Annotated in this window: 50 protein-coding genes and 1 pseudogene (1 of these 51 running past the window's edge); 33 read left to right on the forward strand and 18 right to left on the reverse strand. The window is 38.4% G+C overall.

Annotated elements, in window-relative coordinates; all coding sequences use genetic code 11:
* Window positions 1-163 precede the first annotated feature (163 nt).
* The 17 genes and pseudogenes from KKC91_07985 to KKC91_08065 all read left to right on the forward strand — a co-directional run bounded on the left by KKC91_07985 (window position 164) and on the right by KKC91_08065 (window position 18,075).
* Window positions 164-1,654 (forward strand): annotated as a pseudogene (locus tag KKC91_07985) (trimethylamine methyltransferase family protein).
* Window positions 1,655-1,658: 4 nt separating this feature from the next.
* Window positions 1,659-2,609 carry a thiamine pyrophosphate-dependent dehydrogenase E1 component subunit alpha gene (locus KKC91_07990; protein ID MBU0478491.1) on the forward strand — a complete coding sequence of 317 codons (951 nt, stop codon included), beginning with the start codon at window positions 1,659-1,661 and terminating at the stop codon, window positions 2,607-2,609.
* Window positions 2,610-2,627: 18 nt separating this feature from the next.
* Window positions 2,628-3,596 carry an alpha-ketoacid dehydrogenase subunit beta gene (locus tag KKC91_07995; GenBank protein MBU0478492.1) on the forward strand — a complete coding sequence of 323 codons (969 nt, stop codon included), beginning with the start codon at window positions 2,628-2,630 and terminating at the stop codon, window positions 3,594-3,596.
* A 4-nt stretch (window positions 3,597-3,600) separates the two neighbouring features.
* Window positions 3,601-4,167 (forward strand): flavodoxin family protein, encoded by a 567-nt coding sequence (locus tag KKC91_08000; GenBank protein ID MBU0478493.1) that lies wholly within the window; start codon window positions 3,601-3,603, stop codon window positions 4,165-4,167.
* 26 nt (window positions 4,168-4,193) lie between these two features.
* Complete coding sequence (locus tag KKC91_08005) at window positions 4,194-5,246, forward strand: Gfo/Idh/MocA family oxidoreductase (GenBank protein MBU0478494.1); 1,053 nt, start codon at window positions 4,194-4,196, stop codon at window positions 5,244-5,246.
* A gap of 11 nt (window positions 5,247-5,257) precedes the next feature.
* The gene (locus tag KKC91_08010) at window positions 5,258-6,754 is read left to right on the forward strand and encodes a trimethylamine methyltransferase family protein (GenBank protein ID MBU0478495.1); all 1,497 of its coding nucleotides are present in this window, start codon (window positions 5,258-5,260) and stop codon (window positions 6,752-6,754) included.
* 25 nt (window positions 6,755-6,779) lie between these two features.
* The gene (locus KKC91_08015; GenBank protein ID MBU0478496.1) at window positions 6,780-7,691 is read left to right on the forward strand and encodes an aminotransferase class IV; all 912 of its coding nucleotides are present in this window, start codon (window positions 6,780-6,782) and stop codon (window positions 7,689-7,691) included.
* Between the two features lie 24 nt (window positions 7,692-7,715).
* Entirely contained in the window at window positions 7,716-8,729 is a 1,014-nt protein-coding gene (locus KKC91_08020; protein MBU0478497.1) for a dihydrodipicolinate reductase, read from the forward strand.
* Between the two features lie 2 nt (window positions 8,730-8,731).
* Window positions 8,732-9,574: a polysaccharide deacetylase family protein gene (locus tag KKC91_08025; protein MBU0478498.1), complete on the forward strand. Its 843-nt coding sequence runs from the start codon at window positions 8,732-8,734 to the stop codon at window positions 9,572-9,574.
* Entirely contained in the window at window positions 9,571-10,806 is a 1,236-nt protein-coding gene (locus KKC91_08030; GenBank protein MBU0478499.1) for a methyltransferase, read from the forward strand. The genes KKC91_08025 and KKC91_08030 overlap by 4 nt, the downstream gene beginning before the upstream one ends.
* Before the next feature lie 20 nt (window positions 10,807-10,826).
* Window positions 10,827-11,651, forward strand: coding sequence for a transketolase (locus KKC91_08035; GenBank protein ID MBU0478500.1), 825 nt, complete (start codon window positions 10,827-10,829; stop codon window positions 11,649-11,651).
* Window positions 11,648-12,577, forward strand: a complete 930-nt coding sequence (locus tag KKC91_08040) for a transketolase (protein MBU0478501.1) — start codon at window positions 11,648-11,650, stop codon at window positions 12,575-12,577. The genes KKC91_08035 and KKC91_08040 overlap by 4 nt, the downstream gene beginning before the upstream one ends.
* Before the next feature lie 12 nt (window positions 12,578-12,589).
* Entirely contained in the window at window positions 12,590-13,624 is a 1,035-nt protein-coding gene (locus KKC91_08045) for a uroporphyrinogen decarboxylase family protein (protein ID MBU0478502.1), read from the forward strand.
* 14 nt (window positions 13,625-13,638) lie between these two features.
* Entirely contained in the window at window positions 13,639-14,673 is a 1,035-nt protein-coding gene (locus tag KKC91_08050) for a hypothetical protein (GenBank protein ID MBU0478503.1), read from the forward strand.
* A gap of 17 nt (window positions 14,674-14,690) precedes the next feature.
* On the forward strand, window positions 14,691-16,070 hold the full coding sequence (locus tag KKC91_08055; GenBank protein MBU0478504.1) for an aspartate aminotransferase family protein: 1,380 nt from the start codon (window positions 14,691-14,693) through the stop codon (window positions 16,068-16,070).
* Between the two features lie 26 nt (window positions 16,071-16,096).
* The gene (locus tag KKC91_08060; protein ID MBU0478505.1) at window positions 16,097-17,380 is read left to right on the forward strand and encodes a sulfatase-like hydrolase/transferase; all 1,284 of its coding nucleotides are present in this window, start codon (window positions 16,097-16,099) and stop codon (window positions 17,378-17,380) included.
* A gap of 2 nt (window positions 17,381-17,382) precedes the next feature.
* The gene (locus KKC91_08065; GenBank protein MBU0478506.1) at window positions 17,383-18,075 is read left to right on the forward strand and encodes a carbohydrate-binding family 9-like protein; all 693 of its coding nucleotides are present in this window, start codon (window positions 17,383-17,385) and stop codon (window positions 18,073-18,075) included.
* A gap of 209 nt (window positions 18,076-18,284) precedes the next feature.
* Here the strand turns inward: KKC91_08065 and KKC91_08070 are convergent, their stop codons facing one another.
* Window positions 18,285-20,258 (reverse strand): alpha-galactosidase, encoded by a 1,974-nt coding sequence (locus KKC91_08070; GenBank protein ID MBU0478507.1) that lies wholly within the window; start codon window positions 20,256-20,258, stop codon window positions 18,285-18,287.
* A 165-nt stretch (window positions 20,259-20,423) separates the two neighbouring features.
* On the opposite strand from KKC91_08070, the gene KKC91_08075 reads away from it, so the two are divergent.
* Window positions 20,424-21,992: an amidohydrolase family protein gene (locus KKC91_08075; GenBank protein MBU0478508.1), complete on the forward strand. Its 1,569-nt coding sequence runs from the start codon at window positions 20,424-20,426 to the stop codon at window positions 21,990-21,992.
* A gap of 12 nt (window positions 21,993-22,004) precedes the next feature.
* Window positions 22,005-22,769 (forward strand): glucose 1-dehydrogenase, encoded by a 765-nt coding sequence (locus KKC91_08080; protein MBU0478509.1) that lies wholly within the window; start codon window positions 22,005-22,007, stop codon window positions 22,767-22,769.
* Window positions 22,770-22,783: 14 nt separating this feature from the next.
* Here the strand turns inward: KKC91_08080 and KKC91_08085 are convergent, their stop codons facing one another.
* The 8 genes from KKC91_08085 to KKC91_08120 are packed head-to-tail and all read right to left on the reverse strand — an operon-like array spanning window position 22,784 to window position 29,779.
* Window positions 22,784-23,182: a PilZ domain-containing protein gene (locus tag KKC91_08085; GenBank protein MBU0478510.1), complete on the reverse strand. Its 399-nt coding sequence runs from the start codon at window positions 23,180-23,182 to the stop codon at window positions 22,784-22,786.
* 23 nt (window positions 23,183-23,205) lie between these two features.
* Window positions 23,206-23,385 carry a Trm112 family protein gene (locus KKC91_08090; GenBank protein MBU0478511.1) on the reverse strand — a complete coding sequence of 60 codons (180 nt, stop codon included), beginning with the start codon at window positions 23,383-23,385 and terminating at the stop codon, window positions 23,206-23,208.
* A gap of 22 nt (window positions 23,386-23,407) precedes the next feature.
* A complete protein-coding gene (locus tag KKC91_08095) occupies window positions 23,408-24,505 on the reverse strand; it encodes a glycosyltransferase family 4 protein (protein MBU0478512.1) in 1,098 nt (365 codons plus the stop codon).
* A gap of 2 nt (window positions 24,506-24,507) precedes the next feature.
* On the reverse strand, window positions 24,508-25,710 hold the full coding sequence (locus KKC91_08100) for a glycosyltransferase family 4 protein (GenBank protein ID MBU0478513.1): 1,203 nt from the start codon (window positions 25,708-25,710) through the stop codon (window positions 24,508-24,510).
* Window positions 25,707-26,399: a DNA repair protein RadC gene (radC, locus tag KKC91_08105; protein MBU0478514.1), complete on the reverse strand. Its 693-nt coding sequence runs from the start codon at window positions 26,397-26,399 to the stop codon at window positions 25,707-25,709. The genes KKC91_08100 and radC overlap by 4 nt, the downstream gene beginning before the upstream one ends.
* The gene (locus KKC91_08110) at window positions 26,396-27,553 is read right to left on the reverse strand and encodes a Gfo/Idh/MocA family oxidoreductase (GenBank protein ID MBU0478515.1); all 1,158 of its coding nucleotides are present in this window, start codon (window positions 27,551-27,553) and stop codon (window positions 26,396-26,398) included. The genes radC and KKC91_08110 overlap by 4 nt, the downstream gene beginning before the upstream one ends.
* Window positions 27,550-28,635: a glycosyltransferase family 9 protein gene (locus KKC91_08115; GenBank protein ID MBU0478516.1), complete on the reverse strand. Its 1,086-nt coding sequence runs from the start codon at window positions 28,633-28,635 to the stop codon at window positions 27,550-27,552. The genes KKC91_08110 and KKC91_08115 overlap by 4 nt, the downstream gene beginning before the upstream one ends.
* On the reverse strand, window positions 28,616-29,779 hold the full coding sequence (locus KKC91_08120) for an ATP-binding protein (protein ID MBU0478517.1): 1,164 nt from the start codon (window positions 29,777-29,779) through the stop codon (window positions 28,616-28,618). The genes KKC91_08115 and KKC91_08120 overlap by 20 nt, the downstream gene beginning before the upstream one ends.
* A 291-nt stretch (window positions 29,780-30,070) precedes the next feature.
* On the opposite strand from KKC91_08120, the gene KKC91_08125 reads away from it, so the two are divergent.
* Entirely contained in the window at window positions 30,071-31,492 is a 1,422-nt protein-coding gene (locus KKC91_08125) for a tagaturonate epimerase family protein (protein MBU0478518.1), read from the forward strand.
* Here KKC91_08125 and KKC91_08130 read toward each other — a convergent pair.
* The 8 genes from KKC91_08130 to KKC91_08165 all read right to left on the reverse strand — a co-directional run bounded on the left by KKC91_08130 (window position 31,435) and on the right by KKC91_08165 (window position 41,132).
* Window positions 31,435-32,592 carry a glycosyltransferase family 4 protein gene (locus tag KKC91_08130; GenBank protein ID MBU0478519.1) on the reverse strand — a complete coding sequence of 386 codons (1,158 nt, stop codon included), beginning with the start codon at window positions 32,590-32,592 and terminating at the stop codon, window positions 31,435-31,437. The genes KKC91_08125 and KKC91_08130 overlap by 58 nt on opposite strands.
* Complete coding sequence (locus KKC91_08135) at window positions 32,589-34,055, reverse strand: hypothetical protein (protein MBU0478520.1); 1,467 nt, start codon at window positions 34,053-34,055, stop codon at window positions 32,589-32,591. The genes KKC91_08130 and KKC91_08135 overlap by 4 nt, the downstream gene beginning before the upstream one ends.
* A gap of 141 nt (window positions 34,056-34,196) precedes the next feature.
* Window positions 34,197-34,769: a glycosyltransferase family 39 protein gene (locus KKC91_08140; GenBank protein ID MBU0478521.1), complete on the reverse strand. Its 573-nt coding sequence runs from the start codon at window positions 34,767-34,769 to the stop codon at window positions 34,197-34,199.
* An 87-nt stretch (window positions 34,770-34,856) separates the two neighbouring features.
* A complete protein-coding gene (locus tag KKC91_08145) occupies window positions 34,857-35,567 on the reverse strand; it encodes a hypothetical protein (GenBank protein ID MBU0478522.1) in 711 nt (236 codons plus the stop codon).
* An 87-nt stretch (window positions 35,568-35,654) separates the two neighbouring features.
* Window positions 35,655-36,689, reverse strand: a complete 1,035-nt coding sequence (locus KKC91_08150) for a Fic family protein (GenBank protein MBU0478523.1) — start codon at window positions 36,687-36,689, stop codon at window positions 35,655-35,657.
* 68 nt (window positions 36,690-36,757) lie between these two features.
* Window positions 36,758-38,986, reverse strand: a complete 2,229-nt coding sequence (locus KKC91_08155; protein ID MBU0478524.1) for a glycosyltransferase family 39 protein — start codon at window positions 38,984-38,986, stop codon at window positions 36,758-36,760.
* Entirely contained in the window at window positions 38,953-39,633 is a 681-nt protein-coding gene (locus KKC91_08160) for a glycosyltransferase family 2 protein (protein MBU0478525.1), read from the reverse strand. The genes KKC91_08155 and KKC91_08160 overlap by 34 nt, the downstream gene beginning before the upstream one ends.
* Entirely contained in the window at window positions 39,630-41,132 is a 1,503-nt protein-coding gene (locus KKC91_08165; GenBank protein MBU0478526.1) for a hypothetical protein, read from the reverse strand. Before KKC91_08165 ends, KKC91_08160 begins: the two co-directional genes overlap by 4 nt.
* A gap of 95 nt (window positions 41,133-41,227) precedes the next feature.
* On the opposite strand from KKC91_08165, the gene KKC91_08170 reads away from it, so the two are divergent.
* The 13 genes from KKC91_08170 to KKC91_08230 all read left to right on the forward strand — a co-directional run bounded on the left by KKC91_08170 (window position 41,228) and on the right by KKC91_08230 (window position 56,923).
* Entirely contained in the window at window positions 41,228-42,169 is a 942-nt protein-coding gene (locus tag KKC91_08170) for an NAD-dependent epimerase/dehydratase family protein (protein ID MBU0478527.1), read from the forward strand.
* Window positions 42,162-43,286, forward strand: a complete 1,125-nt coding sequence (locus KKC91_08175) for a SpoIID/LytB domain-containing protein (GenBank protein ID MBU0478528.1) — start codon at window positions 42,162-42,164, stop codon at window positions 43,284-43,286. Before KKC91_08170 ends, KKC91_08175 begins: the two co-directional genes overlap by 8 nt.
* On the forward strand, window positions 43,287-44,321 hold the full coding sequence (queA, locus tag KKC91_08180) for a tRNA preQ1(34) S-adenosylmethionine ribosyltransferase-isomerase QueA (protein ID MBU0478529.1): 1,035 nt from the start codon (window positions 43,287-43,289) through the stop codon (window positions 44,319-44,321).
* 64 nt (window positions 44,322-44,385) lie between these two features.
* On the forward strand, window positions 44,386-45,126 hold the full coding sequence (gene fabG, locus KKC91_08185; GenBank protein MBU0478530.1) for a 3-oxoacyl-[acyl-carrier-protein] reductase: 741 nt from the start codon (window positions 44,386-44,388) through the stop codon (window positions 45,124-45,126).
* Window positions 45,127-45,154: 28 nt separating this feature from the next.
* Window positions 45,155-45,388, forward strand: a complete 234-nt coding sequence (gene acpP / locus KKC91_08190) for an acyl carrier protein (protein ID MBU0478531.1) — start codon at window positions 45,155-45,157, stop codon at window positions 45,386-45,388.
* Between the two features lie 178 nt (window positions 45,389-45,566).
* Window positions 45,567-46,805, forward strand: a complete 1,239-nt coding sequence (fabF, locus tag KKC91_08195; protein ID MBU0478532.1) for a beta-ketoacyl-ACP synthase II — start codon at window positions 45,567-45,569, stop codon at window positions 46,803-46,805.
* Window positions 46,806-46,822: 17 nt separating this feature from the next.
* Window positions 46,823-47,962 carry an acyl-CoA dehydrogenase family protein gene (locus KKC91_08200; GenBank protein MBU0478533.1) on the forward strand — a complete coding sequence of 380 codons (1,140 nt, stop codon included), beginning with the start codon at window positions 46,823-46,825 and terminating at the stop codon, window positions 47,960-47,962.
* Between the two features lie 3 nt (window positions 47,963-47,965).
* Window positions 47,966-48,757 (forward strand): electron transfer flavoprotein subunit beta/FixA family protein, encoded by a 792-nt coding sequence (locus KKC91_08205; GenBank protein ID MBU0478534.1) that lies wholly within the window; start codon window positions 47,966-47,968, stop codon window positions 48,755-48,757.
* A 130-nt stretch (window positions 48,758-48,887) separates the two neighbouring features.
* Entirely contained in the window at window positions 48,888-51,245 is a 2,358-nt protein-coding gene (locus KKC91_08210; protein ID MBU0478535.1) for a DUF5060 domain-containing protein, read from the forward strand.
* Window positions 51,246-53,474, forward strand: a complete 2,229-nt coding sequence (locus KKC91_08215; GenBank protein ID MBU0478536.1) for a PKD domain-containing protein — start codon at window positions 51,246-51,248, stop codon at window positions 53,472-53,474.
* Window positions 53,452-54,882 carry a glycosyltransferase gene (locus KKC91_08220; protein ID MBU0478537.1) on the forward strand — a complete coding sequence of 477 codons (1,431 nt, stop codon included), beginning with the start codon at window positions 53,452-53,454 and terminating at the stop codon, window positions 54,880-54,882. The genes KKC91_08215 and KKC91_08220 overlap by 23 nt, the downstream gene beginning before the upstream one ends.
* The gene (locus KKC91_08225) at window positions 54,879-56,183 is read left to right on the forward strand and encodes a hypothetical protein (protein ID MBU0478538.1); all 1,305 of its coding nucleotides are present in this window, start codon (window positions 54,879-54,881) and stop codon (window positions 56,181-56,183) included. The genes KKC91_08220 and KKC91_08225 overlap by 4 nt, the downstream gene beginning before the upstream one ends.
* 47 nt (window positions 56,184-56,230) lie before the next feature.
* Window positions 56,231-56,923, forward strand: a complete 693-nt coding sequence (locus tag KKC91_08230) for a prepilin-type N-terminal cleavage/methylation domain-containing protein (GenBank protein ID MBU0478539.1) — start codon at window positions 56,231-56,233, stop codon at window positions 56,921-56,923.
* A gap of 13 nt (window positions 56,924-56,936) precedes the next feature.
* On the opposite strand, the gene KKC91_08235 is transcribed toward KKC91_08230, so the two are convergent.
* On the reverse strand, window positions 56,937-57,671 hold the 3' end of the coding sequence (locus tag KKC91_08235) for a DUF5060 domain-containing protein (protein ID MBU0478540.1). It continues 1,041 nt past the right edge of the window; 735 of the gene's 1,776 nt are visible here — the last part of the coding sequence; its start codon lies off the right edge, out of view — the gene reads right to left on this strand; its stop codon occupies window positions 56,937-56,939.

The following is a 57,671-nucleotide window of genomic DNA, read 5'->3' on the forward strand; positions in this document are numbered from 1 at the left end:
ATGACTTTTCCTTTCGGTTTTTGTTGTAACTTATTATTTGAGAAGCAGTTACATTATATCAAGGCTGGAGGGGAAAGTCAAGAAATTAATGTTTGCAACTTCCTGTGTAACAGTGAGTTGTGAATTTTACAGGAGACTAAATAATTAAACAAGGGAGGGTCGTAAAATGTTAAGTAGAACAAAAAAAGAAGAACTCAGGGACAAGGTGTGTGGAATGCTCAGTAATGTAGGCATGAAAGTTGATTGCGAAGAAATGGAAAAGATTTTGCTTGGTAAGGGGTGTTCTGAAGCCACGAATAATCGTATAAAGATTCCTGAAGAATTAATTAAAGAGTTTTCTGCTTCTCAGGAAAAAAAGCTGGATAAAGAGGATGAAAAAGAATTCCTTGAAATGACTCTGGAGTTTGGCGCTGCATATACTAAGTTTCTTCTTTGGAGTGGTAGAAAAGATGTGGTGAAAAAGAAATTAGAATCAGAATTTATAACAAATATTTTTGATGATGGGCCAACCAAGCTTTATGATTACAAGGGGCATAAAGAGGTTCCAGTAAATACAGAAATATTGACTAATATGATGAAGTTGGCCCATGCAATTCCTGAAGTAGGATATGTTCCAGCCTGGTATCGCCAGGATGTGCCTCAGGAAACAGAAAGAATATCATCCTTGATTGAAGCCTTAAAACTTACGGATAAAGTAGGAGGAGTTGAGTCAATTTCTATTGGACAGGTAAAATATCTGATAGAAATTGGTGATGTTATGGGAGAAAATCCAAAAGGCTGTCCATATCTTCACGGCTCACAGTGTATGACTTCTCCTTTAATGCTTGAGGCAAGATCTGCAGATGAAATGATTGAGAGAAAAAATAGAGGTGTAGGAAGATATTATGTTGCTTCCATGATAACTCTTGGGGTTTCTACACCAGTATCGCTATCAGATTCAATCATTTTGGGAGCAGCTGAAATTCTTGGGGGAATGATAGCTGCATATTGTTTAGATCCTGAGGCGGAAATTACAGGCAGAATGATTACATCTGTCCTTGATATGAAAACTGCAAATGCAACCATGTGCAGATCAGAAGGAGCCATTGTGAATGCAGGTGTCAGGGAATTATTTGATGATTTCTTTGGCTCTCAGATAAGAACAACCCCGGATTACATGACTACTGCAAAGGTTCCTGGACTTCAGGCAGTATACGAAAACTTTTTTTCCGGAAGTGCTTTTAGTAAAGTTATGAACTTGAATGAGGCTTTTTATCCTGGTGTTGGTGTATTAAACATTGCAGGAGCAGGGTCTCCCACACAGGCAATTATGGATATTGAGATAAAAAAATCTCAATATTTTCTTAGAAAGCAATGTGAAATGAATGATGGTGCTATGGATTTTAAGGAATTCTGTGAGGGCATATCTAATGGTAAGGAGTTTCTAAACAGCGATTATACGCTAAACCACTTTAGAGACATATGGTCTCCTTCTATATTTATAAGCGGGAATGCAGAATCGGGAGATGAAAAGAGTATTCTTGATAGATGTGATGAAATATGGAGAGAAAATGTTAAGAATTATAAGCCACGAGAATTACCCGAAGAAAAAAGAAAAGCATTGGATGATCTATTAGCTAGAGCAAATAAGGAGTTATTGCGGAAGGAGGAATAATATAATGGACAGGAAAAAATCAATTGAACTGCTTGATTTAATGTATAGGATACGTCTATTTGAAGAGAGAACAATGGTGCTTTTTCGAGAGGGCTTAATAGTCGGTGCTCTTCACCATTACATAGGAGAGGAGGCAATTGCTGTTGGGGCTTGTGCTGCAGCAGAAAAAGACGATTATGTTGTAAGCACTCATCGTGGACATGGTCACTGCATTGCCAAAGGAGCTGACTTGAAACGTATGATGGCTGAGCTCATGGGCAGAGAAACAGGTTACAGCAGAGCAAGAGGCGGCTCCATGCATATTTTTAGCATTGAAGAAGGACTGTTAGGAGGAAACGGCATTGTAGGTGGTGGCCTTCCTATTGCTCTTGGTTCTGCACTTTCAGGGCAGTATAGAGAATCAGGACAGGTGACTCTCTGTTTCTTTGCTGAGGGAGCAGGTGCGCGAGGAACATTTCATGAATCCTTGAACCTGGCTGCCTTGTGGAAACTTCCTGTTGTATATATATGCGAGAATAATCTCTGGGCAGCTACTACCTATATAAATTACGGCTTACCAATAGAGAATATCGGAGACAGAGCTTCCGCTTATGGAATACCCGGGAGAGTGATAGATGGAAACGATGTAGAGGAAGTTTATAAGACTGTGGATGAGGCGATAAAGAGAGCAAGAGAAGGCAATGGCCCTACTTTAATAGAGTGTAAGACATACAGGCATTATCCGCACTGTATGGTGATACCTGATACAAGGCCGCAGGATGAGGTTATGGAATGGAAAAAGAAAGATCCTATTCCGCGTTTTGAGAAAAGGCTTCTGGAAGAAAAAGTAATAACAAAGACTGAAATGGGAAAGATTAAGGAAAAAGTCAAGAACATGCTGGATGAGGCAGAAGAATTTGCAAGAAAGAGTCCTCTACCAGGTGTAGAGACAGTTGAAGAAGGACTGTGGGCATAAAAAGGAGGTGTTTGTAATATGAGAGAATTAACATATCTTGGTGCTTTAAATGAAGCTTTAAGAGAGGAAATGGAAAGAGACGAGAATGTTTTCCTCATAGGGGAAGATATAGGTCCGTTTGGTGGAGTTTTTGGAGTGGAAAAAGGACTCTGGGAGAAGTTTGGTGAAAAAAGAGTAAGGCAAACTCCCATATCAGAAGATGCAATAGTGGGAACTGCGGTTGGAGCTGCAATGACAGGGCTGAGACCTGTAGCAGAAATAATGTACATAGATTTTGTAACATGCTGCATGGATCAGGTAACAAATCAGGCGGCAAAACTCCGTTATATGTCAGGTGGTAGGATAAAAATGCCTTTGGTTATACGAGCACAGGGTGGAAGTGGTACTGCAGAAGCAGCACAGCATTCACAAAGTTTGGAAGCGTGGTTTGTGCATACACCAGGGCTTAAGGTGGTAATGCCTGCTACAGTATATGATGCAAAAGGACTTCTAAAAACAGCAATCAGGGATGATAATCCAGTAATATTTTTAGAGCACAGAATGCTTTACAATATAAAAGACAACGTTCCGGAGGGAGAGTGGACAGTGCCGTTTGGTAAGGCAGAGGTAAAACATGAGGGAAAAGACATTACCATTGTTGCCACATCCCTTATGGTCCATAAGGCATTGGAAGCGGCAAAAGAGCTTGCTGATAGCATCAGTATAGAGGTTATTGATCCAAGAACGTTAGTTCCGCTTGATATAGATACAATTCTGAAGTCAGTAAAAAAGACCTCTAAATTACTTGTTGTTCATGAAGCTCCTACAATAGCAGGAGTTGGTGCAGAAATAGTAAGACAGGTTGTAGAAAATGCATTCGATTATCTTGACGGAGCACCACGTGTTCTCGGTGGCAGAAGTATTCCAATGCCTTACGCGCCAATACTGGAGAAAGCATGCACACCTCAGAAAGAGGATATAGTCAAACTCATAAAAGAAATGATGTGATAACATGAAAATCTGTGTATTTCTTGGCAGTCCTAGAAAAAAGGGAAACACTGCCCATGTATTAAATTGGCTCTTGGAAGAGGCGAAAAATAATGGACATAAAGTAGAGCTAGTATATCTTCAAGATCAGAAGATATCCGGTTGTAAAGAGTGTTTTGCCTGTCAGAAAATAGTTGATAGACCGGGATGTTCTATTAAAGATGACATGCAGAGACTATATCCAAAGATTTTAGAAGCAGATTGTATTTTGATTGCTACTCCTGTTTTTACGTGGTCTGTTTCTGCTCTGACAAAAGCATTTCTTGAACGAACATATTGTTTTGAGAAATTTTCTGAGGATGGTAGTTATATCTCCTTTGTAGAAGACAAGAGATGCGGGCTTATAGTAACAGCAGCTGGAGACGAATTTGAGGGTGCAGATTTAGTGGTTGAAAGCTATCGGCGGATGGTTGAGTTTCACAGGATGAAGAATATCGGGCACCTTGTGGTTGCCAATATTCGAACCAAAAAAGACCTTTTAAAACCAAATGTTAAACAGGCAGCAAGAAAATTTGCCAGTTCTATAAAATAATAAAGAAAAAGGGGGAGTTGTATTATATGGTCAACTGGGGAGTTATTGGAGCAGGAGGCATAGCAAGAAGAAGAACCATACCTGAGGGAATTGCAAAAGCTAATAATGCAGAACTTGTTGCTGTTATGGACATTGATGAAAAGATTACAAAAAATATAGCAGATGAATATAAAGTCAAAGCGTATACAAAAGAAGAAGAAGTATTGGATGATAAAAATGTTCAGGCTGTTTATATTGCTACTCCTGTTAATCTGCATTGTAAGCAAGTAATTGCAGCAGCTAATAAAGGAAAGCATATATTATGTGAGAAATCCATGGCAATGACTGTTGAAGAATGCGAGAAGATGATTGAAATTTGCAGGGATGCAGACGTAAAGCTTGGTCTTGGATATATGATGAGATTTCATACGATTCATACAAGAATTAAGGAGATAATACAACAGGGCTTGCTTGGAAGGATTGTTATGGCTAGAGCACAACTGTCCTGCTGGTATCCAGAGATACAGGGCGCATGGAGACAAAAAAAGGAGCTTAGCGGCGGAGGCTCTCTCATAGATATGGGAACACACTGTATTGATCTTCTAGAATTTATACTGGACAGTAAGGTAGCAGAAGTTACCTGTTTTACTGGCAATTTAGCTCATAAATATGAAGTTGAGGATACTGCAGTTGTACTGATGCGATTTGAAAATGGCGCACAGGGTATTGTTGACAATTGCTTCAGTATACCTGACAACTCATCAAAAAATATGCTGGAAATCTATGGAACAAAGGGAAGTATTCTGTGCAAGGGAACAATAGGACAGGGTGATGGAGGAGAAGCTATTTTGTATATTGAAGAGGAAGGGAAACAATACGATGCAGACCAAAAAAGGAAACCTGTTTCCTCTAGCGAAATAATAAACCCGAAACCGATTAATACCTATCAGGCAGAAATAGAACATTTTTCAGATTGCATTATAAACGATACAAAACCTTCTACTTCCGGTGAAGATGGCATGTGGAGCCAAAAAGTTGGTTTAGCGTGCTATGAATCAGCAAGCACAAGAAAGGTTGTAAAAATTAACAATAGGAGATAACGTTTATGCGATTGAGAATGTTAACGACAGAAGACAGGGAAACACTTAGAAATAAAGTATATAGATTACTCTGGGATGTTGGAATGAAGATTGAGCACGACGAAATCATATCTATTATGAAAGAAAAAGGGTGTAAGTTAAACCATCTTGGACGAATAATTATTCCCCCAGAGCTCATCGATGAACTTATTGCATTACAAAAAGAAACACAGGCGCAAGACGATGACGATCAAAGTCTACATATCCATTATGGGCCAGGAGTGGCTTGGACACATTTTATAATCTGTTCAAATAAAAAACAGGAAATGAAGAGAAAAATAGGTTCTGAATTCAAGATGTCCATGTTTGGTTCAGGACCGGCTAAGTTCTATGATTATCCAGGTAAAAATGTCCTTCCTGTTGACACTAAAATTTTTATTGAAATGATGAAGTTAGCTGAGTCCACACCAGGGATAGGTTATATAGGCCCCTGGTACAGACATGATGTCCCCGCCAAAATAGAAAGAATAGACTCACTTGTTCTAGCTCTCAAATATACTAATAAATATGGGGGTGGAGATGTTATGTATCCAGAACAGATTAAGTACATAAAGGAAATTTCGGATATTGTAATGCCTGATGCTTTAGGTAAAGCGCCTTATCTGTATGGATCTATAGCTGTAATCTGTCCTCTTATTATGGGAAAAAGGAATCTTGATGATTTACTTGAGAGAAAAAGAAATAATATAAGAAGATATCGTATTTCTACAATGCCTGCAATAGGCATGAGTGCTCCTTCAACTATTGCCGGTGCTGTTATTCAGGCATCTGCAGAACTTTTGGGCGGGATGGTGGCTGCATACTGCATGGACAAAGGAGGAGAAATAAGCGCCCGTGTAATTCCTAATTCTGTTGATATGAGAAATGTTAATCTAACTTCATGCGGGCCGGAAACATCACTACTGGGGCTTGGTGTAAAAGAGCTGTTTGATAGCTGTTTCGGAGGACATCTGTGGCTTGAAACATTTTTTGCAGCATCAGCCAGAGTTCCAGGGTTACAGACAGTATATGAAAATTTCTATGGAGCTTATAGATATGGGAAGCTAACAGGTATAGCAGATGTCCCATATCCCGGGTTGGGAAATATTGGCTACATGGGAGTAGGCTCTCCTACACAGGCAGTACTTGATATGGAAATAAGAAAATCCCAGTTTGATGTTAAGAATAAAATAGAAGTCAATGAAGAAGCTATGAACTTCGAAGAGCTATGTGACAGGTCTAAGAAAGGAGAAGAATTTCTAACAAGTGAACATACACTAAAACATTGTCACGACATATGGAAATCTGATATATTTCTAAACCAGTTGCCTGAAACCTGGGTAGGGGATGAAAAATGTATTCTGGATAAATGTGATCAATTGTGGAAAGAAAATATCAAGAATTATCAGCCACCAGCAATATCAGAAGATAAAATTAGAGCTTTAGACAAAGTGCTTGAGCATGCAAAAAAGGAATTATTAAATCAGTAAGAACTGACAAAAGGAGGAAATAGGAATGGAAAGACTGGTATACGTAAATGGGGAAATGGTTCCTGAAAGTGAAGCTAAGGTTTCTGTTTTTGACGTCGGCTTTCTCTATGGAGCTACGTTTTTTGAATCCGTAAGAACTTTTAAACACAAATTTTTTAAACTCGATGAGCACTTGAGGCGTCTTGAGCGGTCCTTACGCTACGCAGGGATACCTGATATTATCACAAAAGAGAAAATGGCGGATATTATGTCTCAGGTACTGGATGCCAATATTCATCTGACAGATAAGGAAGACGATATGTGGATGTGTGCAGAGGTTACACCCGGGAAAACATTCCCAATGCCTTTAATGAAACAAATAGATAAGACTCCGACCGTTATTGTTTATTCCAGTGCTATGCCGCATAGCGAGTATGTCAAATATTATACGCAAGGGAAACATGTTGTAACCTCTTTAATTAGAAATACATCCCCCCAAAATCTGGATTCACGCGCCAAGAATCGTAACAGAGTACCTCATTTCCTTGCAAAATTAGAGATTGTAAAAAAGGATCCTAATGCATTTGGGCTTTTTCTCGACCTTGAGGGAAATATAACAGAAGGCACAGGGGCCAATATCTTCTTTGTCTTAGATGGCATCTTATTCACTCCTACAACAAAGAATATTCTGAACGGTATCAGCAGACTGACTGTTATAGAACTGGCAGAGAAAATGAATATAAAGGTTATAGAGAAGGATCTTACTTTATATGATGCATATAATGCAGAGGAGGCATTCTGGACAACCAGTTCATACTGTATTCTGCCTATTTCCATGATCGATGGCCGCAAAATCGGGGATGCGTATCCGGGCCCTTATGCGAAAAAGCTCCTGGATGCATGGAGTAAGGAAGTAGAAGTTGATATAATCGGACAGGCTCAGAAATTTGCGAAATAAATAACAAAAAAAGGAGAAAACAAGGTGGATACTATTAAAATTATACAAATAGGGTTAGGCCCTCTTGGTCAAAAAATTACAAAATACATTCTGGAAAGAAGAGGACTTGAAATTGTAGGAGCAGTAGACCCTGCACCTGATAAGGCAGGCAAGGATTTAGGAGAGCTCTGTTCTATCAACAAACTGGGTATACAGATTTCTAAGTCACTGGATGCTGTAATAGGGAACTCCAAGCCTGATGTTGCCTTATTGACCACGGTCTCAGATATGGAAAGAATTACCCCGCAGATTGAAGAAATCCTATCATACAAAATCCCAATTGTTTCTACTTGCGAAGAATTATCATTCCCATGGGAGACCTCTCCTGAACTGGCAAAAAGGATTGATGAAGCAGCAAAGTCCCACAATGTTTCAGTTCTTGGGACAGGGGTAAACCCTGGATTTCTTATGGATTTTCTGCCAATTGCAATGACAGGAGTTTGCCAGGATGTTAAAAGCATAAAGGTTTCAAGAATACAGGATGCTTCCTTTAGAAGAATTCCGTTTCAGAAAAAGATAGGTGCTGGGCTTACTTTGAAAGAATTTGAGGAGAAAAGAAAGGCGGGGACTCTGCGCCATGTTGGACTTAGAGAATCAATGCATATGATTGCAAGCAAAATGGGATGGAAGCTCTCTAGAACAGAAGATATTCTTACGCCTGTAATCGCAGAGCATGATATAAGAACAGATGTTATGAAGATATCCAATGGTATGGCCCGGGGAGTCCAGCAGATTGGCAAGGGTTATGTTAATGGAGAACAGTTGATCACGCTTGAGTTCAGAGCAGCTATTGGCGAAAAAAACTCGCATGATACAATCCAGATAAAAGGAACTCCAGATATAAACTCAACAATAGAAGGAGGCATTAACGGAGATATAGCCACATGTGCTGTAACTATAAATGCCATAAAATCAATTCTTGATACAACCCCGGGACTCAAAACAATGGCGGATGTTCCAGTGGTTTCTTTCTTTGACAGCTTGGAAAGGATTTCATAATTATGATATGTCTAACAGGTGATATTCACAATGCTTCCCTGAGGATAAACGACCATAAATACATAGAAGATCCAGAAGATTCAGATGTTAAAATATCCTGCAGATATCTGAAACTTCTGGAGAAATACGGGATAAAAGCAACGTTTTATGTAGTGGGAAAAACGCTTGATGAGGAGTGGGAAGATTTTAAGCCGATAGCAGATTCGGAGCTAGTGGAAATTGGCGGTCACACTTATGGAGGTTTGCCTATAAGTAAACTTTACCGGCTGTGGTGCAAAATAATGGGCAAGCCCCCCAGATCGCACTCTCATACACAGGGTTCTCGTTTTCAGCAGAAAAACGACATACAAAAAATGATAGATGTAGTAAAAGCCAGGACAGGTAAGGATATCGTGTCATGGCGCAGTCATGGTCTGGTTTCTGATAAAAGCACCTATCCTCTGCTCTCAGGGATGGGAATCCGGATGATTTCCGATGACCTAAACTGGAACAAAATCTACCCTGAAAAGACGAAAGAGGGGCTGATTTCTCATCCTATGAATGTCATCATGGACCATGACCATGTTTATCATGCTCATAGGACAAAGGAGTATGTTGACAAGATGAAAGAAAACTGGCCCTGGCCCGATGATCCTACAAAGGAATCATATGCAATTGAAGAATGGGCAAAGATAGTTGAAAAACAAGTTCTTGGTATTGAGAAAAAAGGAGGCGTTGCTACTATACTTATGCATCCTCTATGTATGTATCTTGCGGATAAATTCAAGACTGCAGAGAAATTGTTTGAGGTCTTTTCCCAGTACAAAACAATCTGGGCTCGTGAAATACCTGAGTATCTAAAATGACTTCACGGGAAAGAGTAAAAAAAATATTGAATTTTGAAATGCCTGACAGGCCTGCTATAGATCTCGGGTCAACAAGAATGACAGGTATTTCTGCATGGATATACAGAGAGCTAAAGAGACGCCTAGGAATAAAATCTGATGAAGTTAAAGTATTTGACATGAGTCAGATGCTCGCAGAAGTTGAAATGGAAGTTCTTGAGGAGCTGGGATGCGATTTTGTAATGTTACCCATGCAGATTTTACCGCTTGAGCTCTCATATGGTGATTGGAAAGATTATAAATTCTGGGACGGACAAACATTTAAAGTACCGGCAGAGTTTAATCCAAAGGTTTTAGAAGATGGTACATTAATTGTCGGTAATGGACGTAATTGGGAGAAAGAAACTCGGCGTATGCCAAAAGGATGTAGGTATCTTGATAGAATAGAATATCCTGACATTAAGACAATGGATTTTGACATATCTCATATAGACAAAAAGGACTGGGTGTTTTCAAAACCTCTTTCAGACGAATTTTTAAAAACAGAAGAAAATAATGCTAAAATATTAAAACAATCAACAGATAAGGCTATTGTGTCTTCAGGGGGAATATCGGGAGCATGGGGAATGCCAGCAGGATATGGAGGGGTTATAGGATGGGGAATAAAGATGGCTCTTGACCCAAATCATGCAAAAGAACATATGATGGCAGAAGCAGAAGCATTGTCCAAGCGTATAAAGTTATATTTAGAAGCAGTAGGTAATTACATTGATGTTATAGTTGTAAGTGGTACTGATTTCGGAGCACAAAAAAAGGAACAATTTAATCCCGATTTATTTAAAGAATTCTTCGTACCTGCGTGGAAAATGGTAACAGATACAATACATAAATTTGCTGATATAAAAATATTTATTCATTCATGCGGATGTGTGAGGGATCTCATCCCCTACTTTATTGATGCAGGTGTTGATATTTATAACCCGGTTCAATGGTCTGCAGATAATATGGATCGAGAGGAGCTTAAAAAAGAGTTTGGCAACAAGATAGTATTCTGGGGCGGAGCAGTCAATACGCAAAAAACATTTCCTTTTGGTACATCTGATGAAGTGAGAAAAGAAGTGAAAGAAACTATTAATATACTCGGCAAAGGTGGAGGTTATGTAGTTAATCCAGTACATAACATACAACCAGACGTACCAGTTGAAAATATAATTGCGTTGTATGAGACTGCAAAGAATTATAGATATAGTTAATAAATAGGAGATGAATTATTATGAATTCTGACAAGATTGAAGATTATAAAAGACTGGCTACTCAAATCAGGGTTGATGTTCTTAAGATGATATATAAGGCAAAGAGCGCTCATATAGGCGCTTCTTTCTCGATGGCAGACATACTTGCAGTGCTGTACGGAGGCATCATGAAGGTAAACCCATCTGATCCCAAATGGGAAGATCGTGATAGATATGTACAGAGCAAAGGGCACGCTGCAGCAGGTCTTTATGCAGCGCTTGCAGAAAAAGGGTTTTTCCCAAGGGATTGGCTGGAAACCTATTATCAGGATGGAGGACATCTTATGGGGCATGTATGGCACAAAGTCCCTGGAGTAGATGTATCCAGTGGTGCTTTAGGTCATGGACTTTCCATAGCATGCGGAATGGCGATTAACGGAAAATATAAGAAGAAACAATATCGAGTTTTTGTTATGCTCAGTGACGGAGAATGTGATGAAGGTTCGGTATGGGAAGCAATTATGTTTGCTCCACAGCATAAACTTGATAATCTTGTTGCTATAGTTGATTATAACAAACTTCAGGCGCTTGGCACAGTGAAAGATGTTCTTGATTTAGCTCCTCTTGCAGACAAATGGAGAGCGTTTAACTGGTCAGTAAAAGAAGTGGACGGACATAATTACAAAGAAATTGATGACGCATTATCAAGTGCTCCTTTTGAACAGGGAAAGCCAAGCTGCATTATAGCTAATACAGTAAAAGGAAAGGGTGTAAGTTATATGGAAAATAAAGTAGAGTGGCATTATAAAAGTCCGGATGAAGGACAACTAAAACAAGCTTTTTCAGAATTGGGGGTGACGGAATGAGACCTGCATTTAATAAAACACTTGTTGAATTAGCAAGAGAGGATGAACGCATATTTCTGGTACTAGCGGATATCGGGTTTAACGCAGTCGAACCGTTTGCAAACGAGTTCCCTGACAGATTTTTTAATGTTGGTGTAGCCGAGCAGGATATGACAGGGATAGCGTGCGGATTGGCTCTGGAAGGCAATATTGCTTTTACTTATACAATAGGAAATTTTGTGAGCATTAGATGCCTTGAACAGGTGCGCAATGATGTATGTTATCACAATGTAAATGTCAAAATTATAGCGATAGGCGGTGGTGTTGCCTATGGCGCGCTGGGCTCCTCGCATCATTGCGAGCAGGACCTTGCGATTATGAGGTCATTACCAAACTTAATAGTTCTCTCTCCTGGAGATGCTGTTGAAACAAGACTTCTAACGCGTGCAATAACAGCACATAACGGGCCGTGCTATATGAGAGTTGGAAGAGGAAAAGAGGTTGTAGTTCATCAAAGTGACCCGGACCTAGAGATTGGTAAAGCAATTACTATGCGAGAGGGAAATGACTTAACATTAATTTCAACAGGAGATATGCTGCCCTATGTTATGGATGCTTCTGAGTCCTTAGAACAAAACAGAATTAATGCACGTGTCTTAAGTATGCACACAATTAAACCTTTAGATAAGGAAGCCATAATATCTGCTGCACACCAAACAGGTGCTATTATAACAATAGAGGAACACAATATACTGGGTGGTCTGGGGGGCGCAGTGGCAGAAATTCTGGCTGAATCAGATTGTCCTAAAGTCACTTTCAAAAGGATGGGTTTAAATGATGCATTCTGCAAGAAAATTGGTTGCCAGAAATACCTGAGGAAGGAATATGGCTTATCAATTGAGGATATTGTAACTACAGCAACATCAGTTATTAGTAAAAAACAATAAGGAGAGAGGAAGATGGCATATCCAGGGGTTCTGGAAGACATAAAAATATGTATTAATCTAGGTATTCCAAAAAAAGTCCCGATTTTTGCTCTGGCAGAACTTTTTAATGTACGAATGGCTGGAATAACCTATGAAGAGTATACCTACAATGTTGATAAGCTGGTTAAATGCGAAGTAGAAGCTGTAAAACGATTTGATTATGATTGGGTCTATCTTAATCCGGATGATAATATGGAATTCGAGCCCCTTGGAGTAAAGACAAAGGGAGAGGAAAACGTTCCCTTAGGTGCATATGAGTTTTTACCTGCTTCTTGGGATACACTTAAAACTTTAAAACTCCCTGATTTCCAACACGATGGAAGAATGCCGGCTTTTCTTGAGGCAACAAGCAGGATTAAAGAAGAGCTAAAAGATACCATTTGTCTTTGCGGCCGTGTAGCTGCTCCATTCAGCTCAGTAGCATTATTATATGGAGTAGAAAAGGCATTAGTGCTTTTTTTAGAGAATCCCGAATTGTTTAAAAAAACAGCGGATTTCTTTGTTGAACTTATGAGTGAATGGGGGAAAGCCCAAATTCAGGCCGGAGCAGATGCTATCTGGGTGGGAGATTGTGTTGCTTCCTCTGGTTTTATCTCTCCAAAACACTATTCTGAATTTGCTGCTGAAGGAGCACTAAAATTAAATACAGCATTAAAAAAAGAGGGAGCCGTCATTTTCTATCATGCTGGAGAGTCATCTCTTCCGCATCTTGAATTAATGGCTGATACGCATCCTGATGCCCTTAGTATAGGCGGAGGGATAGATATTAAGAAAGCTAAGGAGACCGTAGGCAAAAGAGTCTGCCTGCTTGGCAATATTCACGGTATCAAAACATTACAACGGGGCAGTCCTGAATATGTAGAAAAAGAGACCATAAGAATTATGGAAAGCGGCAAGAAAAATGGCGGTTATATATTTAATTCTGAAGAAGGGATTGCTTATCAAACGCCTGAGCAAAATATAAGAATAATGATGCAGACTGCTAAGAAATACGGCAGTTATAAATAGAAAGGATTTCATTAATGACCTCAAGAGAACGAGTTTTTGCCGCATTAGAAGGTAAAATACCTGACAGGGTACCTATAATGGAACTGGTTGTGGATCAAAAGGTTATACAGGCAATTCATCCTGGCATCTCATATTATGATTTTATTGAAGAAATAGGTTTTGATGTTGTATGTGTAGGCATGAGTACGGATACCGATAAGATAGAATGGATTGATAAGGACAAAAAAATCTTCAAAGGTAAATGGGGAGAGACAAGAGCCTTTACAACAGAAGTTAAGGCAGTTCCCATACCGCCATATCCCATACAAACAGAGGAAAACCTAAAATCATATACCCCTCCTGACCCTAATGATCCTAACGCGTTGGGAGATCTTAAAGAAGTCGTCAAGAGATTTAAGGGCAAAAAAACTATTGCTTGGGTTGGAGGAGGAGTGTTTGCTCCACAGCAGTATCTAAGGGGAGTAGAAGATTTACTTATGGATTATGTATTGAATCCTCAATTGGTTAAGAAGCTCGCAAAAATTGGAGAAGAATATTATATTGAATTACACAGAAGGGTCATAAAAGAAGGAGTGGATATTGTAATTCTTGGAGATGATTATGCCGGTAAAACAGGGCCTATGATGTCTCCAGCGCATTTTGAAAGTTTTATACTACCGGGATTGACTGCCATTGTTAAAGGAATAAAAAAAGCAGGAGCTTATTGTATCAAGCATACGGACGGAAATATATGGAAAATCATTGACATGATTGTCAAAACGGGGGTTGATGCTATTGGTCCGGTAGAGATCGGTGCTGGAATGGAGCTTGACAAGATTAAAGAAAAGTATGATATTTGTGTAGTTGGTAATGTGGATATAGATCTTCTTTCGCGTGGAACAGTTGAAGAAGTTGTTAAGGCGACAAAAGAGTGCATCAAAAAAGGAGCCTCTCGGGGAGGACATATTCTTTCGTCTGCTAATAGTATTATTTCTGCAGTTAATCCTGATAATTTTTTGGCAATGGTTAATACAGCTAAGGAGTTTGGTAAATATCCAATAGATATATAAACTATGGGAGATTCAAAATGAGTGATGAAAGACTTACAAAAGAACAAATTAAGCAGTTTAAAAATGATGCTTTGCGCTATGTGTGTCCGCATGCCGCTAAGAACGATGAATTGCTTGTAAATGGTCCTAAAATATTTACAAGAGGAGAAGGCTGTTATGTGTATGATATAGAAGGCAGGAAATACCTTGATACATTCGCGACACTGCTTACAACAATATGTGGACATAATCGTCCGGAGGTAAGGCAGGCAGTAACTGAACAAATGAAAAAGCTGGAGTTTTTTCCCAATTATGTGGATAGCTTCACCCTTCCTCTTATCAAGCTGGCAAAGAAACTGGCAGAAATTACACCGGGAGATCTTTCTGTATCTTTCTTTGTTAACAGCGGTTCAGAGGCTAATGAAACAGCTATAAAGATAGCCAAGCAATATCAACTGGAGACAGGAAAACCTAAAAAGTGGAAAATTATTGCAAGAAGATTCTCCTATCATGGGACAACCTTAGGCGCTGCATCAGCTACAGGTTTACCTTCATATAAGAAATATCTTGAGCCGTTGCTGCCTGGATATATATTTGCGAAGGCTGCTCGTGACTGCGAGTGTCCGGAAGGTATGAGTTCAAAAGAATACGGGAAAGTCTGTCTTAAAGAGTTAGATGATTTAATACAATTTGAAACACCTGAGACAATAGCAGGTATGATAATGGATCCTGTGCCCGGATCAAATACAGCATATCCGCTTCCGCCCGAAGGATATCTGCAGGGCGTGCGTAAGCTTTGTAATGAATATGAAATAGTGCTGATATTTGACGAGGTTCAGACAGGATTTGCTAAAACGGGAAAAATGTTCGCATGTGAACACTGGGATGTAACCCCTGATATTATAACTCTTGGCAAGGGCTTTACGGGCGGGTTTGCTCCTTTAGGTGCTGCTGTAATGACAGAAAAAATATATAAGGTATTTAAGAGAGTTGGACATGAACTGCGCAGTGGAAGCACATTCGGAGGACATACCCTGGCCTGTGCAGCAACTTTAGCTAATATCGAGATAATTGAAAAAGAAAATCTTGTAGAAAAAGCTGCTGAAATGGGGAAATACTTAAGAGAAGGGCTTGAAAAATTATATAAACACTCCATTGTAGGTGATGTTTGTGGAATAGGAATGCTTTTGGCGGTAAAACTGGTATCTGATAGAAAGGCAAAAACTCCTCTGGCCCCAGAACTCAAAGTAGGTAAATGGATAAGAGAGCGATGCTGGCAGCTTGGAATGATACTGCGCAATAATGGAGATATTCTTGTTATTGCTCCGTCTCTTATTCTATCCAAGGACGAAGCGGATACACTGCTCAAAAAAACTGACCAGGCAATTTCTGACGCAATGAAAAACTTTAAATTTTAAACTAATTTTTAAGGAGATAAATAACAATGAATATATTACTAATCATGCCTGATGCTCTCAGGGGCACCAACCTTGGCTGTTGTGGTTATTCCAAAAACACCTCTCCATTTATGGATAAACTGGCAAAAGAGGGCATTGTGTTTAAAAACGCAATTGCTCAAACTGCGCATACTCATCCTGGCGTTGTTTCTGTTTATACAGGGCTTTATCCTACCACCCACTGCCAACAAACTCCTGATGACTTTGCTGCGTTTGGAGAAGCAGGCTGGAGTAATGAATGGAGAAATACAGAACTCAGAAAGAAATGGAAAGCGCCTCTTAACATACTTAAAGAACACGGTTATACAACAGGCGGGAAACATCCCGATTCATGGTGGTCTTTGGGATACTTGATAGAAACAAAAGTAGACAAGATTTTCAATAAACTTATAGAGGATTATACAAGCAGACCATTTTTTATGATGTGTATGCCGTATTACACACATATTGCATACAACGCTGTGCCTGATTATGACAAACTGTTCTTATCTGAGGGTGACAAACTTACTGATAACTTTAGAAAATATGTAGAAATGATAAAAACAACAGGTCATGGGTATATATTAAATCCAGAATTTGTTGGTAAAAAATATCAGGAAGCAAAAACAGCTACTTCATGGAAAGTATTTACCTTATCCGAGGAAGACAGACCGTCTGTAATGGCTCTGTACGACGGAGCAGTAAGAAACCTGGATATGGAAATAGAAAGATACGTAAAAAAGCTGGATGAATTAGGCATCTTAGATGATACATTAATTATTATAACTCCAGATCACGGGGAAGAAATATTAGAAAGAGGATCATTAGGCCATGCATCCTGTTCAATGGCAGGAACCCTGTATGACGAAAACATAAGAATTCCTCTTATCATGAGATATCCAAAGGCATTGCCTCAGGGCAGGGTAATAGAAACTCAAGTAAGTCAGGTGGACATAATGCCTACAATATTTGATATACTGGACTATCCTATGCCTGAACTTACAGAAGGACATTCGCTCTTACCGCTTATTGAAGGGAAAGATATTGATTTTAAAGAAGAGACACATTGCGAAACATTAGTTTGCGGTATGCAGACTCTGGACTGGGATAAAAGAATGAAGTGGGCCCTCAGAACACCGCAGTGGAAGCTTATATACAGTCAGAATCCAGAGGGCAATTATTACGAATTGTATAATCTAAAAAATGACCCTGCAGAGAAAGTAAATCTCATTGACAAAGAACCGAAAATCGCAAACGAATTAAAAAAGAAACTCAGAAAAAGGGAAATTTAAACATGAAAACAAAAGTTTATGAATGTCCTTATATCAGCGAGAAAATGAAGATTGATGGTATTCTTAATGAGAAAGCGTGGCAAAAAGCTAAAATACTGGATTTCTACATACCTGTCACACATAAAAAACCAATAAGTAAAACAGAGGCTAGACTGCTATGGGACGATAAGTATTTGTATGTAGGATTTAAAGCCTATGACAAGGATATATGGGGATACTTTAAGGATAGAGATGACCCAACATGCAGAGAGGATGTCTTAGAGATTTTCTTTAAGACAGATACCAGGAGAGCCCCATATCAGAGCAGGGAGCCATACTATAATTTTGAAATTAATGCATTAGGTACTGTTTATGATGCGTTCAACATAAAAAGAAATGCTGGGGGAGGAGATCATCACAGATGGAGCAAGTGGAACTGTGAAGGACTAAAAGTTGGAATAAAAATCAAAGGAACTTTAAATAACTGCGAAGATATAGACGAATACTGGCAGATGGAAGCAGCAATTCCTTTTGCAAGTTTACCAACTTTAAAAGGGAAATCTCCAAAAAATAAAGACAAATGGTTGTTCCATCTAGCCCGCTACGACTATTCTGTATATCTTCCCAAAGGAGTAGAGCTGAGTTCGTGCTCTAAATTATCAGAGGTTAATTTTCATAAATACGAAGACTGGATGAACTTGAAATTCGTAAGATAATAAAAATAAGGACAAAATAGCATCCGCACTCTCCCCTAAGAATCTCTTTTCTTTTGTTTTTTGAGGGGTTCCCTCTTACTTCATACATAAAGGTGCCCGGATGTTTGTTTTCTTTTAATTCTTTCATAAACCTTACCCAGTCAATCTCCCCTTCAAATGGAATGATATGATCAACTGCACCACTCTTCTTCAAAATACTTAACATTTTGTTATTTATTAACCCTGAAAACCATGCAATCCCTCGGGCCAAGTTCAACAGAATCTAAAGGCAGGATTTTTCTTTTCCATATCTCATATGTTTTTTTTGCATTAATACCTTCTCCCTTTAGAAATCCGGCTGTATTTATTATCGCTTTCCTGTCACTCCAGTTAAATACACCGATGAGAGAGGTGTTTCTATCCTTCGAGAGCCAGATTCTGGGGATTCCAAACGAAAGCAAATCAAGAGGATGCCCTGCTACTCCGCTGGCATTCTCAAGAACTGTCTTTATCATCTCCAGTCCTTTTTTATTTAACATACTGAGTCTGTCTGAAAGCACGATGGAACCGCCTGAGACCAGTGTTAAGGATGCCCATACTCTCACTTCATGCTCTGTCCGGATAACCTCCCCTGTTCTTACAGAAAAAGGTTTATATGGCTTTTCAGGAATAAAAAGACTTAAGTCCTTATATGCGTTTATCTTTTTTTCTTTTGAAGTCTGTTTGTTTCTCACTATCAGGAAGTCATAATCATTTTCCCATGTTCTGCCATTAAATATGCTCTTTACTGCAATATCCCGGGCAACAACAAGTATATTGGACCAATAAGAGCTTATGTCTATAGAAACTCTGCAAGAGTCGTAAATTCCTGCACCTATTTCAGGAACAAACCCACCGCATCCAACGAGTATTGAATCTTCTCCAATCGCCCGCCTTATTGTTGATATCCCTCCTTTGAGAGCTTCTATCGGTGTTACGTCCGGGTTGTGAAATCGTCCTTCTTTGCCTGCTTTAATTACATTGGAAAGAAAATCTATTTTAAAATATCTGTATCCATCATTCCTTAGTTTTGAAAACGTCTCATGAAGAAATTTGAGTGTTCCTGGATGTGTCGGATCAAGATATGGAAGTTTAGTCTGACCTGCACCAACTAATAAGCGTTTTTCCTTATCTTTACTTTTTATCTCAAACTCAGGATGACTTGCCTCAAGAACTCCTCTTTTATCCATCATAAACGGTCCGACCCATATTCCGGGAATAAAGCCGGCTTTCTTGATCTTATCCGCCAGTATTTTCATGCCTCCGGGGAATTTATAATTCGGTTCCCACTCGCCATAACGGTGAGACCATCCATCATCAATAATTATATATTTCACACACTTCTTTAACCACGACGTTCTTTTTATAAAATCCATATTTTCTATAATATCGTCTGCAGTAACCTGCCATAGATAGTAATCCCATGAATTCCAGCCCGCATTCCTTGCAAGATTTGGAGCAGGTCTTGGCCTGCCGAATAAAGAAGCAAACTTTAAAAGGGATTTTCTGATATCCTTGCCTCCTGAAACAATTAACCTGCCAATTCTGACCTTTATTTTCGGCTTAATGGATATTTTGACTTCTGAAATACCTTCAAACCTATTTCCTGTCTTTACAAAGCAGTTATTAAAAACACGGCCTTTATCAGGTATCATCCCGAAAAACATACCCTGCTGTAAAGCGGGATCGTAAATACATGTAAAAAGCCGGGACGTACTGCCGGCAACATCCGAGACCAGGGAGGGGGTCTTGAGAAAAGGTCTGTTCCCGATGCTTAATATCTCTTCAAAATTACCTGCTCTGGCACAATCATTGTAAATTAACATTCTCAGGCTGTCCCTCTTTTGCCCTTTCCCGGATATCTTTGCAGGAGATAATGCTGTATTTATACTTAAAAACTTTACCTGCTCTATCCATACGGGAGATTTGCTCTTGTTTGTTATATCAATAGTCATTGAAGAAAAACAACCTTTATAAGAAGAAAAATTTAATTCTATATCAATATTCTTAAAACTGGCTTTTCCTGCATTTTTATTAACCGCAAAGGTTGGTCTGATTTCCCTGTTTTCCAGAACAACTGACGGCATAGCCGAACGAAAATACCAGCTGCCCTCACAAAATTCCCAGGATTTTGATTTCATTCTGATTTCTGAGCTGGATTTCATAAAATACCTCCTATTAGGTTGAATTGTTATTTACTATGATAATACTCTGAAATCAAATTGATTTAAATATTAAGATTGTGATATGCCGTAGTATTTTTGTGATATAAAATTAGAACTTTGTGTTGAAATCAGGTATAATGCAGAAAATAGAGGGTATGATTCTATATGGAAACCTTAAACTTTTTTGATTCCAACGGAATTTTGGGACAGCCTGTATTTTCAAGTTCTACAGGCAAGTTTGAATCTTATCTCAGTGTTGAAAGGCTAATAAAAGAAATGGATCATTTTGAAATTGATTGTGCCCTTGTATCTCACTGGGATGCAGTCAAGGATCATCCATCTAGCGGCAATGCAAAATTGATAGAAGAGATTAAAGGGCATAATAGATTGTTTCCATGCTGGTTTGTTATCCCTCATCACACAGGAGAAATGCCTGAACCGAAAAAACTAATTAAAGAAATGATCTCCAAAAATGTTAGAGCAGTGAGATTATTCCCTATATTTCATAATTTCAGTATGGAAGAATGGTCAATAGGTCCTCTTTTGAAAGAACTGGAAAAGAACAATATCCTCGCTGTTGTCCACTGCCCTGCCAATAGGTTGTATGCCATCTGTAAAAAGTATAAAAAGCTTAATATTGTAGGATTAGCTCCATTAAGAGAACTTTATCCTCTTCTTGAAAAATTTGATAATTTATACGCTTCTCTGGAATACTATCCTGATAACAATCTGGTAGAGGACATATGCAGGCGTTTTGGCGCGCATAGACTTGTATTTGGAACAAGGCAGAAGGATCCGTACAATACATACATTAATACTTCAGCTAATTGGGTATCTGGGCCAACAAAGACTATGATAGATTATGCTGATATCGGTGATAAAGAAAAACAAATGATAGCAAGTGGTAATTTAAAGAAACTATTAGGAATATCTTCCTGCCCATCTATTAAGCATAAATTGCCTCCGGAACTTCTATCCCCTGTTATTGATTCTCATTTTCATCTGGGTAGTATTGCATGGAAATACAAACCGGCAACAGATATATCATCGGTAATCAAAACTATAGACATTACGGGAATTAATAAACTATGTGTAAGTTCACTAAAAGCTGTCTTTGGTGGAAATCACTATGAAGGGAATAATTATATCGGGTCTATATGTAAAAAATACCCTGAGAGATTTATTGGGTTTGCCGTAATTAACCCTAATTTCAATGATACCGAGGATGAAATCAAGAGATGCATTGAGGTATTAGGGCTCAAAGGGATAAAAATTCATCCGCGACTTCACGCTTGCAAACTCACAGATGAGAAATTCAAGCCTGTCTGGGAAGCTTCTGAAAAATATAGTATTCCTATACTTGCGCACACTGGAGAAGGACAATTCGGAAGCAGTCCAGAAGCATTTGAGCACATATCCCAAAAGTATCCCAAGGGAATATTTTTACTCGGTCATTCTGGAGATAATCTGGAGGGGCTGAATATTTGTATCGAAATTGCCAAAAAAAGGGATAATGTCTATCTTGGGACATCTGATATTGTGTTTGCATATAACGGAATATTAGAATATACAGTTAAACAAATTGGCTCAGATAAAATCTTGTTTGAATCCGATGCCTGCTATATGGATTCCAGGTATTCACTGGGTATTATTCTTTATGCACGTATAACTGATAAAGATAAAGCCAGGATACTTGGTCTTAATATGGCAAGGATATTAAAATTAAAACATTAAAGGGAGCAAGGCATGCGATTAAAAGATAAAGTGGCTGTTATCACTGGAGCTGGTGCTGGAATGGGAAGAGCTGTAGCTCTCCGCTTTAGTAAAGAGGGAGCAAAAGTTGTTGTGGTTGATATCAATGAGAAAAAGGGGAAAGACACAGTAGCCTCTATTACAAAAGCTGGGAAGGATGCGATTTTTATCAAAGCTGATGTTTCCAAAACAAAAGAAGTAAAAAATATGTTCAAGGTAACTATTGAAAAATATGGAGCCTTGCACATTCTCTATAACAATGCTGGAATCTTCCTCAGGGGAATTGATAACTGTGTAACCGAGGTTTCAGAAGAAACATGGGATAGATTTATGGATGTTAACTTGAAAAGCGTATTTCTTTGTTGCAAGTATGGCATTCCAAAAATAATAGAAAGCGGAGGGGGTTCTGTAATTAATGTTTCTTCAAGCGCTGGTATAATTGCATCGAAAAACGTTGACAGTTATACTGCGACTAAGGGAGCAATTATCTCTTTAACACGGTCTATGGCAGTCGAATACGCTCCGCAGAAAGTTCACATAAATTGCATTATCCCGTGTGGGATTGATACTCCAATGCTCAATGAAAGCAGAAAAAAACCAGACTGGGATGAAAAAAAACACTTATCTAAAATTCCAGCAAGAAGATTCGGAAAACCAGAAGAGGTTGCTAATATGGCTTTATTCCTGGCATCAGACGAAGCATCCTATGTTGTAGGAGCCGTTTTCGTAATTGATGGCGGAATAACATCTTCCCTTTGAGCTATATTATAGGATCACGCCTCAGAATATTTATTTACAGTGTCTACAACATAATTGTGAATTTTTAGGCTGTCTTTATAAAAAATACTTACAAACTCTAAGCCACATATGCCCTTTTCTGTGTTCTTCCACACCACTTTACCTATTGCATTGATAGTATCTCCTGGATGAATTGAAATTTTCAATCTTAGTTCTGTCCCTTCCGTTACAACCGAAACTAACAATCTTTTTAAGTTTATTTCCTCCAGACAGATACCTTTTTCGCTGATATCTTTCGTACTCCCCTTATATTTTAATTTTGGAGACGACAATAGATCATATTTGACTGGCAGAGAATCATCAAGCTCAACGATTTCATACTCTACTTTAAACTCTTCCTCTATTCTAGTGTATTTTCTTCTTTCCTGTCTCATGTCTCTTCCCAGAAAATATTTTTTTACTTCCCTTTTGGCACGTAATCCACTGCTTCATCAATCATCATAACAGGGATATCTTCTTTTATTAGATAGTATTTTTTGCAAGCATCGCATACAAGCTTATACTCGCCTTCAAGTCTTATATCCCCTTTGCATTTTGGACATGCTAGGATATCCAGAAGTTCCTTGTCTATAGCCATAGTATTTTTCTCCTTTTATCTGTTAAATAAATTCTCTTTTATAAACATCCAGTGTTTTCCTGGCAGTATCTTGCCAGTTGAATTTCTCTATTTGCTTTATACCCATCTTTATCATATCCTCTCTCAATTTGCTATCAGAAATAACTTTTTCTATTGCTTCAGCCAGAGAATCTGCATTCTTAGGCTCTACCGTTATGCCTGCATTACCAACAACTTCAGGCATTGAAGATACATTGGATGTTACAACGGGCACTCTGCTTGCCATCGCTTCTACAAGCGGCAAGCCAAATCCTTCATAAAGGGAAGGGAAAACAAATATATCACATATCTGGTAAAGAAGAGGTAATTCCTTAAAATTTATATTCTGGAGGAAAACTATGTCTTTATCCACATTAAACTGTTCTGCATAAATCTTCAGTTCTCCAATCCTCTCCTTTTTCCCTCCAACCAAAAGAAGCCTTTGCTCTATACCTTTTTTTCTGAGCTTTGAATATGCTTCAATAAGTGTCTCAATATTTTTATGTTTCTTCATATTGCTTACATTAAGTATGTATTTTTCGTGCAGGTTTAGTTTGCGTCTCAGCTTTTCACGTTCTTCTTGAGAAGCGGGTTTTTTGAATATTTCAGAGACACCGTTATAGATTACAACAACCTTATCTTTTTTCACACCTAAATAATTTACTATATCAATTTTTGTGTTTTCAGATACAGCTATTATCTTTTTTGCTCTTATAGCCATCAGATTAAACAATGACCTAGCATAGAAATATGCAGCCCTGGATTCGAGGAACTGAGGGAAAATAAGATGTATTAGATCATGAACGGTAACTATCATTTCTCCCTCATATATAACAGGGATATTGTAATGCGGACAATGTAGAAATTCTACATTCCAGAGTTTTAAAGGCTCAATAACTTGCTCAATTACGCCATAGATTGGCGAATGAAACTCCTTTATGAAAACATTAGGCTTTTGAGCATATTTAGAAAGAGCTTCCTTTTTGCCTAACAAAATATAGGCGTTGGACTTATCAATATCAAAGATATTTGTAAGCAGATTTTTTGTATAAGTACCAATACCTGAGTGTAAAATCATTCTGGCATCTATTGCAATACGCAAGACTAATCCTTTCTTAGAGTATCTTTTATTATTTTATCCAGATTGTCAACATGGAGCTTCCATGTGTAATTATTCTCTACAAATTCTCTTGCCCTCTTTCCCATGCTGGAAGCGTTAAGAGGATTCTTAGCAAGATTAATGATTGCCTCTGCTATTTTAGAGGGGTCTTCAGCAGGTGTTATAAAGCCTGTTTCTCCATTGATAACAATCTTAGGAAGCGGGTCATAAGAAACAGTAATAGCAGGAAGTCCTGATGCCATGTATTCAAATATCTTAAGAGGAGACCAGAAGAACCCAAAATCCTTTAATGGCTTATAATATGCTGCATTGTAAGGCGCAATGCCCGCATCGGATACTGCCATAAAGTATGGCATCATTTCATATCTCTGGGTGCCGGCAAAAACCACATACTGGCTCAAATGCATATCTCTGATTTTAGCTTTTACTTCATCCAGACACTCTCCGCCTCCAACAAAGAGAAACAGCACATTCTTAGCTTTTCTGACCACAGCTTTAACAAGTTCTGGAAGGTCAAGTGCACCATGCCACTTTCTGAATGTGCCTGCAAACACTACTGTAAACTTGTTTTCCAGATTGTACCTCCTTCTGATTTTATTTGCTTTGTCTGTGTTTCGCAGTTCAGGTGCAAACATGTCTGTGTTTGCCGCCCATCTAACCTGCTCTGTTTTTAGGCGGGCATGCTCAGGGACAACTGTAAGTGAAGTAGCTATAACCTTTTTTGCCTGTCTGAATTGAATATCTCTCCAGGTTCTAAGAATATTAATAGTTGTTTTACATGTAATGTTATATCTCCATATAAGCTCTTCGGTATGAGGACTATTTACCTCAAGTATAAGCGGGATTTTCTTAAGCTTTGAATATATAGTTCCTGCTCCGCCAAAGGTAACATATCTTTCAATGACTATATCAAAATTTCTCATCAGTAGTTTCGGAAGCAGTTTAAGTCCTGTAATAGATAGAATCTTATTTAAATATTGCATGTTAGTGCGAAGGAGTTTCACTCCTTTTAAGTATTCAGAATGCGCTGATGTTCCTTGCCTTTGTGAGATTAAAGTTACTTCATATCCAAGTCTGGATAGATTTGAGGCAACCTCCCAAACATGCACTGATCCGCCGTTATTCCCAGGCACAGTTTCTCCTGTTATGTATAAAACCTTAGGGTTTTTAACCCTCTTAATGCTCATATTAATCTGTGTTCCTTAAAACTGAAATAGCCTTCAAATCCTATAATAATGTGATCCAGCACATTAACATCTACAGTACCAAGCGCTTTAATCAATACCTGCGTTATGTTCTTATCATCCCCTGAAGGCGTAAGACTTCCTCCAGGATGGTTATGCGCGAGTATAACAGATACTGCTTTGTTTCTTAAAGCATGTTCCACTACTTTACGAGGATAAACTACTGCCTTATTTACAGTACCGACATGTATTGTCTCTACTTTAACAGGTCTGTTGGCTGTATTAAGGAAAATAACCTTAAAAATTTCATCCTTAGCTCCTCTTAATGAAGCTTGTAAGTAATCATAGACTGCTTTTGGTGAAGATATTATATTCTCTTGTTCCAGAAGATCCTGCAACAGATATAGGGAAACAACCTCCTTAAACAGGTTAATAAGCATACCTGCATTTGCGCCTATTCCATTCACCGTATTTAGCGCTTCTATTTCTGCGTCAAAGACCCCTCTAATACTTTTGAATTTTTTGAGCAATGTTTTAGCGATTGGTTTTGTATCCTTGCGGGGTATTGCATAAGTGAGTATCAACTCAAGAATTTCATAATCATGCCAGTTATCCAATCTGCTCTTTTGATACTTTTCTCTAATTCTCCGTCTATGTCCCAGATAGTCAGGTTTTATAATTTTATTCGTCATTTGTTAAAGGATTTGCTGAGATCCCCGTCTATTTTCTTTGCTGTTTTTTTGGTAAATTTTGATTTTCTGATAAGTTCTTTGAGCATTTTCTCATATGCTTTGCTGTTCAGAGGCATTTCAACAGGCTTATCGGTCATAGAAGAATAGAGTATAGCATTGCCGAGTTCCACTGAATGTATGCCCTCTTCAGCCGGAGCAATTAGTTTTTCTCCTTTAAGAATAGCATCCACAAAGTTTTGCAGTATCTCAGCGTGCTGCCCACCATTGTCCTTTACAGGAATGGTAATATTCCATACATCGGGTGTTGCGAAAATCTGTTTTGATGTATTGATGAATTTGTTTGCAGGGACCTCATTGCGAATAAAGGTTAATGTATCGTTTTCAAGAACCACTTTTCCGCGTTCGCCGGCAATCTCCAGTCGGTTTGTTCCCGGCGCTTCGCCGGTAGATGTAATAAAAACACCTGTAGCTCCATTTTTGTATTCCATGTATGCAGTAACTTCGTCTTCTACTTCAATATCATGTCTTTTCCCAATACTGCAAAAACCGTACACTTTTTTTGGCATTCCGCACAACCACTGAAACAAGTCCAGCTGATGCGGGCACTGATTCAGGAGTACTCCTCCTCCTTCACCTTTCCATGTTGCGCGCCAGGAGCCAGATGCGAAGTACGCATTAGTGCGAAACCAGTTTGTAATAATCCATGTAACTCTAATAAGCTCCCCAAGTTCTCCGGAGTCAATAAGCTGTTTAATCTTTTTGTAATGAGGATCTGTACGCATGTTGAACATAGCTGCAAATATCAGTTTTTTATTCTTTTTATGCGCAGCGATAAGACGCTCGCAGTCAGCTTTATGCACTGAAATTGGTTTCTCAACCAGAACATGGTGACCAGCATTAAGCGCATCAGTGCCGATCGTAGTATGGAAGTAGTGTGGAGTAACAATCATAACTGCATCGCATACCTTTCCCTTCAGAAGTTCTTTGTGATCGCTAAACACTTTGCAATTATATTTCTTGCCAGCAGTTTTAGCTTTCCCCAGATCAACATCACAGACAGCTGTTAGTTCGGCGTTTTCTGTTTTTTTAATATTATTCATATGCAGGCTTGCCATGCCTCCAGTACCAATCACTCCGATTCTTACATTTTTCATACATCCCCCTTTGTTATTTTCTGCAGTTTATTGTAAACAGCTTTGCATACTTCCTCAACAGTTATTGCATCCATACAATAGTGTTTATCCTGCTTACAAACAGGTTTCTTGCAGCCTACACATAAAGCGTCGTTTTTTTGTATAACTATATGCTCCTCTCCATATGGCCGCCATATTCCGGGATCCCCGGGACCGAATAAAGCAATGACCGGTGTATTAACTGCAGAAGCTATATGAGTTGCAGAAGTATCTACACTTACCAAAAGATTTGCTCTTCTCAGAAGCTCTGCATATTGGACAAGGTTCATTTTGTAGTTTGAAATTACTGGTTTAGCGTGCATATTGTTCTCTATTTCTTTTATTAAATCAGCATCATCAGGTCCTCCTGATATACAGACTTTTGCTTTAAACTTTTCTATTATAAAATCTCCAACTTGTGCAAATCTGTCTGATTTCCACTGATAAGACGTGTTACTTCCGGGATGTATGCATACAATAGTGTCTGCCTGCAGTACATTGTGCTCTTTTAGAAAACTTTCGCACCACTTCTGGTTCTTATATGATTCTCTAATATGAGGTCGCTGCTCTTTGACAAGGAATCCTGCCTTTCCTATGAGTTTTAGCCAGCTATCTACTTCATGAGATACTTTTATTGAGTTCGAATATTCCCACATAGGCCTATTCCAGTAAAGAGGAGCTTTTACCTTGTCTGTCAATAAGAATCCTCTGCAGCGATAGTTATAGCCTATACGCCTCTTTGCATTAGCACAAAATGCTATAAGATTACTCGTAAGCCTTGTATCCAGAACTATTGCAAGATCATAGCCTTGAGTTGGCAGGCTCTTAGCAAATCTCCGTATTGAAAATAGATTTCTTCCATTTTTTCTACAGTCAAAATACGCAATATCGTCAGCAAGTTCCTGCTCTTCAATTAGTGGTCTGAGATTGGCAGAGGCAACCAAAGTTATATGCGCCTCAGGCAGATTTTCTCTAACCGCTCTTATTGCAGGGAATGTTACGACTGTATCCCCTATGCGCAAGAGGTCTACTATTAAGATATTCTTAAGTCCTGAAATATTCATAATTTTTTATTTTTTCTATGGAAACAGCTGAGATATTTTTATCTAATGGATAATTTTCTGTGCCTGGATAAATAACCCATAGATGACTTAATGAAAGTTCGCTCATGGCAAACTTCATTGACTTGGTTAATCTCGGCGCTTCATCATATTTCACTTCAATACCCCATAGCTTACCTTTTTTCGCAAAAATCAGATCTAGTTCTGCTCCTGTGTGAACTGCCCAAAAGAAGGTTTCTTCCTCTCTTAAATTTAGATGTTCAATTGTTTGTTGAATAGCAAATCCTTCCCATGAAGCCCCCAGCTTTGGATATGTTGTTACTGCATTATAGTTATTTAAAGAGAGTAAAGCATGGAGAATACCTGAATCCCTAAAATACATCTTAGGTCTTTTGACAATTCTCTTTTTGGTATTATAGTACCATGGCTGCAGTTGTCGGACAACAAAGGTTCCGGATAGAAGATCCAAATATCGTCTGGCTGTGTTATCCGATATAGACAAACTTCTCCCAATCTCTGATGCATTAAAAATCTGGCCATGATAATGGGCTAACATCATCCAAAATTGCCTTAGCGTTCTGGCAGGTATTCTAATCCCCAGATTTGGAATATCTCTCTCAAGAAAGGTTGTAACGAAATCCTGTCTCCACTGAAATGAAGACTGCTCGCTTCCGGCAAGGAATGAGCGTGGAAATCCTCCTCTTATCCACAGTTTTTTTATGTCAGCAACAGCAGACAAATGCTCTATAGAAAATCCTCCCATTTCAATATAACTGATTCTTCCTGCTAAAGACTCCGAACTTTGAACAATAAGGTCCCGTGAGGCGCTGCCAAGTATAATGTATTTTGCCGATGAATTCTTATCAACAAGAACACGTAATACGGGAAAAAGATCAGGTTTTCTTTGTATCTCATCAATAACTATAAAACCTTTTAAGTTTCCAAATGCCAATATAGGATTTTCGAGTCTGGCCAAATGACGTGGATCTTCAAGGTCAAAGAAGTGAACTTCTTCTGAAACATTCCGTGAAAATTGTTTGGACAACGTTGTTTTTCCACATTGTCTAGGTCCTAAAATTGCAACAACAGGATTTTCTTTCAGCCTTTCTTTCAGCAACTTTAATTCCTTTACCCGCTTAATCTCCATATAATCCTCCGTAAATATCCATAATTATACCATGAAATTTCGACACGTCAAGTCGAAATTTCATGGTAATTTTCACAAAGCAAAAAAAATGCTAACATACAAAGGCTGAAAAACATGAGTAACTCTCACAGCAAGATATTCATTGTCATGATAGTAGCTTTTTGATATAAGAAGTTACTCTAATAAGACGGGTCAACTGACCAGAATTAGATGTATCTAAAAATAGTCTCGACCAATTTAAGATATATAGTAAGCTAGAAGATGAACACCTAAAATTAAGGAGTTAATTAAATGAAATCTCTTATTGAAGAAGGTTACAAAGTTTACAACGAATCTAAGATAAAAAAAGGTGGCAAGATTTATCTTCTTGCAAAAAAAGACCTTAAGAAATATCTGGTTTCGGATGATACGGAATTTGAGAAGTCTGTAGAAAAAATATCTAAATATAATGTCTATGAAAAAACTCACTTCAATGCTCTTAGATTGCGTAATTTATTCAAGCATCTAAATCCCGTTGCTTGCGGAATTAAGAGAAGTTTTGGTTTTGGAGACAGATTGGGATTAGCTACTCCGGGCCATATTAAGACCATTAAAGGCAGGGATATATTTCCGATTCTTTCCCAGCAGTCTATACGAGAAATGGAACGCACAGGCCGCAGTATGGAAATTGTCTTGGATGATGCTATGTGGGGAGTTTTTCAGGAAGGATACAGGAAAGGCTATGGAGCAGATATTGACCATGTCAAAGAGCAGGATGATGTTATTAAAGCATGTGAACATGGTTATACTATGTACACCATAGACCCTTCAGATTATATTAATGACAACGTAAAGGATATGTCTCATGAGGAACTTACATCAACGTATGAAAGTATTCCAAACACAGACTTCTACGAAAGGCTTTATTTGGGAAAAACCTATGAAATAGGTAAAATAGGTGCAAACACATACAAGATGACCAAGACTGAGCTGATGAATATTATTTCTGTCTATGCCAAGGCATTAGAGCATATTGTAAATTGTTATAATATTGTTAAAGAGAGGATTTTAAACGGTTTTGATTTTGAGGCATCAGTAGATGAAACTGATACTCCAACCACTCTTTTAGCTCATATATTTATTGTAGAGGAACTCAGGCGAAACAGGGTCAATTTTACAAGTCTGGCCTTAAGATTTATTGGAGAGTTTGAAAAAGGGATTGATTATATTGGTGATATAGAGATATTTAAAAAAGATTTCTTAGCTCATGCTGATATATGCCGCCACTTTGGCGGATATAAGCTAAGCATTCACAGCGGCAGTGATAAATTTTCCATTTATCCGACAGTCGCAGAAGCTACTGAAGGAGTATTTCACATCAAGACAGCCGGAACAAACTGGCTGGAGGCAGTCCGCCTTATCAGCCATAAGAACCCTGTCCTCTACCGGCGCATGCACCAGATAGCACTTAGTAATTTTGAAAAAGACCGTAAATCATATCATGTTACCACTGATCTATCCAGAATTCCCGCGCTTAGCAAACTCTCTAATGAAGAGCTCCCTGAGCTTCTCAATGAAAATAATTCCAGACAGCTTCTGCATATTACATACGGGAGCATCCTGAAAGATATGAAAGATGAGATCTATAAGACCTTAAATATTTATGAGAATGAGCATTATGAGATGCTTGGAACCCACTTAGGTAAACATCTGGATTTGGCAAGCAACTCCTGATACAACAATTCTGTTTGCTTTGCCATTATTCGTGCATCATAGTTTGATTTAATAAACTTGCTTGCATTTCTGCCAAATTTACTTGCAAGACCTTCATTATCAAGAAGCTGTATTACAGCGTTTGCTAACGATCTTGCGTCTTTGGAAGGAATTAATAAACCTGTTTCTTCATGTTTAATAATTTCTCTTATTCCATCTACATCCGTTCCTACAACCGATTTTCCGAGATACATTGCCTCAACAAGTACTCTTGGCAGTCCTTCAAATAATGAAGGCTGAACAATTATGTCGCACATGGATATAACATTTGCAATGTCTTTCCTGTATCCAAGAAACCTTACATGTTCATGAATATGTAACTTTCTGCAAATACTCTCAAGGTATTCTCTTGTTATGCTATCTTCACCGCATATTGCAAACGTAACATTTTTATGTCCCTCTAATACTATTTTGCAAGCCTGGAGGAAGTATAGATGTCCTTTTTTACCAACCTCTCTATTCCTGACTCTTGCAATCAATCCAACCAGTTTTCCTCTCTCTTTATGAGTATCTATATCAACATTCAACCTCTCAAAATCAGTTCCATTAATAATATGAATTACTTTATGCCCAGTTATTTTAATTTCTTGAAGCAGGTCTTTTTTTGTTGCATCAGAAACAGCAATAATCTTTTTTGGTATATGCTTCAGGACAAATTTATAAAATATGGCATTAAAGTTATTAACTCTTTCACCTTCCTGATTCATATTGATACGGTCATGAATTGTCACAATATGTGGAATTCCAAGAATTAGAGATGCGACTGCGCCCAGCAGATCCTCTCTTCTATTGTGTGTGTGAATAATGTGGATGTTGTTCTCACGGATGATTCTCGTTATATTCCTTAATGAGTGGAAACTGAACTTAGATGAAATTTCATTGCATACTATTTTAAAACCACCCTTCTTTAATACTGCTCCAAACTCACTACTTTCAGGAACTGCAGTAAGCACGCTGAATTTCTCCTTATCAAGATACTTTATAAGGGCTCTTATATGCTCCTCATTTCCGCCGAATACTTTTGAATTTGATACCTGAAGTATGTTTATGCGTTGCTTCATTCTATTACAATATCATCTCCTGTAAAATACACACTATCTGCCTTTATAAGTTGAGGAAGTTTCCAAACTTGTTTTGCTTTAGCTTTTTTATTGATAAGTCTTATAAGATAATCAGGCAAATAAGTATTTTCTAAGATGATGTCCTTGATCCGGAATATAAATCTCTTTTCATCTTCTGTTCCAAGCTCACATATCGCCTTGATGCGCAGTTCTTTTATGAATTTTGTCCTGCCCCCTATAATGACGTCCTCCTCCTCAAAATTAACCTGTTGCGCATATATCTTTTTTAATTTCTTTTTCAGAAATTCCCTGAAACAATCTTTAGATATTATTAATTTTGGCTGCTGGGCATTGCCTGATTCCACACTAATAGTAGAATGAAACAGTAGATCATCCATATTAAGTTTAACCTTGCTCCAGTTGAGATGAATCTTTGCATTTATACCGCGTTTCAACCTTAGATTATCAGTCATTATAACTATCTCATCAAAATAGCCATTTCTGAAATTCCGTGACGGATTTATGCGCATGTTTAAATTGACATCGGAAGAGATTCTACTCTTAAATCTATATTCTAATAATTCCTGTATGTTAGATACGTCTAATTTCTTTTTGATATCCTCGATTTCAATGTCTTTTCTCAAAACAACCCTATACACGCAAAATTGCTCGTCTCCTCTTTTGTATATTTTATGTCGAGAAGCGGCTTGATACCATGCTGTTTTCCAATCCTTCTTCAGTGCATCATTAATCATGGGTATCATACTCAGGTCATCTTTATATGCAACGACATATATGCCATTATAAAACTTGTCGCGTGTATCTTCCGTGAATTTTTCAATACCCCCGTACAGGAGTGTCTTCATGCGCCATTCTTTACCATAGCAGTAATACCACATCTCCCATGGAACCTCCCGCGTGAAATAAATAATACTATTCGGAAGTGCGTTATCCTTTAGATATACAGATGCATTACCCATGCCATCGCTTTTTGAATAGACTGCTCCCATGTCCAATTTCCCGATATTCTTTGTGGAGCAAAGCCCTGATAATATTATTACTAAAATAAAACCTGTTCTTATAAACTTGTTTCTCATTACAGGAGGTTTGATAATATAATTCAGGATCCTTGCAAGCACTATGATCATAAAAGGGGATATTAGAAGCAGGTATCTGTCATATACTTTGAACTGAAACACAACAAAAAGAAGTATGTGTGTGTATACAAAAAGTATCAGAATAATATCAGCAATAATCTCAAATTTCCTTCTAAATTTAATATTAAAGAAAAGTCTTCTGGAGTTATAAACGAGTAAAGGGATTGACAGGATAAATAGGATATTTAATGGTATGGAGTTGAACGTAAGTTTTATATACTGCCACCATTGCCTGGCTCGCTCAAGGAAACTTCCAAAATCAAGTGTAAACACGCCGCTCTGGTGTGAATATGCCTTTCCCAGCATGCCGAATCTTGGCCTTTGGCATAGAGCCGACCATGCAAAAACCAGCGCCAGGATAATTAGGCAGCCATAGATCCACTTAGAATATTTTTTTAGATACAGTTTTATATTAAAAGTGTTGTTGCTCTTCCAAAAAAGTAATATTTAAAAACATATAAATACTGGGATAGCCATAATAGCAGGCTGCTTTGTGCCAAGTGCCAGGCCAAAAACAATACCTGATAAAAAAGTTTTGTCGATACATAAAAGATAAAAACTCCACAAAATAAAAAACGACATAAGCACATCTATAAATACCGTTGGGCCAAATACGATATTGTAAGGAGAGACAGCGAGCAGAAATGATGCCCAGAGAGCAGTTTTTCTATTAAAGAGTCTTATGCAGATGAGATATATTAAGAATATGCCGGCTATACTTCCGATGAGATTCGGGAGTCTGAGAACATTAACATGATTGCCTAAAACCTTAACAAACGGAGCTGCTACATAGAAGAAAACAGGAGGTCTGTCTACATCGGTTGAGCGAAAGAGCCAGTCACCTTTCGTTGCAATATCTAAAACATAGGAGCCATGCAATCCTTCATCACAGTGAAAATCATGAGTTGAAAACACACTCAGCCTGAACGCCACACCAAGTAATATGATTGCAATTAATGGAACATTCCAATCCCTGTTGTTCCAGACGTCTCTAAACTTGCTTATGGATTCTGTCTTCATTTAAAATATTCCCTTTCTGTCATTGCCCGAAAGCGTTCGGGGGGAATTCGGGTGGTTAAGAATTGATTCTCATTCATTGCTTTACTCTCAATGCAATTGACTAATTTGATTAATTATATATTTTTCTAAATAGGTTGAGTCTTGCTTAAATCCGTCGTAGATTTTTATAATTTCGCTTAGACGAAAAAACTTTGTTTTTGTGCTATAGTCATTCGTATGTACTGTAGGAAATAGCAAATCATATGGCTCGTTACTAATATCAATATCTAAGTGAGATGTTGAATGATGAAATATGTCTTTTCTGATTTCCTTTAATTTCCTATGCCAATTCGCAGACAACCATTGTTTTTTAGGTAATTCTGCTACAGAGAGGTTTCTTTTGAAAACGTTTTTCAAGTATCTTGATAGTTTCTTTGCTGCTTTTTCCATCAATTCACAACACGAACGTAATTCAAATATAAGCGAATCAATATCAATAAGTAAGGGATATTTTATCTCAATGGGAATATCCAAAGAACATTTATCATTATTATCATTATCTTTGTTTCTATTATAAATATACGGAGCTAGTCGTTCTTTCTCTTTATTTATCCTCCTAACAATAAAAGGGAGAAATTCGAGGTTAAGGCTTATAGCAAATATGGTATTGCAAAATTCATCTTCTCTAAGTTTTTTTAGTTTATATTTTTTGTTTCTTTTTTCAGCATCATTAAAAGCATTCCAAATAGCATGGCTCCAATCATGATGAGTTGAGATATATCCTGTATATAATACTTTTTTAGGAAGTTTTTGTTTCATTTTCTCCCATTATACCCCACCATCCATCAAACCATAAAGGAAAAAGAAAAGGATAATACCCTATTCATTGCCCCATTCATATATTTATTACCCTATTCGTTTCCATTTCGCGGACTGTCCCTTGCCAAGACAGACAATTCGCTTTTCTTTCTGCAATTGCCTGAACACGACTCTGATCATATCCCTGCTGACACCAGGACATAATCTCTCAATATCAGATATGGCAAACTCTCCAACTTCCTTTTCAACCGCAGCAGTGATTATCTCTGTTTTTACCCCTCTTAGAGGCTTTATGCTTCCTGCGCGTTCTTCAAATTCCTTATATGCTCCAAGCACTATTCCAAGAAAATAATTGAACCATGGGGAAATATCATGCTTTGATTGGTGCCATTTTTGCGAACTCTTATTCAGTGATTCGTAATATGTTTCCTTTGACTGTTCAGTAATACGCTCAAGACTTATGTATTTAGTCACCTGATAATCATGCTGGTAGAGAGCCAATAATGTCAAAAGTCTGGATACTCTGCCATTACCATCTCTGAATGGGTGAATGCATAAGAAGTCAAGCACCAAACAGGCAACGGCATAGAGCTCAGGATACTTTAATTGATTGACGCTGTTTTCATACGCAAGGCATAGTTGTTCGATCATAGCCGGTATTTTACCTGAGCCTACGGGTTTAAAGATAATCTCAACACGGCCATCAGGATATTTGCGGATAATATCGTTGTCTTTCTCTTTCCATTTCCCTGCATCCCATACTTCACCACGGCACAAACGATGTAACTCTTTGATTGTCTCCGGCGTTATGCGAAGACTTGTGTTTTTTTTATGTATCAGATCAAGCGCCCTGCGATAACCCGCCACTTCTTCCTCGGGGCGATCATGCGGTTTGCTCCTGCCGATAATAAGAGGCTTAAGCCGATTACTCTCAATTGTCACGCCCTCAATACGATTGGATGATTCTGCGCTCTCAATAAGCGCCATCTCAACAAGTGATTTCAGAATCTGAGGGGACTGTTTTGTATATAATTCCTGTTTGCCTTTGCATTCGGAAATAGAATTCATTAACCATACAGCGCCCAAAGGCAGCTTAACAGTGTCGTCTTTAAAGGAATGCATATTTACCTCGTTTATTTGTGATTATACCCCACCATCCATCAAACCATAAAGGAAAAAGGGATGGATTTTTATGTCCCAAACACAATCTTTGATTTTTCAATACTAATATGTCTTAGGGGAACTCCTAGAAATAGGCTCTTTAAATCAAATAAAGGGTTTAGTTTTTTTGATACCAAAGGCAGTAACCACGAAGGAATTTTTATATTACCAAGTCTTGCATTTACCAGATATATCTCTACGGTAGCCCTATCCTTGATATTAAGTGTTCCGCTCATCTGAAAATTAATATCTCTGCCCAATAAATGCGCAGTTCCATCTAATTCCATGTTTTTGCCGGAACCGGTTAAATAGCAAGTGGTTACCTGCTTATTTGTACTTAAAATATGATTTGTAATATCCTCAATAGAGACCTCTACATATATATTATTGCTCTGCGCAGGTATAAGTTTATGATATAAGAAAAGAGCCTCCGGATTTATGCGGGCATCTTTCCATGTAAGCTTTATCAGCCCTTTAAATTTCCTGCCAAGTTTTATGCCGGAGGCAGTGCAGATAATATCTCCCAGCTTTCCTTCGTTTAAATCAAGTTTGTCCCCGGATGCTAATGTTATTTGGAACTCTTTGGGATTGCGCCATGCCCTTTCAAATATTGCTTTCAGATAAGCTTCAAGTTTTTTAGAATTTTTGTATGAATTAATATTTGCAGAAGCAAGGGTTATAGATGGTTTGAGACTTACTTTATATAATTTGAAGTTTAATTTTTTATGTCCATAAGCGTTATAAACATTGCTAATTTTATAATACGTCATTTGTGGATTTTTAGTGAATGCATCCTGAATTTTCTTAATCTGACCTGTATGTTCAAGCAGTAAATAAACTCCCTCATCTACACGGTCCCATATCTCCTCTGAGAACTTCCCAATAGGTATATCGTTGCTGAACTCCACTGGTCTAATGTTAAATCCTTTATTAAAGAAGTAGTAATATGCGTTTGACCATAACGACCTAGTATAATAGATGGTTGAAAATCTGTCTGCATTTGCAGAAAAATATTCTACTGTATTTTGAAACCCATCTTCATTATCCCATCTTGCACCAAATCCCAAATTCTTTATGCCATCCAGTGTTCCTGAGGTAAGATTGATAAGTAAGACAAGTCCCAAACCAAGAGCAAATATTGCTAATGAAGTGGGGGATTTTGTTTTAGTGAAAAATTGCAGAAGCAGAGATAGATATCTGGCTAACAATATGAATACAAACGGTATAATAAACATCAGATAATGAGGAGAGAATCCAAACCTGAACAATGTGAAAGTTCCAAGCATAAGTGCAATATATCCCCCAATACATAAGCTTATGATATTCTTAAATCTGTGCTTGTTTTTGAGATTCAGAATTTCGTAAGCAATTAATGCAGGAGCACTGATAAGAAAGAACATATTCACTACTGAGCTGTTAGTAAACTTTGAATACAGACTTAGCCAGTGAAAAAGTCTTGGTGTTAATTCTCCAGCCATAATTTTAAAAACTCCGCCTGTTGCGTTTACCTGAAATATAATGCCAAGTCTTGGATCTTCAAAGAATACTGCCCATATAAGCAGGCCCGCAAACACCATAGAGAAGCCAAAAACAAGTTTCATTAAAGGCTTCTTTATATAAAAACTAAATTCAGAATGCTTTGTTTGCACCCATTGCATGTATCTTAATATTATGGAAAATGCTCCAATAATCGGCATGGCAAGAACGCCGAATTGCTTTGCGCAAAAACACAGGCCAAGAAAAATACCAGCCCAGAATTCCTTATAGATACACAGAAAATATATAGAGAAAAGAAGCAGGCAGGCAAACAGAGTGTCTTCAAAAACCGTTGGCCCATAAAGTATGTTATACGGAGAAATTGCCATAAGAAAAGCAGCTATTCTTGCAGTGTTTTTATCAAAGCATTTGCAGCATATTTGATAAACAAGCCAGATGCTGATTAGGCTTGCAAAGAAATTCGGAAGTCTGGCAGTGTTATCTCCAAATCCGAATATTCTGAAAGATAATGCTGCAAGATAAGGAAGTAAAGGGGGCTTATCAACATCTTCAGCTTGAAAGAACCAGTCTCCTCTAAGAGCAATCTCAGCTCCTCTAAAACTGTATAAGGCTTCATCTCCATGAAAGTCTCCCAATCCAAACACACTTATGCGCAATAAAGCCCCAAGAATAAGAATTATTATCAGCAATAAATTTCTATTCTGATTCAGGGAGGTTAGTCTGGTAATTAATCTACGAAACGATATTTCAGAAGAGACCAAATTGCTATCACTCCATCTTTTTGCTTAATTTTTTTTCCTTCTTCATATGTGCGGGGATTGTATTTGATTGGTACTTCACAAATTTTATAACCCTTTTTTCTGACTTTTGCGGTGAATTCTGTACAGAACTCAAACCCAAAACATCTTAAATTAATATTATTCAGTACCTCTTTTTTGAACATTTTGTAACACGTTAATACATCTGTAACCAATGGAAGATAGAGAAGATTTGCTATCAGACTTACTAAAATATTTCCCAGATAATACTGAAAGTACATCATCTTGTTTCTGCCCTTAATCCTTGAGCCATATACAATCATAGCGCCGTTATCTATCTGTTTTAATAGTTTATAATATTCTTGTGGAGAATACTCCAGGTCAGCATCCTGCACAACTACAACATCCCCATCAACATATTTGAATCCTGTTCTAAGCGCAGCACCTTTGCCCTTATGCTGTTTATGAAAGAAAACCCTGAGATTTTGGTATTGAGAAACCAGTTCTTTAAGTATTTCACGTGTTCCGTCAGTAGATACATTATCCACAATTATAATCTCTTTATTGATATCCAGCGCATATACTCTTTTTACAATCTCTCTGATAGTATCCTTTTCATTATAGCACGGAATAACAACTGAGAGTTTCATAGCCTTTGCTCCCTGCAATGCATCTTATACTTCCAGATCAATATACCGGCTAAAATTACAATGCTTATAAATATCCAGATATATTTGCCCATAAAAGATAGCGTAAATGAGCTGTGCCATATTCTTTCTATGACAGTCTTGAAAGGAATATGCTCCCTGAATATATACAAATAATCCCATATATACTGCCCCTCGTATGAGTTGCACTGCTTATTATAATATACCAGATTCGCCTTTGTCAGCAAAAAAAGACAGTATGAATATATAGCTGAGAGACCTATCAGACTTTTAATTAAACAGGTCTTTTTATATCTATCAAGGAATGCGCACAAGCCTAGTCCTAAAAATGGGATTGTGCAAGTTAAATATCTTTGAGCGTAGCATCCTCCGGCATTATATTCTTTTCTCATTCCATAAATAAGAGCTATTAATAAGAAATTAACCAGAGCTATTATACCTGCTAAAGATAGCTTTTTATCTCTATTTTTAATAAGAAATGTAAGACCGATAAAAGAAAGTGTAAAGCACGGGAACCACAGCAGAAAGCCGTGATCAACCGAAAACAAAAGGTTTATAACAGGCGGAGGTATTTTTAGTATGCCTATCCACCCATAACCGCCGTATCCTGCCTCAAACCATGAGCCGAACTGCGTATGGCACTGATATATAGAGAGGGAAAATACTACAACCAGCGGCGCTGTATAAATGACTATATTCTTTATGATTGCTGATATTCTCAATCCTTTATAACAGAGAATAAGCGCAAGAAGATATGGAAAAAACAGCAAGCCATTTACATATCTTGTCCATGCGGAAAGAGCAACACAAAGTCCAAGAATAAATGCTAAGAACGTGCTTTTTCCCCCTTTGGCTATCCTTTTCCTTAACAGTATAAATACATAAAAGGATAACGTGACTAAGAAGGTGCTTGTTGCGTGGCTGAAACCGTTTGTCGCATAATAGAGAAGAGGGCTTGCAAAAAAGCACACAAGTGTTGTAAACAGGCTGATGCCTCTTGAAAAATTTAATTCAATAAGAATGTTAAACAAGATTATCATAGCAAGTATTGCATATATATTGTGAGCAAGGATCACAGATGATATATTCAGGAATTTTCTGGAACTCAGCCCCTTATAAGGTAGCGTGCGGGGATTATTACTAAAGGAAGGGGGATTGAATTTAATGAATTTTGCCACAACTTGCGAAACTAAATAAAAAGGTGCGTCAAGAAGAGTCATGCCAAGGGGATAACCAGTTACCCATCTTCCTGTTTTCTCGCAGTATTGAGTTCCATTCCCATTCCAGCCATACATATTGTTGCCGAGGTCAAGGTCTCTATCTTCAATAATAGATTCAAGATTTGCAAAATGCCCCCAGCCATCATTTCCACCAAGCCCGTCTTCAAATATGAAACAATGCAGGCCAAGAACAAGTATAAGGAAAACAAGTTCCCATGAAAGGTATTTTTTCTTACTCATCATTCTTTTTGAAGTATACACAATATAAACTCTTTGCACAAACTTGTTTCACGATGTAGAATACATAGCTGAATTTTATCATATAAGTAAAACTGGAAAATACAGGAGAAATAAAAATGGCCAGGGTACTTGTTACAGGAGGTGGAGGATTTATAGGGTCTCATTTAACTGAGAAGCTTGTTGAATTAGGCCATGAAGTAACAGTTATTGACAATCTATCGCATGGAAATCTGGAGAATCTTGAATCAGTTGCTAAAAAGATTAACTTACTTAACGAAGATATTCTTAATCCTGATGTCTTACAAAAGGTTACTGGGGGCAAGGAATACATCTTCCATTTAGCTGCAAACACATCTATAAACAAAAGTCTTGAGAAACCATCATGGAGCGCAGAATTAAATATAATGACTACGATCAGACTGCTGGAGACTGCAGTAAGGCACAAGGTAAGGCGAGTGATATTTTCTTCAAGCGCTTCTGTTTACGGGTATGCTAAAATTCTTCCTGTAAAGGAGACAATGCCGGTAGCTCCTGCATCTCCATATGCCTTAGAAAAAGTAACAGGAGAAAACTATATGAAGTTGTTTGCAGAATTGTACGACATCGATACTGTGTCTTTAAGGTATTTCAATGTGTTTGGACCGCGTCAAAATCCTGATCTTCCTCATCCAGGAGGAGTGACTATTGTAATCAATCAAATTCGTAAAACTGGCTCTTCTCAATTGCAGGGTGACGGAATGCAAACGCGGGATATGATTTATGTTGGGAATATAGTAAATGCAAACATTCTTGCAATGGAAAAACAGTCTGATTCAAAAGGGGCTGCATATAATATTTGCACAGGCAAGTCTATATCAATAGCAGAGCTTCATAATAAGATTTCCAAGTTTATGAAAACTGATTCATCCAGAGAATATCTGCCTTTACCAGAGGGAAATATAATAGATTCTAAAGGCGATCCTGCATTGGCTAAAGCTGAGCTGGGTTTTGAAGCAGAAATTGATTTGGATGAAGGACTAAAAAGAACAATTGATTGGAGCAATGACAAAAATGCTTAGACAAGGGGTTTCAACCCCTTGTTCAATATTCCAGATTTTCTTATTTTCGTTCTTGCTATTAGCCAGTACCTGCGGATTTGCTCAATCTAAAATTGTGAGAGTATTGGTCTTTAAATCCAGCACTTCGCTCACACTTTCTTCTCAAGGACCTGTTGTTATAAAAGCGGGGGATAATGTCTTAAAAAGAGAAAAGAGATTGGAAGAAATCGTTTTAAAACGCAAAAGCAATGCCGTAAGGTTTGGAAGAGGTGAATACGAAACATTAGATTTTATATCAAATGGATTCCCTATATCAGTGAATAACATTGCGTACAGTGGGAATATTAAAATAAGCGTTGCTCAGGAACAGCTTTCTGCCGTCAATTATGTTGATATAGAGGGCTATTTGAAGAGTGTTGTCCCGTCCGAGATGTTTTCCACATGGCCTATGGAGGCCTTAAAAGCACAGGCGGTTGTAGCGCGCACATATGCGCTTTATCACATGGCTGGCCCGAGCAAAGAGTATGACTTATGTTCAGAGGCAAAATCTCAGATGTATAAAGGCGTATGTTCCGAGAGCAGCAACTCTAATATGGCTGTGTATTTAACAGAAAAAATGTGCCTGTATGACAATAAGAAACTGGTTCCCACTTATTTTCACTCAACATGCGGCGGTAATACGATTAATGCAGATAGTATATGGGAAAAGGCTCTGGATTCCATAGAGGGCGTTGATTGCAAATTCTGTAAGGACTCACCTCATTATAAATGGAAAAAATCAATAGGAAGAATAAAACTCGGAAAAATTCTGAGCAAAAAAGGTTTCAAGATAGGTAAAATAAAAAAGATAAGACTTGAAAAAGGCAAACCTTATAGGATTTTCATAGAAGATAAATATGGGAAATCGCAAGTATTGAATGTAGCTAAATTTAGAATGCTTGTTGGGTCTGAGATAGTTAGAAGTAGTAATTTTAGAGTTAAAGTCGGATGGTTTAGAGTGAAGTTCAAAGGAAACGGATGGGGCCATTGTGTAGGGTTGTGCCAGTGGGGAGCACACGGAATGGCTCTTAAAGGATATAGCTGTGAGCAGATTCTGCAGCATTATTATCCTAACCTTGATCTAAAAAGAATGTTTTAAATGCATATTTCTCTTTTTGATTATTCTCTTCCGGAGAAACTGGTTGCGCAATATCCTGCCTCTCAACGTGACAAATCCAGATTAATGATTATTAGCAGAGAAACTGGAGATATTACTCATAGTTCTTTTTCTAATATAGTTGATTATCTTTCCAAAGATGATTTGTTAGTCATAAACAACACAAAGGTGATACATGCCAGATTGAGAGGGATAAAAGAAGCTACAGGAGCCCACATAGAAATACTGCTGGTCAGAGATTTGGGTAATAATGTATGGAACGTACTTGCAAAGCCGTCAAAAAGGCTAAAGATAGGAACAATTATTAATTGCAGTAAGAATCTTTCTGCGGAAGTCATAGAAAAGAATAATGACGGTATAGTAAGGCTTAAGTTCAGTTTCACAGGTAATTTCATGGAAATTCTGTCTAAAATTGGCCAGGTTCCTCTTCCTCCATATATAAGAAGGGCAAGTATCAAATCCTATGACACCAGAAGATATCAGACAGTTTATGCTAAAGAAGCTGGATCTATTGCTGCGCCAACTGCAGGACTGCATTTTACAAAAAGTTTGTTAAAAAAGATTAAAGAAAAGGGAATTCGAATTGCTGAAGTAACACTTCATGTGAGCGTTGACACATTCAAGCCTGTTACAGAGACAGAAATAGAAAAACACAGGATGCAGTCAGAATATTATGAGATAAAAAAAGAGACATTTTTTACAGTAAAAAAAGCTATACAGGAGCAAAAGAGGATAGTAGCAGTTGGAACAACAAGTGTGAGAGTTCTTGAATCAGTGAATTTTGATGCTGATAATCCAGAGAAAGATCTTTCAGCATGGACGGACCTTTTTATATATCCCGGATATAAATTTAAAGCAGTGAATGCTATTATTACAAATTTTCATCTTCCAAAGTCAACGCTATTAATCTTAATACATGCTTTTGCGGGCAGAAAACTTATAACAAAGACATACAAAGAGGCAATTAAAAAGGAGTACAGGTTCTATAGTTATGGAGATGTGACGTTTGTCACATAATAACTTGACAATCAATAGCCAATAACTATAATGCCAGCGATGAATTAAGAAATTGGGAGGAAGCATGAAGCTTGGTGGAAAAACAGCAGTTGTAACTGGTGCAGCTCAGGGTATTGGAAAGGAAATAGCGTGTAGCCTGGCAAAAGAGGGCGCAAATGTTGTAGTTTCCGATATAGATCTTGAACTTGCAGAACAAACAGCAGCCGAGATAAGAAAAATGGGAAGAGAAACGCTGGTTATAAAAGCTGATGTTTCTATGCCAGAGGAAGCTGCAAACATTATAGAAAAAACGATTGACAAATTAGGAAGCCTGGATATACTCATCAACAATGCCGGAATAACTAGGGACAACTTTATTTTACGCATGAAGGATGAGGACTGGGATAAGGTGTTAGCAATAAATCTTAAGGGGACATTTAACTGTATTAAAGCGGCTGCAAAAGTTATGTTAAAGCAAAGAAAAGGCAAAATAGTAAACATAGCATCCATTATAGGGTTAATAGGCAATGCTGGGCAGGCGAATTATGCTGCCTCTAAAGCAGGTGTAATTGCCCTAACCAAGTCCGCTGCCAAAGAATTCGGCTCAAGAGGAATAACTGTTAATGCTATAGCACCTGGTTTTATAAGCACAAGAATGACAGAAGTGCTTAAAGAAGATACAAAGCAAAAAATGCTGGGCAATATTCCTCTAGGTAGATTTGGCTTACCCACTGATGTTGCAAATCTTGTTTTATTTCTTGTCTCTGATGAAGCAAATTACATCACAGGACAGGTAATTAATGTAGACGGTGGAATGGTAACTTGAAGTTTTCAAAAAAAGGAGGAGATTGAGTATGTCAAGTGAAAAAAGAGTGAAAGAGATTATTGTTGAACAGCTTGGTGTAAAGCCGGAAGAGGTTACTAATGAGGCATCATTTGTTGATGATTTAGGCGCAGATTCATTAGATACAGTAGAACTTGTTATGGCACTTGAAGAGGAATTTGACATTGAAATACCTGACGAAGATGCGGAAAAGATTGTTACAGTTGCCGATGCGACAAACTACATAGATAAGCACGTCCAGTAAAAAAATCAAATTCGAAGCACGAAACACTAAATACGAAACAATATCAAATGACCAAAATACAAATGTTCAAAACGATGTTTTGAATTTAGAAAATTTGAATTTAGGGTTTGTTTCGAGTTTCGGATTTAGAATTTCGGATTTTGTTTGATATTGTGGTTCTTAAATTAAGGATCCAGTCATGGAGAAAAACAGAGTTGCTATAACAGGTATAGGAGCAGTAACACCTGTTGGTAATAATCCTGATATTTTTTGGAAGAACATATGCGATGGAAAGAGCGGGGTAGATCGCATCAGCTTGTTTGATCCGTCAGATTTTGATAGCAAGATAGCTGGACAGATTAAAGATTTTGATTCTTCTATGTATCTTGGCCAAAAAGATATAAAAAGGATGGATCGTTTTGTGCAATTTGCTGTTGCCTGTAGTAAAATGGCTTTAGAGAATAGTGGATTAGATACAGATAAAGAGGATAAGAGCAGAATAGGTGTTCTTATAGGTTCTGGGATTGGCGGATTAAAGGTAATTGAAGATCAGCACAATGTGCTCTTGCAGAAAGGCCCTTCAAGGGTATCTCCTTTTCTTATTCCGATGTTGATAATAGACATGGCTAGTGGACAAGTTGCAATTCAATTTGGGCTTAAAGGTCCGAATTTTGCGATTGCTACTGCGTGCGCTTCCGGCTCTCATGCAATAGGAGAGGCTTTTAGGATTATTCAAAGAGGAGAAGCAGATATAATGATAGCAGGGGGAACAGAGACTGCAATAACTCCTATTGGTGTTGCCGGCTTCTGTAAGATGAAGGCTCTTTCTACAAGAAATGATAAGCCTGAGAAGGCAAGCAGACCATTTGACAGGGATAGAGATGGTTTCGTAATTGGGGAAGGAGCAGGTATTCTGCTTCTTGAAGATTTGGATCATGCAACAAGGAGAGGTGCATACATTTATGCAGAATTAGCAGGTTTTGGTATGACTGCTGATGCATATCATATAACGTCTCCATCCCCTGAGGGTGAGGGAGCTGCGCAAGCAATGAAATTGGCTTTGGACGATGCAGCGCTGAATCCTGAAGATATTGATTACATTAATGCGCATGGCACTTCAACCCCTTTCAATGACAGATGTGAGACAAAGGCTATTAAAACTGTATTCGGCAAGTATGCAAAAAACATACCTGTGAGTTCAACGAAATCTATGACGGGTCATCTTTTAGGAGCGAGTGGAGGGGTTGAATTGATAGCATGTGTCTTAAGCATAAAGCATGGCATTATTACTCCAACTATAAACTATGAAAATCCGGATCCTGAATGCGATCTTGATTATGTGCCTAATACTGCGAGAGAATGCAAGATTCAATATGCAATGTCAAATTCATTTGGTTTTGGTGGCCATAATTCAGCTTTAGTTGTAAAAGAGTATTAAAAAAAGGAGATAGACATATGGATTTTAGTTTAACAGAAGAACAGCAGATGATGCTTGAGGAAGTTAAGAGAGTTTGTGAAGAAAAAATAGCTCCCAGAGCAGAAGAGGTTGACGAAAAAGGCGAATTCCCGCAAGAGAACATTGATCTTTTGGCCAATATGGATTTACTTGGGCTTGTTATCCCTGAGGAATATGGCGGTCTTGGCATGGGTTTTTTAACATGGGCTCTTGTTGCTGAGGAGATTTCAAAAGCATGTGGAACAACAGGTCTTATTTTCGGAGCTAATCTGCTTTGCGTGTATCCATTGATAACTTTTGGCACAGAAGAGCAAAAGAAAAAATATCTGCCGTCTCTGGCAAAGAACAAACTCGCAGCGTTTGCGCTTACTGAGCCGGAAGCAGGCTCTGACGCTGGAAACGTTAAGACAACCGCAAAACTTGATGGGGATCATTACATAATAAATGGCAGGAAGATCTTTAATACGAATGGGGGAGAGGCAAGCACCTATATTATTATTGCAGCCACACATCCGAATCAGGGTCCTCGAGGCCTGAGCGCGTTCATAGTTGAAGCAGATACACAGGGATTTACAATAGGGCAAAAGTTTAACAAGATGGGGTTCAGTGCACTTCCGAATGTAGAACTTGTTTTTGATGATTGCAAGGTGCCAAAAGAAAATCTATTATTAAAAGAAAGACGTGGTTTTCGAGTTGCAATGGAAACATTTGATGCGGGCAGAATCGGGGTTGGCATAGGCGCGCTTGGCATTGCTGAGGCAGCGTTCGAAGCCGCTCTCAAATACGCAAAGGAAAGAGTGCAATTTGGAAAGCCGATAGCCTCTTTTCAGGCGATTCAACATATTTTAGCTGATATGGCAACAGAGATTGAGGCAGTAAAATTAATACTTTATAAATCAGCATGGCTTAAGGACCAGAATCAGCCTTTTGAAAAATATGCTTCAATGGGAAAACTAAAGGCTTCAGAAGTTGCTATGCACGTATCTACAAAAGCTGTGCAGGTTTTTGGCGGATACGGATATATGAAGGAATATCCTGTGCAGAGGTATATGAGAGAAGCCAAACTGTTTGAAATAATAGAAGGCACATCTGAAATCCAGCGCAGTGTTATTGCAAACTTTTTATTAAAGGGACGTTAAATCATGCAGTTCATTGTTTGTATAAAACAAGTTCCTGATACTGAAGAGATAAACAATGTTAAAATAGATTCCCAGACAAACACAATGATTAGAGAGGGGATAAAGAATATTATAAACCCCTTTGATGAGAATGCAATTGAGGAAGCTCTTAAGTTAAGAGAAAAATATGGAGGCAAGGTCACCGTTATCAGTATGGGGCCTCCACAGGTAGAGGCTGCACTTAGATCTGCTCTGGCAATGGGTGCAGATGAAGCGATACTTATTTGCGATAGAGCATTTGCTGGTTCGGATACACTTGCTACATCATACACATTAGCTCAAGCCATAAATAAAATAAGTAAGTTTGACGTTGTGTTATTTGGTAAACAGGCTATAGATGGTGATACTGCTCAAGTTGGACCTGGTGTTGCAGAACAGCTCGGTATAGCGCAAATAACATATGCTCGAAAAATAGAGATTAATGACAATATATTAAGGGCTGAGAGAGCATTAGAGAATTCTTTTGAGGTTGTAGAGGTAAAGCTTCCATGCGCGGTAACAGTTACAAAAGAGATTAATGAACCACGTTATGCTTCGATGAAGGGTCTTCTTATGGCAAGGAAAAAACAGATTCATGTTTGGAGCGCTGAGGACTTGGATGTTGATAAGGACAAGATAGGGCTGGATGGTTCCCCTACTCAGGTAGTTAAAATATTCACTCCACAGATAAAACATGAAGGTGAAATTCTGGATGGGACATCTTCAGAAGTTGTAGATAAACTTGTTTCAAAATTAACAGAACATAAGCTTTTCTAATCTTTCTATTTCTCGTAATTTCATGTTGTTTTTGACCAATGCAATTTTCCCAATATGTTATGGACTCATATATTTGATTTCAAATAAGGCTGGCTCTATAATAGGTTTATAATGTAATATACAGGCAAACATGAAAAAACTAGTTATAATTTCAGCAGCGTTATTGTTTCTTATCTTAATTCTTACCAACAGAGCTCCTAAGAGAGGTTTTATAGCTCCTGGTCCAGAAGTCAGCGTGAAACCTTCTTCAACTAAACTACTGTATGACTTCGAAGATGGTGATGAAGGATGGGTGGCTGAATCCGGTGCTTGCCTAGCTTCAAGCAGTGATTACTCTACTCAGGGTAAAAGTTCTCTTAAGGTATCTGTTACCCTTCAGGACGAGATTAACTTAAAAAAGCTCTGTCATGCTAACTGGCTTGGGTGGGACAGGTTAGTTTTTGACATTTTACTACCTCGAAATGTTCCTGAAGGGATACAAGTACTTTTATGTCTCAAGGATGATGAGGATTTCTGGTACCAGAATACTCGCCCTTTCAGGCTCAAAAAAGGCTGGAATAATCTTTATGTGGATATCTCCAGCCAGAGCCATCAATGGAGTCCTAGGGGACATTTTAAGCCATGGAGCGGTTATGTTGCCCAGGAAGTTAAAGAACTGCGTATGAAACTTCTAAAAAAAATTTCTTATTCTGGTTCGATATACATCGACAATATTCACCTGACAAAACTGAAAGATACAGATGAGGAATTTACAAAGACCAAGCTGTATAATCTTAGAGTTAATTCTTCTCCGGTAAAACAGTATGAAAAATTTGAAATTAGTTTTGACCTATCAAGAGTATATGCTAATCCTTTTGATCCTGAATTAATAGACATAACTGCCTATTTCATCTCCCCCAGCGGGATAATTTCCTCTATCCCAGGCTTTTTCTACCAACCCTATTCCCGCAAATTAGCAGAAGGAAAAGAATATATTTGTCCCGTAGGGAATGCTTTCTGGATGGTGAGATTTAGTCCTGTTGAGGCTGGAAAGTACAGTTATTACTTAGTAGTCAAAGACGGCAATACCCTGAAAACAAAAAAATATCATTTTGAATCCGTCCGCTCTGAAAGCAAAGGATTTGTCAGAGTAAGTTCAAAAGATAAACAATATTTTGAGTTTGACGATAGCAGTTTTTACTATCCCATAGGTTTAAATATCATTTCTCCCTGGGATACTCCTTACGGGCAGAATTATGTTCCCAGTTTACCGATAGGCAAGGGCACTTATGCTTATGATGAATATTTCAATAAATTAGCTCAGAACAAAGCTAACTTTATCCGAATGTGGATGGCCCACTGGTGGCTTGCCTTGGAGTGGAACAGAGAATATGGGCCCTTCCATGGACTTGGCAGATACAGTCTCCAAAATGCCTGGCGAATGGACCATATTCTGGAAACGGCAGAAGAGAAAAACATATATATACTCCTAACCATTAATAACCATACTCAGCTAACCCATCACGAAAAAGGCTGGGAGCGTAATCCCTATAACACTACCAATGGTGGTTTTATCGCCAACCCTCAGGAGTACTTTACTAACTTAAAGTCAGTGGACTTATTTAAAAATAAAATGCGTTACATTGTCGCACGCTGGGGATACTCTCCATATATCTTTGCCTGGAATTTCTGGAGTGAAATAGATCTCACTATTGGGTATAAAAATAACCCCAAACATCAAAAACTAGTCCGCGAATGGCATAAGAAAATGGCTCGATTTGTACGGCAGCTAGATCCATGGGCTCATATAATTTCAACTCATTATTGTCAACACTCAAAGGCAGTGCATCTTCTTGATCTTCCAGAGATTGATTTTACCCACAGTAATGCATGGACTAACAATGACGGGTTGCCAGATTCACAGGTAATGGCAATCAGGCAGTACTACCAGGCTATGAAGATGTTTAACAAACCCATATTTATTTCCGAGTTCGGCGGCCATTGGGCAGGCAGTCCTCCTGACATAATGGCTCGGGATCTGCATACAGGGCTCTGGGCTAATTTTATGTGTCCTCTGGCTGCTAGTCCTCTCTTCTGGTGGTGGAATTTTGTAGAAGAAAACAACCTGTATTTTCACTATAAAGCCCTAGCTGAGTTTGCTGCCGGAGAAGAACGCAGAAATAAGAATTTAGAGATGAAAGAAATTTCTCTGGTTGATGAAAGCGGATACCTGAGAGCACAATGTCTGGGCAATAAAGATACTGCGTATGTCTGGGTATATAGTTTCTTAAGTGCGTTAAGAATTCCTAATGAGGAAAGAATAATGAAGAATGCCACTATCATTCTAGAAGACATACTTGAAGGTAGTTATGCCGTAGAGTTCTGGGATACTTATAATGGAATTATCACAGACATGAAAGAAATTGCTACAGTTGAGGGCAAATTAACCGTAAAACTTCCGGATATCAGCAAAGATATGGCTTTAAAGATTAAGCTGAAAGCAAAATAAATGTTCAAACTCAGGATTTGCACAGAATGGATTAGAGTTTACCTGGCATTTTTGTTAGGCATTTTTTCTCTGGCTCTGAACGTTTATGCATCAGAGAGTGAATGGTGGAATACAGACTGGAAATACAGGAGCAAGCTGGTGGTTTTAACTCATGGGCTCAAGACTGATATAGATACTGCTTCTTTCTTGTTCTATCCCGTGGGGAGAGTAAATAAGAATCTGTCCGATATCCGGATAATTGATGAGCAGGGAAGGCAGACTCCTTATAAAGTCAGCTCCAATGAGGAAGAAAATCTGATTATAGACTTCAAGGTGGATAATGCCTCCAAGTGTGAATACTATATGTATTTCGGAAATCCGAAAGCAGAAAAAATTGAGTATATGTTGAGACCAACCGCTAGCGGTTTGTTCCTGGAAACCAGAGAAAAAGCACGTAGTTCCCATCCCCGGGATTGGTCCCAAATGCAGACATTAATCCAGCAAAGCACTAAGATTTACGGCAAGGGCCCTCGCTGCCAAATCGATGACCTGGAGAACCCTTTTGGTTCTAATGAAAATTATCTCAGTATCTATCGTGGGACTATTTTCTGTCCGCTGGATGGCAAATATGGATTTGCCACTAACTCTGATGATGCCTCATTTTTGTTAGTTGATGGCAAGTTAGCAGTAAGCTGGCCTGGCGGGCATGAAAAGGAAGGTAAAGGACGACCCTTGATAGATAAATGGACTCACCAGGGAGAAATCTATTTAGAGAAAGGAGTACATCTTATCCAGTATTATCAAGAAGAGGGTACTGGCACACAACTATCACGGGCTGGATGGAAGAAACCCGGAGACAAAGACTTTATGATTATTCCGAAGGAGGCATTTATTGACAAATTAAAAGCCAGACAGGCTAGTCTTCAAGCCTATGGAAAACCTCTAAATGCTTTCTTCTTTACAGAGGAAAAAGAAAGCATGCGTTTTAATAGACAAACTCAGGAGTTGATATCTTTTCAATTTCAGGATGCTTCTATAAGTAAGGATAGCGGAACCCTTTCCTATCAATGGGACTTTGGGGATGGAAGTACCAGTAGCGAGAGGAATCCTCTGCATATTTACCCGGCTGACAGTATCTATAAAGTAAGATTACAGGTTAAAAATGTTGAAGACCTCATGGATATCTATGAGAAATATATTCAGGTACATCCCCGGAGTCAGCCGAAAAGCATCCAGCTGGAATGGAGAGTTACTAACACCCTGAATATATTCTACCCGCAGGAACTACTTCAGTTAGGGGTCTGGATAAAAAACTATTCTGATACTGGCGCTAAGCTTAAGCTCGTCTGGGAATCTCTGGATAATAGGGGAGATAAGATTAAACAGGGTTCTAGGGAACTCGTTCTGGAACCGAATCAGGCAGAAAAGGTGGATATTCCTCCGGCCCGATTTATTAAAGATAAAAGTATGGATTTTTATCTGAGTTACGGCGGTAATATAATAACAAAAAAGAAAATAGAATTTTTAGATGTGGGTTCTGAGTTTAAAGGTCTAAGAATCGTGGAGGGTCACATAGAGGATTCAGAAAATAGCTTGGTGCTCTTTCGCATCAGCCAGACAAAAGCTCCTGCTTATCGTCCCCATCGTACTCAAAATAAAGCAAATATTGTTATACTGGGAGCTTCTTTTTACAATAAAGACGATAATGATAACTGCTGGAAAATACTTTCAGGATTACTGAAGAATTATTATGGGAATAAAGTTAAGGTAAACCTCAACTATGTAGAGATTTCAGAGGATGCACAAGTTAGTTCAGGTCTTCTGGGAATATGCCGATTAGAAGAAGCTATTAAACAGAATCCGGACCTGGTCCTGTTTTCCCTGGGAATGAATGAGGTTATTAGTCATCTTTCTCTGGGGGAATTCAAGCGCTGTTTAACCTTTCTTACCACAGCTATTAAATCCCGTGGGATACGCACTGTACTGGTAATTCCTCCACCGGTTATTGATAAAGTGATTTTTTCTATGGATATAGCCATAGCTGTGAAAGAAGTGGGATTAAGGCAGGCGGTTGAAATGGTTGACCTTTTCAGCGCTTTTCCCAGGGAAGAGACTGCCCTTTCTCTGCTCTATCAATCTGATTTTTGTGAAAAAGTTCACCTTTTATATCCCCGCAGAGCTGGGCAGAGTTTAATAGCTAAACAAATCTTTGAAACAGTGAAGAAAAATGTCCCCAAACCAGAAAAATAAGCACCTAGTCACGCACGAGCTTTTTCATAAGCATCCGGAAGAGAGTGCCTGTCGCACTCTGACAGGAAGGCAGTGGATTATTCTCATCAGTTTATCAGTTTTACTGCTGGTATTCCTCATGGTATCACCTTCCAGATGCCTTATTCTGGCGAATTTTCTGGCAGTAACTTTCTATATTCTCTTCTCTCTCTATAAATTTTTCCTTATTAATCTGTCAATAATGAAGAAAAAAGAGATAGAAGTTTCTGCAGGAGAAATAGAAGCATTGCCTGATGAAAAGCTGCCTGTCTATACCATTCTGGTTCCCTTATACAAAGAAACTGAACTGTTAAAACAGATAACTACCTCTATTAATAAGCTTGACTATCCCAAGGATAAACTGGATGTAAAGTTGCTCCTGGAGGAGGATGACAGAGAAACCATAGAATTTACCCAGAAGCTGAGCTTGGACAGCCATTTCAAGAGAGTGATTGTTCCCCACTCTATTCCCAAGACCAAACCTAAAGCTTGTAATCTGGGGCTTTCCGAGGCTCAGGGAGAATTTCTTGTAATTTACGATGCTGAAGACGTGCCCGAATCCGACCAGCTAAAGAAGGCCATACTGGCATTCAGGAAGGTACCTGATGAGGTTATCTGTCTGCAGGCAAAGCTGAATTTTTATAACCAGCGGCAGAACTGGCTTACCAGATGGTTCACTACTGAATACTCCATGTGGTTTGATCTTTATCTGCCGGGCCTGGGAGATTTTGATGCCCCTATTCCCTTAGGTGGTACCTCCAATCACTTCAAGACAGACAAGCTCAAAGAACTGTGTGGATGGGATCCTTATAACGTAGCGGAAGACTGCGATCTGGGAATCAGACTTCATAAGAGGGGATATCGTACCCAGATGTTAGATTCCACTACCTGGGAAGAAGCTTGCAGTAACCTGAAATACTGGATTCGCCAGAGATCCCGCTGGGTAAAGGGATATATTCAAACATATTTAGTAAATAATCGTCATCCTGTCAGTCTCCTTAAAAAACTGGGTATAAAAAATTATCTCAATTTTCACATGATTGTTGGAGGGATGTTTTTCTGTTTTTTAATGAATCCCTTTTACTGGCTGTTGACTTTGCTGTGGTTTCTTACCCGCTGGCAGGAGCTGGCTATCTTCTTCCCGCCGGCAGTATTTCTTCTTGGAGCACTGTGCCTTTTTGTGGGTAATTTCGTCTTTATCTATACATGTGCCATAGGAGCCTATAAAAGAGGTTATTATGATTTGGTGAAATATGCACTGATAATTCCGCCTTATTGGGCATTAATAAGTATAGGAGCGTGGAAAGGCTTCATACAGCTGATAACCAGACCATTCTACTGGGAAAAGACCCGGCACGGTTTTTTTCAGGAAAATAAGAGAGAAAATTGAGAATCTCTAAAACTAAATTTATGGAAAACCAGGTTATATTCCTGGCTGTTTTTGCTTTCAATTTAATTATTGCTTATTTCCTGGTCTTCAAATTTGGCTATGTTGCAGAGGAGGCAATCATTCGCACCGGCCAGGCTCTTGATTTAATCAATGGCTATAATAGAGGCAGACAGAGTCTGATATGTTCAGTATGGTGGTTACCTCTGCCTACTTTTATTCAGTTGCCTCTGGCTTTTTGCAGGTTTCATCTCCATAAGCTCTTCCTGAATAATATAATATCCAGTTTCTTCGCTGCCGGTACTATAGTCTTCTTAAATATGCTGTTCAAACACTGCGAATTAGACCGGCTCTACCGCTACCTGCTTTTGGCTGTTTTTCAGTTCACTCCTTTAATTCTCTTCTACTCTTCTAACGGTACCAGCCAGATGATATTTGTGCTATTTCTAGTAGCCTCACTCTATTATTTGCTAAGCTGGTTAAAAGAAAATGGTTTGAGAGATTTTCTGTTTATGACGTTAAATACTTCCCTACTCTGTTTAATCAGGCTGGAAGGATTTTTTTATGCTCTAGCTATCCTGGCTATTGTTGTCGTAGTATCATTTCATCAGAAATATCAGCGTTCCCGGAAAGAAGGTCTCCTGCTTCTCTATCTTGCTCCAACTGGCTATCTGATCTCGCTCTGGTTTCTTTTTAACTGGCTGATAATGGGGGACTTGCTCTATTTTTTGAGAGGAATATTTTCTGGAGGAGGACAGTTGGAAAATCCATTGCTCAACTTTGTTATTATTTTACCTTTCGTTTTTATCCTATGGGCCAAGTTCCTTGAACTACAGGAAAAGAATAATCATTCCTATACTCTAAAGAAGTATATTTTTCTTATTCTCCTGATTGCCAGCTTGTTTTCAGGTCGAGCTCTTCATCTAATTAAAAAAGAGGTGAACTGGGCGGGTAGGCATGAGCAAGAAATGGCGGAAATTGGAGCATATCTGGCTAAATATAAAGCGAATAGCCAGGTTTTAGTTACTGATTTTCAGGGTTACTTATTTAAATATTATGGCAGTGGGACCTATTTACTTACTCATTGCTTTGACTTTGACTTAGAAAAAATTCCTCCGGGTGATGAACCAGTTTATCTACTGGTTTCCCGTCCTGAAGACAAAGCTGGTTTTGGAAGTATCCACTGGAAATATCCTAACATTTATAATGAGGGTACCAAGTTTACTATGCTGGACCGGGATTTTGCCACCTGGCGGCTTTTTAGAGTAATTCGCGTTGATGGCAAGCTCATGGATGAAAGATAAACAATAGCTGGAATTCTTATTCTTAAATATGATAGATTAGGATTGAAATGAAAAGAAGAAATCCATTCAAACCAGTGGCGTTAAAGCATGGGTTCACGCTTTTGGAGCTTTTGGTTGTTATAGGCATAATTGCCGTACTTGCCAGCATACTTTTGCCTGTAGTAAACAGGGCTAGGGAAGAAGGGCGCAAGACGGCATGCATACAAACCATGAGACAGATTTATCTGGCTGTATCAATGTATAAGGATGACTACAATAATTATCTGCCTCCCTGGCTTTCTAATTTATATCCAAGTTACATCGGCACTAACAAAAAAATTTACCTTTGTCTCAGCGATACTTCAAAAGGAACAGAGGGTGGAAAACCTGATTGGCACCAGGATCAATACTCAGAGACGGATGATACCAGTTCAAATACTACCGCTCCAGGTCGTGACCCGCAAATTACCGCCTGCAGTTATCTCTATGAGTTCTGTGGTGCTACTTGTACATGGTTTGAAAACAGTTATGTCTCAAGTTCATCTGAGTTTATCGAAGCTGATACAAATAATGATGGTACAGTAACATGGAATGAAGCGAAGAAATGGCAGATGAAAAGTTATATGGGACCCAAAATTCCTATTGTGAGGTGTTTCTGGCATACCAGATCACCTTTAACAAATGATGATATTGTTTTGAATATGAGCTATGATGGAAACTTAACTATAAGCGGCCCTGAATGGGAAACCACTACTCATTAGAGGAGGTTCCAGGTTATTCCAAATAGCTGATTTTTGCGGCAATATCTCTGTTGAAAGAAGGTATGGCGATAAGCAGGCTACCATCAGCGCATTTTATCTCTTCTTTTTTCAAAATTATGCCCTGATAGGTATCCCACCAGTATATCAGATAGTTGCCGGTTCTCAGGCCAAGTATCTCTCCATTAAGCGCATGCATTCTTTTATCGCTTTTATTCTGGATCCACAGTAACAAATTGGTGTTATCTTTGTTAACCAGAGCATGAGTTCTTACAAGAATAGACGGGGTGGAATTTCCAGGATGATAACACTTAATTTGCCTGAACTGATAGTTTTCCTTTGTCCATTTCACATCTTTAACAAATTCTGCCAAGGCCTTAAAGTGATAATAAAGATTATTCTGGTCAATATGGCTGTCCCACCACCAGCTCATAGCCGTCCCGGCAGCTAAAGAAAAGACAGTGCTCCAGATACCGTCGTGCAGATAGTAGCCTTTGGGATCGCAACGTGAGTCCTGGTTGCTGTGAGTTATGGCAAATTCACCTACTAAATGAGGTTTAGCATACAACGTGTTCATTGTGTATCCCAATTTCTGGATCGTGAGAACAATGTCTTTACTCTCGTAGGTCCGGCTTTGAGTAAAATTAATGCCAGGTAACTGGAATACCTTAGTATCCCCCGGATTCTGGAAATAACTGGTGGTTACAAGATGTTTGTAGGGGTCGAACCTGGAGAGATATTGTATTATCTC

The organism is bacterium, assembly GCA_018812485.1.
Lineage (GTDB): Bacteria > JAHJDO01 > JAHJDO01 > JAHJDO01 > JAHJDO01 > JAHJDO01.

Bases quoted from the DNA above. Each gene is read 5' to 3' on its own strand.
- KKC91_08115 (MBU0478516.1), bottom strand. From the start codon at position 28,635: ATGAATATTTCAGGACTTAAGAATATCTTAATAGTAGACCTCTTGCGC.
- KKC91_08200 (MBU0478533.1), top strand. From the start codon at position 46,823: ATGGATTTTAGTTTAACAGAAGAACAGCAGATGATGCTTGAGGAAGTT.
- KKC91_08110 (MBU0478515.1), bottom strand. From the start codon at position 27,553: ATGAAAAATGTAAGAATCGGAGTGATTGGTACTGGAGGCATGGCAAGC.
- KKC91_08065 (MBU0478506.1), top strand. From the start codon at position 17,383: ATGAAAACAAAAGTTTATGAATGTCCTTATATCAGCGAGAAAATGAAG.
- KKC91_08135 (MBU0478520.1), bottom strand. From the start codon at position 34,055: ATGCTGGGAAAGGCATATTCACACCAGAGCGGCGTGTTTACACTTGAT.
- KKC91_07990 (MBU0478491.1), top strand. From the start codon at position 1,659: ATGGACAGGAAAAAATCAATTGAACTGCTTGATTTAATGTATAGGATA.
- KKC91_08040 (MBU0478501.1), top strand. From the start codon at position 11,648: ATGAGACCTGCATTTAATAAAACACTTGTTGAATTAGCAAGAGAGGAT.
- fabF (MBU0478532.1), top strand. From the start codon at position 45,567: ATGGAGAAAAACAGAGTTGCTATAACAGGTATAGGAGCAGTAACACCT.
- KKC91_08145 (MBU0478522.1), bottom strand. From the start codon at position 35,567: ATGAAACAAAAACTTCCTAAAAAAGTATTATATACAGGATATATCTCA.
- fabG (MBU0478530.1), top strand. From the start codon at position 44,386: ATGAAGCTTGGTGGAAAAACAGCAGTTGTAACTGGTGCAGCTCAGGGT.
- KKC91_08015 (MBU0478496.1), top strand. From the start codon at position 6,780: ATGGAAAGACTGGTATACGTAAATGGGGAAATGGTTCCTGAAAGTGAA.
- KKC91_08170 (MBU0478527.1), top strand. From the start codon at position 41,228: ATGGCCAGGGTACTTGTTACAGGAGGTGGAGGATTTATAGGGTCTCAT.
- radC (MBU0478514.1), bottom strand. From the start codon at position 26,399: ATGACGAATAAAATTATAAAACCTGACTATCTGGGACATAGACGGAGA.
- KKC91_08030 (MBU0478499.1), top strand. From the start codon at position 9,571: ATGACTTCACGGGAAAGAGTAAAAAAAATATTGAATTTTGAAATGCCT.
- KKC91_08205 (MBU0478534.1), top strand. From the start codon at position 47,966: ATGCAGTTCATTGTTTGTATAAAACAAGTTCCTGATACTGAAGAGATA.
- KKC91_08120 (MBU0478517.1), bottom strand. From the start codon at position 29,779: ATGGAGATTAAGCGGGTAAAGGAATTAAAGTTGCTGAAAGAAAGGCTG.
- KKC91_08125 (MBU0478518.1), top strand. From the start codon at position 30,071: ATGAAATCTCTTATTGAAGAAGGTTACAAAGTTTACAACGAATCTAAG.
- KKC91_08175 (MBU0478528.1), top strand. From the start codon at position 42,162: ATGCTTAGACAAGGGGTTTCAACCCCTTGTTCAATATTCCAGATTTTC.
- KKC91_08215 (MBU0478536.1), top strand. From the start codon at position 51,246: ATGTTCAAACTCAGGATTTGCACAGAATGGATTAGAGTTTACCTGGCA.
- KKC91_08050 (MBU0478503.1), top strand. From the start codon at position 13,639: ATGACCTCAAGAGAACGAGTTTTTGCCGCATTAGAAGGTAAAATACCT.
- KKC91_08045 (MBU0478502.1), top strand. From the start codon at position 12,590: ATGGCATATCCAGGGGTTCTGGAAGACATAAAAATATGTATTAATCTA.
- KKC91_08230 (MBU0478539.1), top strand. From the start codon at position 56,231: ATGAAAAGAAGAAATCCATTCAAACCAGTGGCGTTAAAGCATGGGTTC.
- KKC91_08220 (MBU0478537.1), top strand. From the start codon at position 53,452: ATGTCCCCAAACCAGAAAAATAAGCACCTAGTCACGCACGAGCTTTTT.
- KKC91_08000 (MBU0478493.1), top strand. From the start codon at position 3,601: ATGAAAATCTGTGTATTTCTTGGCAGTCCTAGAAAAAAGGGAAACACT.
- queA (MBU0478529.1), top strand. From the start codon at position 43,287: ATGCATATTTCTCTTTTTGATTATTCTCTTCCGGAGAAACTGGTTGCG.
- KKC91_08160 (MBU0478525.1), bottom strand. From the start codon at position 39,633: ATGAAACTCTCAGTTGTTATTCCGTGCTATAATGAAAAGGATACTATC.
- acpP (MBU0478531.1), top strand. From the start codon at position 45,155: ATGTCAAGTGAAAAAAGAGTGAAAGAGATTATTGTTGAACAGCTTGGT.
- KKC91_08025 (MBU0478498.1), top strand. From the start codon at position 8,732: ATGATATGTCTAACAGGTGATATTCACAATGCTTCCCTGAGGATAAAC.
- KKC91_07995 (MBU0478492.1), top strand. From the start codon at position 2,628: ATGAGAGAATTAACATATCTTGGTGCTTTAAATGAAGCTTTAAGAGAG.
- KKC91_08055 (MBU0478504.1), top strand. From the start codon at position 14,691: ATGAGTGATGAAAGACTTACAAAAGAACAAATTAAGCAGTTTAAAAAT.
- KKC91_08150 (MBU0478523.1), bottom strand. From the start codon at position 36,689: ATGCATTCCTTTAAAGACGACACTGTTAAGCTGCCTTTGGGCGCTGTA.
- KKC91_08060 (MBU0478505.1), top strand. From the start codon at position 16,097: ATGAATATATTACTAATCATGCCTGATGCTCTCAGGGGCACCAACCTT.
- KKC91_08090 (MBU0478511.1), bottom strand. From the start codon at position 23,385: ATGGCTATAGACAAGGAACTTCTGGATATCCTAGCATGTCCAAAATGC.
- KKC91_08005 (MBU0478494.1), top strand. From the start codon at position 4,194: ATGGTCAACTGGGGAGTTATTGGAGCAGGAGGCATAGCAAGAAGAAGA.
- KKC91_08210 (MBU0478535.1), top strand. From the start codon at position 48,888: ATGAAAAAACTAGTTATAATTTCAGCAGCGTTATTGTTTCTTATCTTA.
- KKC91_08100 (MBU0478513.1), bottom strand. From the start codon at position 25,710: ATGAGCATTAAGAGGGTTAAAAACCCTAAGGTTTTATACATAACAGGA.
- KKC91_08075 (MBU0478508.1), top strand. From the start codon at position 20,424: ATGGAAACCTTAAACTTTTTTGATTCCAACGGAATTTTGGGACAGCCT.
- KKC91_08140 (MBU0478521.1), bottom strand. From the start codon at position 34,769: ATGAAGACAGAATCCATAAGCAAGTTTAGAGACGTCTGGAACAACAGG.
- KKC91_08070 (MBU0478507.1), bottom strand. From the start codon at position 20,258: ATGAAATCCAGCTCAGAAATCAGAATGAAATCAAAATCCTGGGAATTT.
- KKC91_08080 (MBU0478509.1), top strand. From the start codon at position 22,005: ATGCGATTAAAAGATAAAGTGGCTGTTATCACTGGAGCTGGTGCTGGA.
- KKC91_08035 (MBU0478500.1), top strand. From the start codon at position 10,827: ATGAATTCTGACAAGATTGAAGATTATAAAAGACTGGCTACTCAAATC.
- KKC91_08130 (MBU0478519.1), bottom strand. From the start codon at position 32,592: ATGAAGCAACGCATAAACATACTTCAGGTATCAAATTCAAAAGTATTC.
- KKC91_08085 (MBU0478510.1), bottom strand. From the start codon at position 23,182: ATGAGACAGGAAAGAAGAAAATACACTAGAATAGAGGAAGAGTTTAAA.